A 55,723-nucleotide genomic window follows, 5' to 3' on the forward strand; every position below is an offset into this window, starting at 1 on the left:
CGTGCGCGTACGCCCCGACCCCCACGGCCCCTCACCGGGCCGACTGTCGCCACGGAGCACACCCATGAGCCGTTACGTCGCCCCACTGGGTTTCACCCTCGCCGCCGTCTGGGTGGCCGTCCTGTTCGTGCTGGCCGGCGGCGGTCACTGACCACCGCCGGCCGAGCCCGGCTCAGACCAGCCGGGACGTCCAGAGCAGACTCAGCCCGCCCGCGCACAGCGCCAGCAGCAGGGCGATTCCCGCGTACCACTGGGTGATCTCGCGCGGCTCCGTCCGGTAGCCGATCGAGCTGCCCATGTCCTGGTAGACCTGCTTCAGCTCGCTGGCCGACGCGGCCTCGTAGAAGAAGCCCTGCGTGGTCTCCGCGAGCTGGGACAGCGCGGTGCGGTCCACCGGCACCCGCTGGAGCTGCCCGCCGATGTCGACCTGCCCCGAGTCGGTGCCGAACGCGATGGTGGACACCGGCACGTTCGCCGCCTGCGCCGCCGCGGCGGCCTCCTCCACCGACCGGCCGGAGGTCCGGTAGCCGTCGGACAGCAGCACGATGCGGGCCGGCGGGATGCCCGCCGCGCCGTCGGCCGGCACCGACCGGATCGCCTCCAGGCACGTGAAGACCGCCTCGCCGGTGGCTGTCGCCTCGGCCAGCACCAGCCCGTCGATGGCGGCGTTCACCGCCGCCCGGTCCTTGGTCGGCGGCACGAGCACGTTCGCCGACTTCGCGAACGACACGAGCCCCAGGTTGTAGCTCTCCGGCAGCTCGCCGACGAACTGCTTGGCCGCCTCCTGCGCCGCCTCCAGGCGGTTCGGCGACACGTCGTCGGCCTGCATCGACAGCGACACGTCGATGGCGAGCATGACGGTGGCCCGCTCCAGCGGCTCGCGGGTGTCGATCGCCGGGCGGGCCAGGCCGGTCGCCAGCACCAGCAGGCAGAGCAGGAACGCGGTGGCCGCCACGTGCCGCCGCCAGCCCAGTCCCTTGGGCGCGACGGTACGCAGCAGGTCGACGTTCGTGAACCGCAGCGCGTACTGCTGGCGGTGCAGTTGCCGCCAGACGTACGCGGCGGCGAGGGCGAGCACCGGCAGCAGGGCCAGCAGCCACCACGGTTGCAGAAATCGGATCATCGAGTCGTCCCTCGGGTGCGGGCGTGCCGCTGCGCGGCGACGAAACGCACCATGTCCAGCAGCCAGTCTCGGTCGGTACGCAGGCGCAGGTGGGCCGCGCCCGCGGCGCGCAGCTCGGCGGCGATCGCCCCGCGCTGGGCGACCGCCGCCTCGGCGTACCGCCGGCGCAGGCCCGGGTCGGCGGTCTGCACCTCGTGCAGCTCGCCGCTCTCCGGGTCGACCACCGGCAGCACCCCCACGTCGGGCAGTTCCAACTCCCGCGGGTCGACCACCTCCACGGCCAGCACGTCGTGGCGGACCCGCAGCTTACGCAGCGGCCGGCCCCACTGCGGCGGTGGCGCGAGGAAGTCGGAGATGACCACCGCCACGCCGCGCCGCCGGGGCGGCCGGTTGAGCATGTCGACGAGTGCGCCGAGGTCGCTGCGACCCGGCCGGATCTCGGCGCCGGCCACCGCCCGCAGCAGTCCCTGGGCCTCCTTGCGGCCGGAGCGGGCGGGCAGCCGCAGCAGCGTCCCCGGGCCGCCGGCCCCGCCGGTGCCGACGACGGCGCCGATCCGGTTGCCGCCCCGCACGGTGAGGTGGGCCAACGCGGCGACGGCGGCGATCGCCACGTCCCGCTTGAGCCACCGCCCGGTGCCGAAGTCCAGGCTGGCCGACATGTCGACAGCCAGCCAGGTCTCCAGCTCGCGGTCGGCCACCGTACGCCGCACGTGCGGCATGGTGGTGCGGGCCGTGACCGGCCAGTCCATCCGGCGCACGTCGTCGCCGGGGCGGTACTCCCGGGACTCCCCCGCCTCGCTGCCCGGGCCGGGCAGCAGCCCGGCGTAGTCGCCCTGGAGCAGCCCGTCCAGCTTGCGGGTGACCATGAGCTGGAGACGGGCCAGCACGGCCCCGGAGCGGTCGCCGGTGGCGAGCCGGGTGGGCGGGGTCACGGCCGCTGCCCGGGCCATCCGTTGTGCGGCACTGCCGGTGGCGGTGTGGCCTGCTGGCGGGGCGCGACGGCGGGCAGCGGGATGGTCGACATCACCCGGTGCACGATGTGGTCGGCCGGTACGTCGTCGGCGAGCGCGTCGTAGCTGAGCACCAGCCGGTGCCGCAGGATGTCCGGCGCGATGTCCTGCACGTCCTGCGGCAGCGCGTAGTCGCGTCCGCGCAGCAGCGCCAGCGCGCGGGTGGCCCGGACCAGGCCGAGCGAGGCGCGCGGGCTGGCGCCGTACTGGATGAGCTGGGCGACGTCGGGCATGCCGTGCTCGGCGGGCGCCCGGGTGGCGAGCACCAGCCGGACCGCGTAGTCGACGAGCGCGTTGTGCACGAAGACCTGGTCGGCCTTGTGCTGCAGCGCGATCAGCTCCGGAGTGTCGAACACCCGCACCGGCTCGGGCGGGGCGACGCCCATCCGGTAGACGATCTCGCGTTCCTCGGCGTCGGTCGGGTAGCCCACGACGATCTTCATGAGGAAGCGGTCCCGCTGCGCCTCCGGCAGCGGGTAGACGCCCTCCTGCTCGATGGGGTTCTGGGTGGCCATCACCAGGAACGGGTCCGGCACCCGGTGGCTCTCGCCACCGATGGAGACCTGCCGCTCGCTCATCACCTCCAGCAGCGCCGACTGCACCTTCGCCGGCGCGCGGTTGATCTCGTCGGCGAGCAGGAAGTTGACGAAGACCGGGCCCAGCTCGACGTCGAACTTCTCGGTGGACTGCCGGTAGATCCGGGTGCCCATGATGTCGGCGGGCACCAGGTCCGGGGTGAACTGGACCCGGGCGAACGATCCGCCGACGACCCGGGCCAGGGTCTCCACGGCGAGCGTCTTGGCCACCCCGGGTACGCCCTCCAGCAGGCAGTGACCCCGGGCCAGCAGCGCGACGAACATCCGCTCGACCATCCGGTCCTGGCCGACGATCACCCGCTTGATCTCGAACAGCGCCCGCTCCAACAGCGTGGCGTCCTGGGCCGGGGTGGTGGCCGCCGGGGGCGGGCCGTCCGGCGCCGCCTCGGTCGGGTTCGGCACGTCGGGTGTGGTCGGCTGGGCCACCGGTCCTCCACAGCAGGGTCGTCGTCGCGGCGTGGTGCGTATCAAGACTGTCATGCCTCGCTGAGAGCCGAGGGTGGGAGAGGCACGATTTTCGCCGCGCCGTCCGGCCACGCCGTACCGCCGCACGGAAAACGCTGAACACGGGTGGACAACAAGGGGTCCGCAGTGTGTACGATTCACCCCGTCGCCGGGCGGCTCCCCCCGTGGCCGCCCGGCGCTAAACTCCCGGCGTGCGACGCCTAGACTCGCCCCGGTGACGACTCCCAACCCCCCGGACGACGCGCTGATCTGCTCGGCGCGGGGATGTCGCGCTCCCGCCGAGTTTCAGCTCCGCTGGCACAATCCCCGCCTGCACGCGCCCGACCGACGCAAGACCTGGCTCGCCTGCGCGGCGCACCGGAGCACCCTCGGCGACTTCCTCGACGCACGCGGCTTCCTCCGCGAGGTGGTCCCGCTGCCGGGATCGCCTACGCTCGGAGCGTGAGCGAGCAGACGAACCGAGTCCGTACCACCGTCGAACACGGCTGGTCCTCCCGGTGAGCGGTGACGGCCACACCGGGTCCCCGTCCGCCTCGCACAGCGCGCTGGAGCCCTGGCCGGACACGGTCAACTGGCAGCCGATCTCCCGCGACCTGATCTGGGTGGAGCTGATCCGGCTCGGCATCGGGCTGGCGGTGGCGCTCGTGGTGCTCGGCGTCGCCTGGGCGCTGTCCGGGCACTGGCTGCTCGGCGCCGCCGTCGGCGGCGACCAGCTGATCGGCGTCTGGCGGGCGATCACCATCGTGCGCGCGGTCCGCGCCTGGGGGTACGCCGAGCGCGACGACGACCTGCTGGTGCGGCACGGCCTGCTGGTGCGGCGGCTCTCCATCGTGCCGTACTCGCGGATGCAGTTCGTCGACGTGAGCGCCGGTCCGCTGGAGCGTGCCTTCGACCTCGCCACAGTGCAGTTGCACACGGCGGCGGCCGCCAGCGACGCCCGGGTGCCGGGGCTGCGCCCGGCCGAGGCGTCCCGGCTGCGTGACCGGCTCACCGCGCTGGGCGAGGACCGGGCGGAGGGCCTGTGAGCGACCGGAACGACCCCGGCGCGCCGCTGCCCCGGGACGACCGGACCGAGGCGGCGCCCGGATACGGGCCCCCGCCCGGGGCCGGGACGGCATCCGACGCGACGCCCGGGCCGTGGCCCGCGCCCGCTCCGCCGTACCCGGGACCCTGGGGTCCGGCGGCCGCGCCCTCGGCGGACGGCGAGGAACCGCGGCAGCGGCTGCATCCGCTGAGCCCCGCGCTGCACGGCGCGAAGTCACTCGTCGTCGTGATCGCCGGTCTCTCCTGGTCGACGCTGTCGCGGGTCGGGTTCGGCTGGTTCGCCCTGCTGGTCACGGTCTTCGTGCTCGGGGCCACCGTGCTGTCCGTGGTGAGCTGGTGGAACACCGGTTACCACCTGGTGGGCCGTGAGCTGCGCGTGTATGAGGGCCTGCTGTGGCGGCGCACGCGCGCCATCCCGCTGGAACGGTTGCAGGCGGTGGAGGTGGTGCGGCCGCTGCTGGCCCAGCTCACCGGCCTGGCCGAACTGCGGCTCGAGGTGGTCGGCGGAGGCAAGACCGAGGCGCCGCTGGCCTACCTCAGCGTGGCCGAGGCCACCGCGCTGCGGCAGCGGCTGCTCGCGGTCGCCGGCCGGCCCCCGGCGCCCGCCCTGGCCGAGCCCGGCGTGCCGGCCGCCCCGGGTGCGCCGGTCGCGCCCGCGCCGGCCGGACGCCGGCTGCACGTCGTACGCAACCAGGACCTGCTGGTCAGCCAGCTGCTCACACCACAGGCGTTCCTGCTGCCGGTCGGCGTGGTGTTCGTGGGCGCCCAGTTCCTCTCCGAGGGCTCGTGGTCGTTCGTCGCGGTGGCGAGCACGCTCACCGCGATGGCCGGCGTGGTGCTGCAACCGATCCGCCGGGTGCTCGACGACTGGAGTTTCCGGCTCGACCGGGACGACGGCACGCTGCGCGTGCACAACGGGCTGCTGGAGACGCGGGTGCAGACGGTGCCGCTGCACCGGGTGCAGACGGTGCGGGCGACCTGGCCGCTGCTCTGGCGGATGAAGGGCTGGCTGCGGCTGCGCCTGGAGGTGGCCGGTTACTCGGCCGGTGAGCCGGACGACCGTAACCGCCCGGACCGGCTGCTGCCGGTCGGCGACGCCGGCACCGGCGCGATGGTCGTGGCGGAGGTGCTGCCCGGCGTACGCCTGGACGAGCTGCCCGGCACGCCGCCCCCGTCCCGGGCCCGCTGGCTGCGCCCGCTGAGCCGCAAGGTGGTCGGCGCCGGCCTCGACGAGCGGGTCTTCGTGGCCCGGTCCGGGCTGCTGACCCGGCAGCTGACGCTGGTGCCGTACGCCCGGATCCAGAGCGTGCGCGTCACCCAGGGGCCGGCGCAGCGGCTGCTGCGGCTGGCCACCGTGCACGCGGACACCGCGGGCGGGGCCGGGGCAGCGGCGGTCGACCGGGACGTGGCCGACGCCTGGGAGTTGGCCGCGGAGCTGACCGAGCGGTCGCGGGCCGCCCGCGGAGCCGACCACCGACGCTGATCCGGCCGCTCGACGGCGCTCCCCGGCAGCGGGCAGCGGGCGGCGGGCGGCGGGGTCTAGCGTCGCTCGGCCGGCACCGCGTCCCGGTCGTCGGCGTCCCGCTCCGGGGTGTCGGGGTCGGCCACTGTGGCGCCGCCGGTGACGGGCTGCGGCACGTCGGCCGCGACGGCGGGCTCCCCGGCCCGCCGGGCCTGCCGCGCCGCCCACCAGCGCTCGGCCAGGCCGACCACCAGGAACGTCAGGCCCACGTACGCCCAGCCGACCAGCACGTCGATCAGGTAGTGCTCACCGCTGTACATCAGCGTGAACGTCATGGCCAGCGGATACGCCAGCATCAGGGGCCACCAGCGCTTGCGCACCGACCGCATGAAGAACAGCACCACGAACAGCGCGAACGCGGTATGCAGCGACGGCATCGCGGCGACCGGGTTGGAGGCGATCTGCCCGGCGTTGAGCAGGTTGCCCGCGCCGTGCATGCCGATCTCCTTCCAGCCCCGGGTGGAGATCCGCGCGACCTCGGTGAGCAGGCCGTTCTGCGCCGCCCACCACGGCGGCGCGGCCGGGTAGGCGAAGTAGGTGACCAGCCCGGCCGCGCACAGGAAGCCCCAGCGGGACATGTAGGCGATCCAGCGCTGCCGGTTGCGCATCCACAACACGGCCGCGGCGGCGAACGTCGCCACGAAGTGCGAGAAGTAGATCCAGCTCACCAGCACGTCCCACCAGCGCACCTCGGACGGGTCGTACAGGCGCTCCTGGAGCCAGATCGTCGGCACCTCACCGCCGGTGAGCCACCCGGTGAGGAACCGGTCGGCGACGATCAGCTCCATCGCGTGCGGGGTGGCGCCGTTGTCGGCGAAGCCCCGGGACAGGTTGTACGCGGCGAGCAGCAGCACCACCGGGATCCAGTCCCGGGCGAAGCGCAGGTGACTGCGCCACGGGCGGGCCGAGTTCCAGGCGACGGTGCCGGCCCAGATCCACAGGAACGCGTACGCCGGATCGGTGGGCAGGCCGATGCCGAGCCAGGCGGCGACGAACGCGACGCCCCAGATGGTCATCGCGATCACACGGCGGCGCCCGCCGTCGGGCGACTCGGTGGTCGCGTCGGGGGCGGGGGTCGGAGATTGTGTCTGCTCGGCCATCGCGGACAAGGTTAACGGCGGGCGACGAGCGGGCCTGCGGGCGGGCGGGGACGACACGGGCGCGGCGGCTCGGACGCCGGACGGCCCCGGGTCGGCTGCACTAGGCTCGGCCGCATGCAGGAGCAGCCGGAGTCGCCTTTCACACCGGGCCTGACCGCCCGGGTCGAGCTGACCGTGACCGACGCCGACACCGCTCAGGCGGTGGGCTCCGGGGACGTGCCGGTGCTCGGCACCCCCCGGGTGCTGGCGCTGGCCGAGGCGGCGACGGTGGCCGCCACCGCGACCCGGATGCCGTCCGGGTCGACCACCGTCGGCGTACGGGTCGAGCTGGAGCACCGCGCGGCCACGCCGGTCGGGCGTACCGTGGCCGCCCACGCCGAGCTGGTCAAGGTCGACGGGAAGCGACTCGTCTTCGAGGTGACGGTCACCGACGGGCCGACGGTGGCCGCGCAGGGCCGGGTCGAGCGGGCGCTGGTCGACCGGCAGCGCTTCGTCGAGCGGGCCGTCGGCCCGTCATGACCGCCGGCTTCGCCGAGGTCGCCCCCGGCGTGCACGTGCTGCGGGAGCCGCTGCTGGCGGTGAACGTCGTGCTCGTGGTCGGCGACGGCGCGGCGCTGCTGGTGGACACGCTCTCCACCGCCGGGCAGGCCCGGGAGCTGGCGGCGGCGGCGCGGGCGGTGACCCCGCATCCGTGGACGATCGTGAACACGCACCACCATTTCGACCACTGCTTCGGCAACGCCACGCTGGCCGGGCCGGACACCGCGATCTACGCGCACGCCCAGGCCGCGGCGGCGCTGCGGGACGGGCCCGACGCGCTGCGCCGCGCCGCGTACGAGGAGATGCGCGCCGAGCAGCCGGCGCTGGCCGAGGAGCTGGCGCGTACCGAGCTGCGCGCGCCGACGCACGAGGTGGTCGAGGAGACCGTGCTCGACGTCGGGGGCCGCCGGGTGGTGCTGCGCCATCCCGGGCACGGGCACACCGACGCCGATCTGGTGGTGCACGTGCCCGACGCGGACGTGCTGGTCGCGGGCGACCTGGTGGAGCAGAGCGGGCCGCCGGCGTTCGAGGAGTCGTACCCCCTGCAGTGGCCGGACGCGGTGGCCGACCTGTTGCGGCTGACGACGCCCGCGACGGTGGTCGTGCCCGGTCACGGCGAGCCGGTCGGCGCGGACTTCGTCCGGGACCAGCACGCGCAGCTCGCGCGGCAGGCGTGGCTGATCCGCGCCGCGCACACCGGGAGCGCGCCGCCGGAGCGGGTGGCGGCCGAGTCGCCGTTCGGCGCCCGGCCGGGCCTGATCGCGGCCCGGCGCGGCTACGCGGAGCTGGACGGCACGGCCTGACCGGCGGCCGGTCTCAGCCGACGTCGGCGAGGATCTCGCGGAGACGGTTGCGGCACTCGGCGACGAACGCCGGGAAGGTGTGCCAGTAGTAGGAGACACCGCTGGCCGCGACCCCGAGTGCCCAGGCGCGGGCGCGCGCCCAGGTCACGTCGCCCAGGTCGAGCGCCTGCCGGTAGGCGTGCCGGGCCTGCGGTGGCAGGTCCCAGATCGGCGCGTGTTCCGCGTCCGGGAACCCGACGGTCAGCCCGCCGAAGTCGATCACCGCGCACAGCCGGCCGTCGCGTGCCAGCACGTTCGTGGGCTTGAGGTCGGTGTGCAGCCAGACGTGCGGGCCAGTGGGTTCGGGCAGGGTGAGGGCGTCGCGCCAGAGCCGGTGCAGGGTGTCGACGTCCGTCTCGTCGCCGATCCTGCGCCGGCAGTCGTCGAGCGCCGCGCTGACCCAGGTGTCACAGGGGCGCAGGCTGCCGCCGCGGTATCCGCTCAGCGCGTCCGCGCGGGTCGCCCCGAGCAGGTCGGCCGCGTGCAGGTGACGCACGAACACCGCCAGGTCGGCGCCGAGGGCGGCCCAGTCCCGGACCGTGCCGGGCCCGACCTCGTCGCCGTGGATCCACCGCTGCACCGACCACGGCAGCGGGAAGGCGGCGGTCGGCGTCCCGGCGTGGAGCGGTTCCGGCACCGGGTACGGCAGGAGCGGCGCGAGCCGGGGCAGCCACAGCTGTTCCTTGCGCAGCGCGCCGGCTTTCTCCGCGGTCCGGGGCAGCCGGACGAGCAGGTCGTCGCCGAGCCGGTACATGGTGTTGTCGGTCCCGGCGCCGGCCGGGGTCAACGGCAACGCGGCCCACTCGGGGCGCTGGCCGGTCAGCAGTGCCCGGACGATCCCCTCGTCCACAGGTATCTCGTCCTGGTGCAGCATCACCCGGCGATCATCCGGCCCCGGGCGGCGCGGCGGCCACCGGGTTTCCGGACGCGCGGGGGTCCCGCTCGGCGGGCTCCGGCCGGGTGTGTCCCCGCAGCGTGGTGAGCAGCGTGTCGAGGTGCGGGGCGGCGGCCAGGATCGCGTCGCGCGCCGCCGGGTCGAGGTCGGCCAGCGCCTCGGTGAGCAGCGCGGTGCGGTGCCGTTGGTGGTCGGCCATCCGCCGGTGGGCGGCCTCGGTGACGCGCAGCCGGACCACGCGACGGTCGTCGGGGTCGCGGTCGCGGGCCAGCAACCCGGCGTCGGTGAGGTCGCGGACCAGCGTGCTCACCGTGTTGGGGGCCGTGCCGAGGCGCTGGGCCACCTCCTTGCCGCTGATGCCCGGCGTGTCCCGGACGAGCAGGAGCAGTTCCACCTGAGCTTCGGGCAGCGGGTCCCGCCCGGCGCGCGCCGTGGACCGGCGGCGCACGAGCCGGTGCAGCTCCCCGAGGACCGCGCCGAACCGCGCGACCTGCTCGTTCGTCGCCACGGAGTCACCCGCCTCACATCGCAATAGTTCTGACTACAGAGGTAAGGTACCCGAGCACATCGGATCAGGGGGTACCCGCTCGTGAGTCAAGCCGCGCCGCCCGCCGCACGCCCGACCGGCGCCGGCGCCACCGCGTCCACCGGGGGCGCGAGCCTGCTGGTGCTGCTCGGCACGCTCACCGCGATCGGCCCGCTCTCACTCGACATGTACCTGCCCGCGTTCCCGGCCATGACCCGCGACCTCGGCGCCGACCAGGCCGGCATCCAGCTCTCGCTGACCACCTGCCTGATCGGCCTGGCGTTCGGCCAGCTCGTCACCGGGCCACTCAGCGACCGCTGGGGGCGCCGCCGTCCGGTGCTGGTGGGCGTGGTCGCGTACACCGTGCTGGCGCTGGCGTGCGCGGTGGCGCCGAACGCCCCGCTGCTGGCCGCCGTGCGGTTCGCCCAGGGCCTGGCCGGCGGCATGGGCGTGGTGGTCGCCCGCGCCGTGGTCCGCGACCTCTACTCGGGCCGGGACGCCGCGAAGTACTTCTCCCGGCTCACCCTGGTCTTCGGTGTCGCACCGATCGCGGCGCCGGGCGTGGGCAGCCTGGTGCTCCGGTTCGGCTCCTGGCGGGCCGTCTTCCTGGTGCTGGCCGTCATCGGAGCGGTGCTGGCCGTCGCGGTCGCGCTGCGCCTGCCGGAGACGCTGCCGGCCGAGCGCCGCAGCACCGGCGGGCTGGGGGCCACCGCCCGGACCATGCGGTCGCTGCTCGCCGACCGGGTCTACCTCGGGTACGCGCTGACCCAGGGCTTCGCCTTCGCCGGGCTGTTCGCGTACATCTCGGGGTCGTCGTTCGTGTTCCAGGACGTCTTCGGCGTCTCCGCGGCGGTGTACAGCGTCATCTTCGGTGCCAACGCGCTCGCCCTGGTGGCCGTGGGGCAGCTGAACGCCCGGCTGCTCGACCGGTTCCCGCCGCGCCGGCTGCTGGTCACCGCGCTGGCGGTCGGCCTGGTCGCCGCGGCCGGCGTCCTGACCGGCGCGCTGACCGCCGGCCTCGCGCTGACCGCGGTGGCGCTGTTCGGGTACGTCGGCGCGCTGGGCATGGTGACGCCGAACAGCACGGCGCTGGCGCTGGACGCGCACGCCCGCCACGCCGGCACCGCCGCCGCACTGATGGGCGGCATCCAGTCGGTGGTCGGCGCGGTGGCCGCGCCCCTGGTCGGGCTCGGCGGCGAGGGCAGCGCGCTGCCGATGGCCACGGTCCTGGCCGGCGCCGCTGTCCTCACCCTGGTCACCGTCCTGACGATGACCCGCACGCGCGCGGGGTGAGCGCGGCGCGGGGTGAGTGCGTTAAGAAGGGGCCCCTTCTCTACCTGAGGCGTTAAGAAGGGGCCCTTCCTTTCACGCGAAGCGGGTGGTCACCTCGGCGCGGGTGGGCATGGCGGTGGCGCCGCCCGGGGACTCGCAGACCACCGCGGCCACCCGCAGCGCGAACGCCACCCGGTCCCGCCAGCCGATCGGATCGGCCGGCTCACCCGCGGCCAGCAGCTCGGCCACCAGCGCGCCCATCACCGAGTCCCCCGCGCCTGTCGCGTCCACCGCGGCGACCTTCGGGGCGGGCACGCGTACCACGTCGTCGGCGGCGGCGACCAGCGCGCCGTCCGCGCCGAGCGTGACCACCACCGTGCTCGCGCCCAGTTCCCGCAGGTACGCGGCCACGCCCTCGACCGGCTCGTGCGGGTAGAGCACCCGCGCGTCGGCGGAACTGAGCTTGACCAGGTGCGCCGCGGCGGCGAACTCGGCGACCACCGCGCGCAGCCCGTCCAGCGCGCCCGGGGCGGTGAGCAGGCTGGGACGGACGTTCGGGTCGAACACCCGCAGCCCGCCGGCGATCGACCAGGCGCGGCGGGCGGCGGCCAGCACCGGCGGGTCGAGCAGCACGATCGAGCCGCAGTAGACCACGTCCGCGCCCTCGACCAGCGCCACGTCCAGATCGTCCGGGCCGAGCAGCGCGTACGAGCGGGGCTCGCCGTAGAAGCGGAACTCCGGCTCGGGACCGGCGAAGGTGGCCACCGCGAGCGCGGTCGGAGCCGGCACCGTCACCGCCCCGGCCACGTCCACTCCGGCGCCGGTGAGGAAGGCGCGGATCCGCCCGGCCAGGGCGTCGTCGCCGAGCGACCCGACGAACCGCGCGTCCCCGCCGAGCCGGGCGATCGCCACCGCCACGTTGAGCGGCCCGCCGCCGATCGCCTGCCGGTAGACGGGCTCTCCGTCGTGCTCGGCGTCGAGCAGGTCCACGAGCGCCTCGCCGAGCACCACCGCGTACCCCATCCTGGCTCCCCTCGTCGTCCTCCCCCGATCCTGGCGTATGCCGGGCACCCGGCGCGCCGGGACCCTGGCATCGAGCAGCACCTATTGCGGGCCGCGCCCGGACGTGGTGGGATGGCGGTGCCGGGTGACGACGCGGGGGCTGCCGCGTCACCGGCCGCCGGGTCGATCCGACGCGAGGGCATCCACGGTCCGTTGGGCAACGGACCGCAGACGGTGCGCGCCCGTCGACGGCCCCGGCCGCACGCTGACCGGGCGCGGGCACCGCGATCGTCGCATCCGCTCGTCGCAGCGGGGCGGGCCGAACCGGGCCACGCTCCGCGAGTCAGGAGATCCCCGTGCACCGAACCCGAGCCCGTACGGCCGCGTTGCTCACCGCGGCCGCCACCCTGACCCTGGGCGCGTTCGCCCTGGTCACCAACTCCGGACCGGCGGCCGCGCACGGCGCGGCCATGACGCCGGGCGCCCGCACCTACCTGTGCTGGAAGGACGGCCTCACCGGAACCGGTGAGATCCGGCCGAACAACCCCGCCTGCTCGTCGGCGGTGGCCGAGAGCGGGGCGAACTCGCTGTACAACTGGTTCAGCGTGCTGCGCTCCGACGCCGGCGGGCGCACCGTCGGGTTCATCCCCGACGGCAAGCTGTGCAGCGGCGGCAACCCCGGCTTCAGCGGGTACGACGCGGCGCGCAACGACTGGCCGCTCACGCACCTGACGGCCGGGCGGTCGATCGAGTTCCGGTACAGCAACTGGGCCCACCACCCGGGCACGTTCTACTTCTACGTGACCAAGGACAGCTGGAGCCCGAACCGGCCGCTGGCCTGGAGCGACCTGGAGGAGCAGCCGTTCCTGCAGGTCACCAACCCGCCGCAGCGCGGCGCTGTGGGCACCAACGACGGCCACTACTACTTCAGCGGCAACCTGCCGTCGAACAAGAGCGGCCGGCACATCATCTACTCGCGCTGGGTCCGCTCGGACAGCCAGGAGAACTTCTTCGGCTGCTCGGACGTGACGTTCGACGGCGGTAACGGCGAGGTGACCGGGATCGGCTCGGGCGGCAGCAACCCCCCGACGACCGCGCCGCCGACCACCGCGCCGCCGACGACCGCGCCCCCGACCACCGCGCCCCCGACGACCGCGCCGCCGACCTCGCCTCCGCCGGTGACGACCAGCCCGACCATGCCGTCGGGCTCCTGCATGGCGGTGTACAAGGTGGTCACCGCCTGGGGTGGCGGCTTCCAGGGCGAAGTGACGATCATGAACCACAGCACCCGGACGTACTCCGGGTGGACCGCGAACTGGACCTGGCCCAGCGGCCAGACCATCAACCAGGTGTGGAACGGCACGTTGAGCGGCAGCGGGGCGTCGGTGAGCGTCTCCAACGCCGCCTACAACGGCAGCGTCCCGCCGGAGGGCACCACGACGTTCGGCTTCACGGCGAACTTCTCCGGCACCAACTCCCTGCCGACAGTCACCTGCACCGGTCGCTGATCACGCACTGAGAAGGGCCCCCGGGGAACATCCCGGGGGCCCTTCCTCGTCACGCTCGGGTCAGCGGACCATGCTGCCGACGACCGGCTTGGTGAGCAGCGCGGACTGGTTGCGCTGGATGCCCGGGTCGAGCGTCTTGGCCACGAAGATGGCGTGCCAGATGCAGAAGATCAGCACGGTCCACACCTTGCGGGAGTGGTCGGCCTCCTCCCGCTTGTGCTCCTCCAGCAGGCGCATCGCGTACGACAGGTCGATCAGGTCGCCCGCGCCTGAGGTGGACAGCACGTGCCGCGCCCACTCGTACATCTCGCCGCGCAGCCAGACCCGGGTCGGGGTCGGGAAGCCCAGCTTCTTGCGGTTGACGATGGCCGGCGGCACGACGCCCTGCAGGGCCTGGCGCATCGCGTACTTGGTGGCCTCGGAGCGGGGCGGCAGCTTAAGGTCGACCGGGATGCCGGCGGCGACGTTGAACACCTCCCGGTCCAGGAACGGCACCCGCACCTCCAGCGAGTGCGCCATCGAGATCCGGTCGGCCTTGACCAGGATGTCGCCGCGCAGCCAGGTGTAGAGGTCGACGTACTGCATCTTGGTGACGTCGTCCAGCTCGGTGCACTCGGCGTAGATCGGCGCGGTCACGTCCGTGTAGCGCACCGAGGGGTCGTAGCGGCGCAGCAGGTGCTGCTTCTCCTCCTCGGTGAACATCCGGGCGTTGCCGTAGTAGCGCTGCTCGATCGGGGTGGTGCCGCGCTCCAGGAAGCTCTTGCCCTTGACCCCCTGCGGGAAGGCCTTGGACACCGCGCGCAGGCCCTTCTGCACGCCGTCGGGCAGGCTGTTCACCGCGTTGAGCGACAGCGGCTCCCGGTAGATCGTGTAGCCGCCGAAGAACTCGTCCGCGCCCTCGCCGGAGAGCACCACTGTGACGTGCTCGGCGGCCTTCTTCGCCACGAAGTAGAGCGGCACCAGCGCCGGGTCGGCGACCGGGTCGTCCAGGTGCCAGACGATCTTCGGCAGCGCGTCGATCATGTCCTGCGGCCCGATCTTGGTCGGGATGGTGGTCACGTCGAGGTGCCGGGCCGAGTCCTGGGCCACGTCGATCTCGGAGTAGCCGGGCACGTCGTAGCCGACGGTGAAGGTGAGGATGTTCGGGTTGAACTCGCGGGCCAGCGCCACCACGGCGGTGGAGTCGATGCCGCTGGACAGGAACGAGCCGACCGGCACGTCCGAGCGCATGTGCATCCGGACGCTCTCCCGCAGCGTCTCCCGGATGTCGTGGTAGAGCCGCTGCTCGTCGGAGACCGGGGCCGGGCGGAACACCGGCCGGTACCAGCGGCGCACCTCGATGCGGCCGCCCGGGGTCCAGGTCAGGTACTCCCCCGAGCCGATCCGGCTGATCCCCTTGTGCAGCGTGCCCGGCTCCGGCACGTACTGCAGCGTCAGGTAGTGGCTCAGGTTCGCGGTGTCGATGCCCGCGTCGCCCTGGTACGCCGAATGCGCGAACGGCAGCAGCGCCTTCTTCTCCGAGGCGAGATAGAGGCCGTCCTGAGTCTCCAGGTAGTGCAGCGGCTTGATGCCGAAGTAGTCGCGCGCGCCGAAGGCCCGCCGCTCCTGCCGGTCCCAGATGACGAACGCGAACATGCCGCGCAGCTTGGTGAGCACCTGCTCACCCCAGTAGTGGTAGCCGGCGACGATCACCTCGCCGTCGCCGTTGGTGGCGAACTGGGCGCCGTAGTCGCGGATCAGCTCCTCACGCAGCTCGATGTAGTTGTAGATCTCGCCGTTGAAGGTGAGCAGGTAACGCCCGCCCGCGTACGGCAGGGGCTCGTGGCTCAGCGCCACGTCGATGATCGCCAGGCGCTTGTGCGCGAACACGCCGTCCGCGTACCGGCCGGAGGCGTCGCCGACCACCTCGACCCCGGTCTCGTCCGGGCCACGGTGGTGCAGGCACTCCAGTGCGCCGGCGATGTTGTCGCGGTGGGCGGCGGCGTCGCCGCGCGCGCTGAAGAAGGCCAGGAGTCCGCACATGGCCGCCATCTTTCCACGCGCCGGAAGCCACCGTCGCGGCACCGCAGGCACCTCCCGCTGTCGTGCGCGCGGTACCGTCTGGACCAGCGACGAGGCTCAGGGAGGGACGGATCATGGCCGAGGAGCGGACGCGGCAGGGCAAACCGGCGGACGGTACGGAGTCGCACGACCCGGACTTCCCGGAGGCGTTCCTGTCGTTCATGCGCCAGGGCTGGCGGGACACCGAACTGCCGGTCGCGCCGCGCCCGGAGGCGCCCAACCACGCCAAGCGGCGGGCCGCGCTGGCCGAGGCCTTCCCGGGCGAAACGCTGGTCATCCCCACGGGCAACGAGAAGGTACGCGCCAACGACACCGACCACCGGTTCCGTCCGGGCAGCGACTTCGCGTACCTGACCGGCGACCTGGAGCCGGACAGCGTCCTCGTGCTGCGCCCGGGCGGCGAGTCCACGCTGTTCATGCGGCCCCGGTCGTCCCGGGCGACCGACGAGTTCTTCCGCAGCCGCCACGGTGAGCTGTGGGTGGGCCGCCGGCCGACGCTGCGCGAGAAGTCGACCGAGCTGGGCCTGCCGACGGCCGACCTGAGCGAGCTGGACGCGGCGCTGGCCGAGCTGGCGCCGGGGCGTACCCGGGTGCTGCGCGGCTTCGACGCCCGGGTGGACGCCGCGGTGCGTCCGTACGACGGCGCGCGCGCCGACGGTCAGCCCGGCCGCGACCGGGAGCTGGCCATCGCGGTCGCCGAGCTGAAGCTGGTCAAGGACGAGTGGGAGATCGCGCAGCTCCAGGAGGCGTGCGACGCCACCGTGCGCGGCTTCGAGGACGTGGCGCGGGCGCTGCCGGCCGACCGTGGCGTCTCCGAGCGGCTGTTGGAGGGCGTCTTCGCGCTGCGTGCCCGCCACGACGGCAACGACGTCGGGTACGGCTCGATCGTCGGGGCCGGCGAGCACGCGACGATCCTGCACTGGGTGCACAACCACGGCGCCACCCGCCCGGGTGACCTGCTGCTGATGGACATGGGCGTGGAGAACCGCAACCTCTACACCGCCGACGTCACCCGGGTGCTGCCGGTCGACGGCCGGTTCACGCCGTTGCAGCGCCAGGTCTACGACGCCGTGTACGCCGCCCAGCAGGCGGGCATCGAGATGTGCCGGCCGGGCGTGGCGTTCCGGGACGTGCACCTGGCCTCGATGCGGGTGCTGGCGGAGGCGCTGAAGGATCTCGGGCTGCTGCCGGTGAGCGTGGACGAGGCGATGGACCCGGCCTCGACGGTCTACCGGCGGTGGACGCTGCACGGCACCAGCCACATGCTCGGCATCGACGTGCACGACTGCGCCAACGCGCGCAAGGAGAACTACCGGGAGGGGCCGCTCGGCGAGGGGTACGTGCTCACCGTCGAGCCGGGGCTCTACTTCCAGCCGGAGGACGAACTGGTCCCCGAGGAGCTGCGGGGCGTCGGCGTCCGGATCGAGGACGACATCCTGGTCACCGCGAACGGCCCGGTGAACCTCTCGGCCGGGCTGCCGCGCCGCTCGGACGAGGTGGAAACCTGGCTTGCCGAGCAGCGTGCGGCGGGTCCCCGCCTGCCCGGCTGATCCTCCGGGCCGCGACGTCCGGCGGGCCCCACCACCGCGCCTTCACGGCAGGTGGTGGGGCCCGCCGCCGTCTGGGCCGTTCCTGTCCCGCTCACGTGGTTGGTCACCGACCGCCGTTAGTGGGAGGAATGCGGGCTTTTTTCGGATACGTCTTCCTCGCGAGGAACCTTCTCATACGGTGTCGATCAGAGGCTACAACCGGTTTGTAGCTGGTCGCCCGGCCTGGGGCGGTGCGACCCGTTTGGGAAGAACCGAAAGGGCTCTCATGTCGAACGACGTAACGACACCCGACGGCGGGACGCCGATGGCGCCTCCCCCGCGGACGAGCAAGCGGCGGGCGCTCTGGGTCGCCACCGGCGTGGCCGGGCTGACCGGCGTCGTCGGGCTGGCGGCGCTGGGTGGTCTCGCCGCCCGCGACGACAAGTCCGGCACCGAGCCGGTGGCGGACAACCACGCCGCCGCTCCCCAGAACGCCGGCAACGACTCCGACAGCGGCTACGACAAGGACGGGCACGGCAAGGACGGCAAGGACCGTGGCGAGGAAGGCCGCGACCGTGGCGAGTGGGGCCCGGACAAGGGCGACTGGGGCAAGGACGGCAAGGACGACCACGGCAAGACCCGCGAGGTCGCCTGCGACGACGACGCCCTGATCGACGCCCTCGAACTGGCCAACCGCGACCACGGCGGCACCCTGAATCTCGCCGAGAACTGCACCTACGAACTCGGCGTCAAGGACCGCAAGTTCGGCTCCGCCCTGCCCGAGATCAAGCAGGACGTCACCATCAAGGGCAACGGCTCCACCATCAAGCGCGACGCCGAAGACACCTTCCGCATCTTCCGCGTCGTCGACGGCGGCGACCTCACCCTCAAGGACCTCACCGTCAAGGGCGGAAACGCCAACGAGTTCAAGTACCCCGGTCCGTCGGTACCGACGGCGGCCGGACCGGACGGCAAGGACGACGACAAGCGGGTCGAGGGTGACGGCGGCGCGCTGCTGGTCGAGCGCGGCGGAAGCGCGCACCTGCACAACGTCAAGCTGACCGACAACAGCGCCGAGGGCGACGGCGGCGCCGTGGCCAACTACGGCCGCACCTGGCTCAAGGACAGCAAGGTCGTCGACAACCACGCCCAGGGCGACGGCGGCGGCATCTTCAACGAGGGCATCCTCAAGGTCGAGGAAACCCACGTCGACGACAACACCGCAGCCGGCAACGGCGGCGGCATCGCCAACGGCAGCGGTGAGCACCACGACGGTCCGGTCGACCTGGCCTCGGCGATGAAGGCCGACAAGGGCGAGCACGGCAAGCACCACGCGGGCACTGTCGAGATCATCGGTGCGCACGAGGGCAAGGACGCCTCGCTGAGCACGCTGAGCCGCAACCGGGCGGGTCACAACGGTGGCGGTCTGTTCAGCAGCGGCGGCTGGGTCACCGTCTCGTTCACCGCCATCGGCGGCAACGTCGCCTGCGACAACGGTGGCGGCGTGTACGCCGAGAGCACGGACCTGCTCATGGAGAAGGTCCACGTGGCGGGCAACCACGCCGACGGCAACGGCGGCGGCGTGGTGACGACCGGCGGGCGGAACTGGGCCGGCAACGGCGCCGAGAAGGACGGCCACGAGGGCAGCGCCACGATCGCCGACAGCGCCATCGCGGACAACACCGCCGGCCGCTTCGGCGGCGGCATCTACAACGGTGAGTGGCTCATCAAGATCGAGGACGGCTTCCTCACCCGCGAGCACGACAAGGACGACAACGCCACCCTCACCATCCGCGACACCGAGATCAAGGCCAACACCGCCCTCAACGGCGGCGGCATCTTCAACAACAAGGCCAAGATCACCCTCACCAAGACCCACGTCACCAAGAACACCGCCACCGACTCCAGCAAGCTCCACCGGGTCGCCGGCGGCGTCCTCAACAACGAAGGACGCGTCAAGCTCGACGACAAGTCCCTCATCAGCAACAACGACCCCACCAACTGCGCCAACACCGTCGAGGACTGCTTCAACTGATCCGTTCCACCACATAACCGGGGAGCCCTCCTCGCGCCGCGGACGGCGCGCGGAGGGCTCCCACCCCGGAGCAACCGTGAGGCGCGCCCCGACTGGCCGCGGTGTCCCCCGCCGGGGCGTCCGGGCCGCACTGCGCCCGCCCATCCCACCCGCACCCTTATGCGGGTTTTTTTCGTGTATGACCACGAGGCGAAGAAGGTTCTCATACGGTCGTTCTCAGCAGCTACAACCGATTTGTAGCGAAGGCCGCCTCGCCAGGGCGAAGCGACCTTGTCAGGTACAAGGAGAGGGCAGAGAGCTCCGATGTCCAACTACCTTCGCAATAACAATGGCGCCACCAGCAAGACCATCTCCCCGCTCCGGCGTCGCCGGATGTGGCTCGCCACCGGCGTCGTGGGCCTGACCGGAGCGGTCAGCCTCGCCGGCGTGGCCTATGCGACCACCGGGGCCACCGGCCCGCACCGGCTCGCCGACGTCAAGTGGTCGACCACGCAGCAGCTCAGCGACGGCGACCACGGCGACAAGGGCGCCGAGGACAAGTACGGCCACGACGGCTACGACAAGGACGGGCACGGCAAGGACGGCAAGGACGGCAAGGACCGTGGCGAGGAAGGCCGCGACCGGGGCGAGTGGGGCCCGGACAAGGGCGACTGGGGCAAGGACGGCAAGGACGACCACGGCAAGACCCGCGAGGTCGCCTGCGACGACGACGCCCTGATCGACGCCCTCGAACTGGCCAACCGCGACCACGGCGGCACCCTGAATCTCGCCGAGAACTGCACCTACGAACTCGGCGTCAAGGACCGCAAGTTCGGCTCCGCCCTGCCCGAGATCAAGCAGGACGTCACCATCAAGGGCAACGGCTCCACCATCAAGCGCGACGCCGAAGACACCTTCCGCATCTTCCGCGTCCGCGACGGCGGCGACCTCACCCTCAAGGACCTCACCGTCAAGGGCGGCAACGCCAACGAGTTCAAGTACTCCGGCGGCGGTGGCCCCGCTCCGGCGCCCGGCACCGGCCAGCCGCCGGCCGCCGCCCCGGCTGTCGCGGCTCCGGCCGCGGCCACCACCGCCACCACGGCGGCGGCGGTCACGCCGGTCGCCGACGGCATGAACGACAGCAAGGACGACGACAAGCGGGTCGAGGGCGACGGCGGCGCGCTGCTGGTCGAGCGCGGCGGAAGCGCCTACCTGCACAACGTCAAGCTGACCGACAACAGCGCCGAGGGCGACGGCGGCGCCGTGGCCAACTACGGCCGCACCTGGCTCAAGGACAGCAAGGTCGTCGACAACCACGCCCAGGGCGACGGCGGCGGCATCTTCAACGAGGGCATCCTCAAGGTCGAGGAAACCCACGTCGACGACAACACCGCAGCCGGCAACGGCGGCGGCATCGCCAACGGCAGCGGCTTCTCCGGCGAGCACGGGCCGGCGGCCGCCGCGGCGCCCAAGGGCTCCGAGGCGCCGAAGGGCTACGACAAGAAGGACAAGCACCACGAGGCCGGGATCGTCGAGATCTTCGGTTCCGACCACGGCAAGGACGGCGTGAAGTCCACCCTGTCGGACAACCGTGCCGGCAAGAACGGCGGCGGTCTGTTCAGCAGCGGCGGCACCGTGACGGTCTCCTTCACCGCGATCACGGGCAACACCGCCTGCGAGAACGGTGGCGGCGTCTACGCCGAGAACACGGACCTCGACCTGGACAAGGTGCACGTGGCCAAGAACCACGCCGACGGCAACGGCGGCGGCGTGGTGGTCACCGGCGGCAAGCACTGGGGCTACCCGAACGACAAGGAGCACGCCAGCGCCACGATCGCCGACAGCAAGATCGTCGACAACACCGCCAACCGCTTCGGCGGCGGCATCTACAACGGTGAGTGGCTCATCAAGATCGAGGACGGCTTCCTCACCCGCGAGCACGACAAGGACGACAACGCCACCCTCACCATCCGCGACACCGAGATCAAGGCCAACACCGCCCTCAACGGCGGCGGCATCTTCAACAACAAGGCCAAGATCACCCTCACCAAGACCCACGTCACCAAGAACACCGCCACCGACTCCAGCAAGCTCCACCGGGTCGCCGGCGGCGTCCTCAACAACGAAGGACGCGTCAAGCTCGACGACAAGTCCCTCATCAGCAACAACGACCCCACCAACTGCGCCAACACCGTCGAGGACTGCTTCAACTGACCTGACGGTCCCGGGGTACGCGACCGGCCCCCTGCCACAAGCGTGGCAGGGGGCCGGTCGGCCGTGTCGGTCAGCTCTGGACGAACACCGCCACGCTGCGCGCGGGCACGGTGAACGTGCCGACCGCCCGGTCGAACGACGCCGTACGCAGCGCCGGGTCCGCCGAGTTCCGCAGCACCGGATGCAGCGCCACGTTCGCCCCGCGCAGCCCGGTGACGGTCTGCTTCGCCGTCGTCGGCGTGGCGTTGAAGACGACAGTCACCGACTTCCACTTCCCGTCCAGCCCTCGCGCGTCGAGGGTCATGGTGAGCACGCCCGGGGTCTCCTTCGCGCCGGACAGCGGGAACGCCACCCGCTTCTGCACCTGCTCGGCGGTGTCGAGCCCGAACACCGGCGAGGACCGGCGCACGCGCAGCAACTCCGCGTACCGGGCGTCGGCCAGCTCGACCGCCGCGCAGTCCGGCACCAGCTTCGGGTCGGCCAGCAGCGGCTTCGCGTACGACCACTTGTCACGGTTGTCCTGCTCCGGCGGCAGGCCGGCGCCGAACCCGTTGCCCTGGGCGCAGTCCCAGCGGATCTGGTTGAACCAGTCCCCCGAGTTGTACGAGTTTCGGTCCAGCGACTTCGAGCGCAGCCGCTCCGAACCGGTGGTGACGAACCCGGCGCCCTGCCCGAGCGCCGTGGTCGCCAGCGCGAGCACCTGCATCCGGGCCCGGTCCTGCGCCGAGGTCCCCTGCGGCAGCTTGTACGCCAGCGCGTCGTACAGGATCTCGTTGTCGTGCGCGTCGACGTAGGTGACCGCCTCGCCCGGCGCTGCCGTGTATCCGGCCGGTGCGCCCTTGTAGTCGACCTGCGCGCCGGTGACCCGTTTCCCGGAGGAGTCGGTGAACCGGTAGTCGCGCAGGTTCCCGGTCAGACCGACCTTGATGAGGTCGTGCTGGTGCAGCAGCCGGGCCCGCTGCTCGGCCGCCGTACCGTTCACCTCGTCGCCGTTCGGGTCGGTGTACAGGCCGGAGGCGAAGCCCTGCGCCCGCGGGTTGGCGTCGAACGGGCCGCCGCCGCGAACCGCGTCGCGGAGCCGGTCGTTGAACGTGCCGATGCCGGTGCCGGCCATGTTGGCCTGGGTGGCCTGCGTGAACCGTGCGTCGTCGGCGACCTCGCCGAAGTTCCAGCCCTCGCCGTACAGCAGGATCTTCCGGCCGTCGACGCCGTCGCGGGCGAGCGTGAGCTTGTCCAGCGCGGCCCGTACGGCCAGGATGTTCGCCTTCGGGTGGTGGCCCATCAGGTCGAACCGGAAGCCGTCGACCTTGTACGCCTTGGCCCAGGTGACGATCGACTCCACCACGAGCTTGCCCATCATGGCGTGCTCCGGGGCGGTGTTGGCGCAGCAGGTCGAGTTGGCGACGGTCCCGTCTTCCAGGAGCCGGTGGTAGTAGCCGGGCACCACCTGGTCGAGCACCGACTTCGGGTCGGCGCCGGCGGCCGAGGTGTGGTTGTAGACCACGTCCATGACCACCCGCAGGCCGGCCTTGTTCACCCCGGCGACCATCTGCCGGAACTCGGTGGTGCGCTTGGCGCCGTTGGGGTCGGTGGCGTACCCGCCCTCCGGCACCGTGTAGTGCAGCGGGTCGTACCCCCAGTTGTAGCCGTCGGTGTCGGCGACCGCCGCGACGCACTTCTGCTGCTGGTCGGAGTCCGGCGGCAGCGCGGCCAGGTCGCAGGCCGGCTCGGCCTGGTCGGCCCGCTTCTCCGGGATGGTGGCGAAGTCGAAGGCCGGCAGCAGGTGCAGGTAGTTGACCCCGGCGTCGCCGAGCGCCCGCAGGTGCTTCATGCCCGCCGTCTGCGGGTCGGTGAACGCCAGGTAGGTGCCCCGCCGCTCGGCCGGGACCGTGCTGTCGGCGACGGAGAAGTCCCGCACCGACAGCTCGGAGATCTGGGCTTTCGACGCCGGCGGGGCGGCCGGTTTGCGCAGGTTCGCCCAGCCGGCCGGCGCGAGCGCCGGGTCGGTCAGGTCGACGATCTGGCTGTGCGTGGAGTTCGGCGCGAGCGCCACCGAGTACGGGTCGGTGACCGACGCGGTGACCACCTTCTGCGTCGCCGGCTGCCACGCCTGTACCTGATAGCGGTAGTAGCGGCCGGTCCATGCCTTCGTGCCGCGTACCGACCAGACGCCGGTGCGGTCGTCGCGTCGCATCGCCACAGTGGTCGGCTTGGCAGTGGGCGAGTCGAACAGCTCCAGCGCCACCTTCCGCGCGGTGGGCGCCCACACGGCCAGCGTGGGTACCCGCCCGGCGAACGTCGGACCGAGCTTCGCGCCGGTCGCGGCCGCGTAGACGTCGTCGAGCACGCCGGGGATCTGCACGCCGGTGGCGGCGAGCAGGGTGCCCTTGGCGTCCCGCTCGGTCACCACGAGCTGCCCGCGCAGCGCCGCCGGCACCTTGGCCAGGTCGTCGCGCGCGAGCGTGAAGGCGCGACGGTCCCAGAGATGGGGGTACGCCTGCCGTTGCGCCTCGGTCAGCCCGTTGGGCTGCGCCCGCAGCGGCAACTCGGTGTACGTGCCGGTCAGCTCGCCGTCGGCGACGCCGATCCCACCGGCCGGGGCGACCGCGAGCGCGTACCGCCTGCCGTCGGTCGGACCGGTGGCCCAGGCGACTGTGGACCTGTCGATCCAGTTCGCCTTCTGCCTGGTGATGTCGATGTCGGTCGCGGCGTCGGACATGGTGGTCGGCAGCAGCCGGCCCTTGACGCCCGCGAGCAGCCACACCTCGCGCCCGGCGGTGGCGAAGTCGAGCCGCTGGTCCACGGGCTGATCCTTCTCGTCGCCGGAGTGCACGATGTAGCTCAGCCCGGTCGCGCCGGCCGTCAGCGGCACCCGGAACACCGCACCGTAGGCGTCGATCTTCTCCGGCTTGAGCGGCGTGGCCCAGTCGGTCGGGCTGGCCGCGCCGTCCCACAGGTGCAGACCCCAGCCGTCGTAGTTGCCGTCGGCCTTGCGCCAGTGGATCAGCGCCGTGTCCTGCGCCACCGGCGGGTCGGGTTCGCCGGTGGCGGCCTGCCGCGTCGGGTAGACCTCCGCATCGCCCTGCTTGACCCAGACCTCCCCGGTCCGGGTCACGTCGACGAAGCGGTCGGCCGCGACGTCCTTGTTGCCGTCGGAGTCGACCACGACGAAGCCGACCGACGTCGCGCCCGGCTTGAGCTTCACCCAGGCGAACCGGCCGTACGAGTCCTCGCCGGCGAACGGCTGCCCGGCCGGCCATTCGGTGACGTACGCCGGGTCGATGTCACCCCAGGCGTAGAGCCGCCAGTCGTCGTACCCGCCGGCCGGTCGCTTGTAGTGCACGATCGCCCAGTCCCGCGACTCGCCCCGGTCCGGGGTGCCGACGGTGCCGGTGGCGCGGGCGGTGGCGGTGCGGCCCTTGCCGTCGCGGACCACTGCCTTGTACTCGACTTTCGTGCCGCCGGGCAGGCCGGTGAGGTCGTGGTGCACGGTGTACGGGGCGCGGTGCGCGCTGCCCAGCAGCGTCCACTTCCCGCCGTCGACCCGGGCGGCGAACGTGACGGTGGCGAGCGGGTCGCCGGTGACCTGGGCGGTGACGATGGCCTTGCCGGGGGCGGGCTCGTCACCCGGCTCGGTGATCGTGATCTTCGGAGCGGCCCCGGCGTGCGGGATCGCCCGGTCGGCCTTGAGCACCACCGCCGACATCGCCGACACGGTGAGGCTCAGCTTGCCGTCGGCGGCGGCCGTCACGTCCGCGGCGCCGCCGTACACGCCGGTGAAGCGGGCGCCGGCCGACCAGGTGTCCACCGGGACAGTCTGCGGGGTGGCGGCGTTGTTCACCGCCGCCACGTACTCGATCCGGTCGGCGGGCAGGACGCGGGAGAACGCGAAGACGCCGGGGGCGTCGGCGGCGTGCCGGGTGACCTGGACGCCGTCGCGCAGCGCCGGGTGCGCGGCCCGCAGGCCGCCCAGCTCGGCGATGGTCCGGTAGAGCGGGTGGCGGGTGTCGTACTGGTCGACCGCGTGGGTCCGGGTGGTGCCGATCAGGTCGTCGTCGAGGTAGTCGGCGGTCCGCGAGGCGAACATGTCCTGCCGGGCGTCCTTGTCCCCACCCGGTCCGGTGAAGCCCTGCTCGTCGCCGGAGTACACGACCGGCTGGCCGCGGGTGAGGAACATGAGCTGGTGGGCGAGCCGGCTGCGCTTCAGCTGGGCGGCGTCGTCCCCGCCGGCGGCGGCGACGAACGAGCCGATCCGGCCCATGTCGTGGTTACCGAGGAACGTGGTGAGCCGGTTGGCGTTCGTGTCCCGCGCGGCGTACAGGTCGTCCTTGGCGTACACGTCGGCGAGCGCCTTGGCCGAGCCGTCGGCGGCGGCGTAGCCCCGGGCCGCCTCCTGGAAGGAGAAGTCGAGCGTGGCGGGGAGACCGCCGCGCCGCACGTAGGTGGACTGGATCTCCTGTTCGGCGCTGTAGACCTCGCCGAACATGAAGAAGTCCTTCTTGCCGGCCTTGGCCGCGGCGGACTCGACACCCCGGGCGAACTGCGGCCAGAATTCGAGATTCGAGTGCTTGACGGTGTCGAGGCGGAACCCGTCCACGCCGACTTTGCCGATCCACTCGGCGTAGATGTCGGTCATTCCCCGTACCACTTCGGGCCGCTCGGTCCACAGGTCGTCGAGGCGGGAGAAGTCGCCGTACTCGCTGTTCTCCCCGGCGAAGGTGGAGTCACCGCGGTTGTGGTACATGGTCGGGTCGTTCAGCCACGCCGGCACCTTTACCTTCGCGTCGGCCGGGGTGGCGAACGTCGGCGTGTACGGGAACGACTTCTCGTTCACGGCGGGGAATTTCCGGGTGCCGTCGGCGTAGTTCCGGTCCTCGAAGGGACGTCCCTGCGCGTCGCGGTAGGGCGCGGTCTTCTTGTCCACGTAGCCGTACTTGTCCTCGGCGTACCGGATGACGTCGGCGGTGTGGTTCACGATGATGTCGAGGTAGACCTTGATACCCCGGCGGTGGGCGAGGTCGACCAGCTTCTTCAGCTCCGCGTTCGTGCCGAAGTGCGGGTCGACCTGGGTGAAGTCGGTGATCCAGTAGCCGTGGTAGCCGGCCGAGACGTCCGCGCCGGTGCCCTGCACGGGCCGGTTCTTGAAGATCGGCGCGAGCCAGATGGCGGTGGTGCCGAGCCCTTGGACGTAGTCCATCCGGTCGATCAGGCCCTTGAGGTCGCCGCCGTGGTAGAAGCCCTTGTCGGTCGGGTCGTGGCCGGTGGTGAGCCGACCGCCGGCCAGGCCGCCGGTGTCGTTGCGCTTGTCGCCGTTGGCGAACCGGTCCGGCAGGACGAAGTAGAACTGCTCGGCCTTGGCGGTGTTGCGGCCGGCCGTGAGCAGCACGTCGGGGGACGGCTCGCGATTCCACTGGGGAGCGTTGCCGGCGGCCAGGACGTCGGGGGTGGCGGCGCGGTCGGAGGCGTCGTCGCCGAGCTGGTGGAGGGCCACCGGAACCCCGACGACGGCGAGTACGAGAGAGGTGACCAGGGCGAGCAGCGCCTTGGGGGATATCGGCGGCGGTTTCATCGACGGCCTTTCTCTGGTCGCTGATTCGCCCGCACGCTAGCCCTTGCCGAAACATTCTGCAATACCTTGCAAACCCTGTCGCAACAAAGCAGTTACCTTGCAAGAGGGTGCACACGTGTCGCCCCGACCCGGGGCACGGGTTCTACCGGGCGGCGCAGGGCGCGCCGTCGACAGTGCAGCTCGCCGGCCGGGTGCCGGCCCGCTCGATGTGGAACCGCACCGGCAGGGACTGCCCGGGGGCCAGGTCGAATCCGCTGCGGTAGGTGAAGACGCCGTCGTCTAAGCGGAACACGCCCTGCTCGGCGCCCTCGACCCAGGCGGTGACCAGCCGGCCACCCGGGAACACCGCGCGCACCGTCCAACCCCGGTGCGTGCGCGCCGTGTTGACGAGCAGCACCTCGCCGATGAAACCGCCGTCGAAGGCGCTCTGCACGCTGTACCTTCCGGTCACCGCGGACGGCGGCGCCACGGACTGCGGAGGCGACGGGGGCAGCACCGGCCGGGCGACGGCCCGGGGGCTGGGTGTCGACGCGGCCGGCGTCGGCGCGGCGGGCAGCACCGTGGACCGGGGCGACAGGCCCGGCATCACCGGAGCGGTGACGGAGACCGACGACGGACCGGTGGCGCCGACCGCCGTGGGTGTCACCGGCATGTGCGGCAGCGGCATCAGCGGATCGGCCGGACCGGCCGCCGGGAACGTGCTCCGGCCCCGCACCGAACCGAGCGCCACCGCCAGCAGGACCACCATCACGACCACGCCGGTGGCGACGAGGATCCACGGGGACGAGGTCATGGCGGCTCCGGGCTGCGGGCCGGAGCGACGCTTGTGGGACATGGTCCTCCTGTCGGGGGTACGGGCCAGAGTAGCCACCCGGACCGGGCTGCGGCGAGCATGCCGGTCGAGCACTGCCGCACGACGTGAACACCTGATACCTTGCACGCCGATCAATGACCACAATGGCTCGTCGAGCCGGTAGGACGGATGGCCAGTGACTGAGTGGCAGGGCAACATCCGGCGGGCGTCCACGGCGGACGCCGCCGTCGTGACCGCGATCCTCGCCGAGGCGTTCATGCGGGATCCGGTGAGCGGCTGGGTCTTCCCCGCCGACGACCACCGCGCGCGGGTCCATCCCGCCTTCTTCGGACCGTTCGTCGCGCTGGCGCTGCGCACCGGCGAGGTCCACGTCGCGGGTGACGGGCTGGGCGCGACGCTCTGGCTGCCCACCGGCGACGGCCACGAGGCCGAGGACGGCGACGAGTTCGCCGAGATGGAGGCCGCGATCGGCGCGGAGGCCATGAAACGGTTCGGCATGCTCGACGAGATGATGAGCGCCCGGCACCCGAGCGAGCCGCACTGGTACCTGCCCTTCATCGCCGTGCACCCGGACCATCACGGCAGGGGCGTCGGGTCGGCGCTGCTGCGTAACAAGCTGGCCGAGCTGGATCAGGCCGGTTCCGCCGCATACCTGGAGGCCAGCTCGCCGCGCAACGCCGCGCTCTACGAGCGGCTCGGGTTCCGCCGCCGCCCGGTCACGCTCGACCTGCCGGACGGGCCCAGCCTCTACCCGATGTGGCGCGACCCGGCCTGACCGGGATCGTCCCGCCCCGGGCCTCACCCGGGGCGGGACGTCAACGCCGTACCGTCGTGGTGCTGACGTCGAGCGCGCCCACGACGGCGGCGAGCAGTCCGTCGAGCTGCCCCGGCAGGAACCGCCGGCAGTCCCGCATCCGGACGCCGACCTGCGGGTCGAAGATGTTCGTGGCCAGTCCGACCGCCTCGGCGAGGCTTGCCAGCAGCAGCGTGCCCGGGTCCAGCTCGGCCGGGGACGAGTGCATCAGCATGGCGGTCAGCCGGACCCGCGGCGAGGCCGCCTGGTTCGGGTCGTTGGCCGGCCAGCGCACCGTCCGGCCGATCAGTTTGCCCTGCTCCCGGCGGAGCACGCCGGCGGTGACCAGCCGGGTGCCCACGCGCTCGTTGATGTTGAGCTGGGTCCGCAGGTAGCGGATCCACAGCCGGGCCGGGTGCGCGCCCTCGCGACGCAGGATCTCGGTGATCAGCAGATCGGTCAGCGGCTCCTGCCACAGTCGCGGATCGACGGCGGCGATTCCGCCGCCGTCGAGGGCGATCCGGCCCTCGAACATCAATTCGGCGAGCGCGGCGCCCGCCAGCCCGCACTCCAGCCGGTCGACGGCGACATGCGGCTTGCCGGTGAACTCGTCGTGTCCGATAAGGAACAGCGCATCCGCAAGCCGATAGGTGGCCTGCGCCCCGGGGTAGGTCATGGTCCATCCTCGAACGGTGGCCGTGAACGTCGACACGGGACGGTACGGCATGACCACGCACAGCTCAATTCCGGTCGATCAGGCGCGCCCTAATCGATATCGAAGCGGGCTTGTGACAATCAGTGATCACCAATACCCTGCTTCAGGTTGTTCCGAAGTAGACAGCTGAACCCCCTCACTCCCCTCCCCTGGAGAAGCCTTGTCCTCCGATCCGTTCTTTTCCGACGGTGGGCTGCGCCGCGGTCGTCTCGGCACCGCTCACCTCGTCTTCTTCACCGTCGCCGCGTCGGCGCCGCTGACCGTTCTCGGCGGTGGTGTCACCACCATGTACGCCGTCAGCGGCAACATCGGCGCCGCGCTCGGGTACGTGCTGCTCGCGGCAGTGCTCGCCGTCTTCGCCACCGGTTACGCCGCGATGAGCCGGTACGTCGCGAACGCGGGCGCGTTCTACGCGTACATCGCCAACGGCCTCGGTCGAGCCGGCGGGGTGGCCGGCTCGGCGGTCGCGCTGGCCGCGTACAACGCCATCCAGATCGGCCTCTACGGCCTGCTCGGCGCGATCCTCGGCGACTTCATGGACGCCAAGACCGGCATCAGCCTCGACTGGTGGGTCTGGGCGCTGCTGGCCTGGGTCTTCATCGGCGCGCTCGGCGTCCTGCGCATCGACCTGAACGCCACCGTGCTGGCGGTGCTGCTCATCCTCGAGTGCATCGCCGTACTGATCTTCGACCTGGTCGCCTTCGCCAACCCGGCCGGCGGCGCGGTCACCACCGCCGGCATCAGCCCCGGCCACCTGTTCGGCGCCGGATTCGGCGCGGTGCTCGCGTTCACCATCGCCTCCTTCACTGGCTTCGAGAGCGGCGCCATCTACAGCGAGGAGGTCAAGGACCCGCGGCGCACCGTGGCCCGGGCCACCTACATCGCGGTGGCGTTCACCGGTCTGTTCTACGCCTTCTCCGCGTGGGCGCTGACCGTGCTGACCGGCCCGGAGAACGCGCCGGCGGCCAGCGCCGAGGCGGGACCCGGCATCATCTTCGGCGCACTCGACCAGTACACCGGCGCGGTCGTCGCGGACATCGCCAACGTCCTGTTCATCACCAGCGTGCTCGCCGCCCTGCTGTCCTTCCACAACGGCGTGGCGCGTTACCTGTTCGCGCTGGGCCGCGAGCGGGTCCTGCCGCGCTTCCTCGGCGCGACCTCCAGCCGCAGCGGCGCCCCGGTCGCGGGCTCGGTGATGCAGAGCGTGGTCGCCGTCGTGGTGTTCCTGGCCTTCGCGATGACCGGCCGCGACCCGGTGATCGACCTGTTCACCTGGCTGTCCGGCGCGGCGGCGGTGGGCGTCGTGCTGCTGATGACGCTCACCTCGGCCTCCGTGGTGGGCTTCTTCCGGGGCCGTCCCGGCCCGGAGAGCGCGTGGCAGCGGGCGATCGCCCCGGGGCTCGGCACGATCCTGCTCACCGCCGTGCTGCTGGTGCTGCTGTTCAACTTCGACGCGCTGCTCGCGCCCGACACCGCGAGCTACCTGAAGTGGCTGCTGCCGGCGATTCCGGTGGTGGCGGGCGTGCTCGGCCTGCTCTGGGGCCTGGTGCTGCGCACCAGCCGGCCCGAGACGTACCGCCGGATCGGCCAGGTCACCGAGGAGGGCCTGCACGAGCCCGGCCTGCACCCGGCCCCCGAGGCCGACCGCTGGGCCGGCGCCCACCACCGCTGACGCCAGCGGGCGCGGCGGCCGGCCCGCGAGGCCGGCCGCCGCGCCACCACGATCAGGCGGTACGGATGACTGTGCAGATCACCGGGCCGTCCTCGGTGGTGCGCAGCAGGTAGCGGTAGCGCTCGCCGGGCACCGCTCCGCCCTGGCTGTCCAGGAACTCCCAGCGCACCGCCACCTCGGTGAGCAGCGCCGAGACCTGTTGCACGTCCTCGATCTGCGCGTTCGCCGCCACCAGTTCCCGCTCCTGGTAGTCGGGGGCGGCGCCGACGAAGCTGAGCGCCACCGCCGCGGGTGAGGTGAACGAGAAACTGTAGGTGTCGGCGACCACCAGCCCGGGCAGGGCGTAGCAGCCGGCGATGGCCGGCACGTCGGCGGTGGTCAGCGCCACGCCGTACCGGTCGAAGAAGTCGGTGAGCGTGTCGAGGTCGGTGGAAGCCGTCACGACGCTCCTCATTACCGGCCCGGCGCGGCGGCAAACCTTCCTCAGCGCGGCGGGATCCGCACCTCGATCTCGGCGCCGAGCTGCGCGCCACCGCTGAGGGCCAGGTCGTCGCCGCTCCAGAACCGCCCCGGGTCGTACCAGTTGGGCCGCCGCCCGGCGGGCAGCAGCCCCATCGCCTCGTAGGTCACCGCGACCACCTCGGCGCAGTACGCCGTCTCCAGCGCCCGCTCCCGGGCCCCGCCGCTGTCGCCGCCGACCGCGCCCGGGCCGTTGGTCTCTCCTCTGTCGCCGGTCATGCCCGGGCTGCCGGTCTCGCTCCGGTCACCGATCCTGCCCAGGATGCCGCCCGGGCTCAGGCGGCGCGGGCGCGGCAGCCGGCCCCGGGCCCACCGCCAGGCGAGTTGCGCGGTGGACGGGAACGGCGTGCCGTCGAGACGCGCCACCGTACGCAGCACCGCCTCCTCCATCGCCGAATCCGCGGGCGGATCGAGCTGACGCAGCCAGCCCCGCTGGCCGTACCGGTTGGCCCAGACGCAGACCGCGTCGCGCAGGTCGTGCAACTGCACGCCACGCTGGTGGGTGCCGGTCCACATGTCCGGCAGCGAACGGCCCAGCTCGGCGTGCCACATCAGCGGCGGCATGTCGTCGAGCACCACGGCCATGCCCACGTGGTTGACCGGGCTGTTCGTGGTGATCTGGATGGCCCGGTCGGGCACGCTGCGCCCACGGAACACCCACAGGTCGCCGGTACGGGTCAGCTCGACGGCCTCGTCCAGGCTGATGCTCATGGAGGACTACCCTATGCGGATGCGGCAACGGATGCGGTGGTGGAAGGTACTCGGACTCGCGGGTCTCGCCGGCGTCGCGGCGACCGGCGTGGTCGTGGCGCGCGCGGAACGGCGGCGCCGGGCGTACACCCCGGAGGAGATCCGGGACCGGCTGCGCGAGCGGCACGCGAAGGCGTCGTCGTCCTCCTGACTGACGGTCACGGGGCGGTGAGGTCGGGCGGGTTCTCCTAGCATCGGCGTGATGGGAACCAGCTTCTGGGAAAGTCCGTTCGTCCTCGATCCCCGGCCCGCCACTGTGGAACGGCACGGCGACGTCGACCTGCACGTACCCACCGGTGACGGCCCGCACCCCGCCGTCGTCATCGTGCACGGCGTACCGGGCCCGCCCGAGGCGCCGGATGCGCGCGACTGGCCGCTCTACCGGGGCTACGGCGCGCTGCTCGCCGAGCGGGACGTGCTGGCCGCGATCCCCCGGCTCACCGTGACGAGCCCGGACGACCTGTACGCCGTCGCCGCGCGGGTGGCCGCCGCCGCCGAACTGCTCCGCACCGATCCTCGCGTCGACGCCGAGCGGCTTGGCCTCTGGTTCTTCTCCGGCGCCGGCCTGCTGCTCGGCGACTGGCTCCGCGACCCGCCCCACTGGCTGCGCGGCCTGGCCGCGACCTATCCGCTGCTGGCCCCGCTGCCCGGGTGGCCCCCGGTCGACCCACGCTTCCGCCCGCTCGACGCCCTGGACCTGCCCGCCGCTACAGGTGACGCCGCTCCGTCGGGCTCGGCCTCCCCCGACGACGCCGGCGTCAACGCCTCGCGCCCGGACGCGGCATCTCCCGACGGCACGGGTGTCGAGGCCACGCACGCGGAGGGCGTGGCACGGCCGACGCTCGTGCTGACCCGGGCGGGGCGGGAACGGCCCGAGGTCGCACCCACCATCGAGGCGTTCACGGTAGTAGCCCGGCGACGCGGCATCCCGCTGCACGTCGTGGACGTGCCGAACGGTCAGCACGGATTCGACGCGCTCGACCACACCGAGGAGTCCCGAGCCGCCGTACGTACCGCCCGCGACACCCTGCTCGACCTGCTGACCGCCCCCTGACCACCGGCCATCAGCGCCCGCAGCTCTTCCCCGCTCCCGCCGCCCGCCCCGTCCCACTCCCCAGGACCAGCGTCCCGCAAAACGGACCACCTCAAGATCTTGGTACGAAACGGCCCCTCTGGGGGCCGTTTCGTACCAAGATCTCCCCCACACCCTCACCCCGCCCCGTTGATCATGAGGTTGACCGGGACAAAACAGGCACAAAGTGCCGCTAACTTCATGATCAACGGGACGGGCGGCCCACCGGAAACCCGCACCCGCGCTTACGCAACCCGTCCCGCTCGTTAGGACCGTTCCCGCTCGTCCGGCCCGTTCCCGCTTCCTCGGCCTACCGCCCACCGCCCACCGCCCACCAACCACCGCCGACCGCCGGACGCCGGACGATCAAGGAGTTTGGGTCACCTGGCGAGCCGAATCCGCACACAAACTCCTTGATCACCTGGGCCCCGGCTGGCCGCGGCAGGAGCGAGGCGAGGCGGGGACGGCGCAGGAACCGGGCCCGGAGCATGACCATGGCGGGGACTACGACCAGGGCCGGGGCAGAAGCGGGGCGTAGAGCACGACCGGGGCCGTGGCCGGGCACAACCAGGGCCGGCACAACCAGGGCCGGCACGACCAGGGCCGGCACGACCAGGGCCGGCACGACCAAGGCCCAGAGCAGGATCGGGGGCCAGAGCAGAACCGGCCCAGAGCAGGACCGGGGGCCAGGGCAGGACCGGGGACGGCGGGGCCTGAACGAGGGCGGGGCCATGGCCCAAGGCGGGCCCGGAGCGCGGGCGCGGGTGGGTCAGCGGTCGGCTGCGGGGACCGGCTCGGGAGTGTCGGACGCGTCCAGCGGATCCAGGCGCTTGGCCCGGCGGCGCAGCCACACGGTGCTGACCACGCCGGCCAGCACGGCGAGCACCAGCCCGGCCCAGGAGATGTCCTTGAGCCAGTGCTCGGCGGCCCGACCGAGGTAGAAGAGCAGGTACGTCGTGCCGAACGCCCAGACCAGCCCGCCTGCGGCGTTGGCGATCAGGAACCGGCGGTACGGCACGCGCAGCGCCCCGGCCAGCGGGCCGGCGAGGATGCGCAGCAGCGCGACGAACCGCCCGAAGAACACCGCCCAGACGCCGTGCCGGGCGAAGCTCAGCTCGGCACGGGCCAGGTGTGCGGGGCCGAGGTGCTTCGGGAAACGGCGGCCGAGCCGCTCCAGCAGGGGACGGCCACCGCGGCGGCCGACGGCGTACCCGACGGAGTCACCGAGAATCGCGCCGGTGGCCGCGGCGGTGGCCACCCACTCGGGCCCGACGGCGCCGGTGGCGGCGAGCAGGGCGGCACTGACCAGCACGATCTCGCCGGGCAGCGGGATGCCCATGCTCTCCACACCGATGACGGCGCCCACGAGCAGGCAGATCAGGCCCGGTGGGAGGGCGGCGAGCCAGTGCTGTACGTCGACCACCCCGCCGACCCTACCCGCGCCCGGTCACCCGGCGGGGGCCAAGAACTCCAGGCGGTTGCCGTGCGGGTCGTGCGTGTGGAACCGCCGCATGCCGGGAATCTCCTCGTCGCCCCAGGTCACGGGGTGGCCGGCGGCATCCAGGCGGGCGGCCAGCTCGTCCAGGTCGGGGCGTACCAGGGCCGGGTGGGCCTTGCGGGCCGGGCGGAAGTCGTCCTCGACGCCCAGGTGCAGTTCGGCGTCGTACCCGGTGAACCAGCAACCGCCGCGGGCGGCGAGGGCCGGGGGTTTGGGCTTCTCGGTGAGGCCGAGCAGGCCGGTGTAGAAGGAGCGGGAGAGATCCTCGGAGCCGCGGGGGCAGGCGAGCAGGACGTGATGGATCATGGTGGCACCTCCTCGTCCCGCAGCGTGGCACGAGGTTGCGTGAATAGCAAGACGGACGTACGGTTTTGTAGAGACCGACGCAGGTAAGTGTTGCCTAAGCACGGCGGCGCCCCGGTCGGTGCGACAAACTGCTCAGGACTACTCACGGTCGCTGGTGTGAAGGAGTACGACGTGGCGAGCCTCGACACCTTCGGTGCGAAGACCCAGCTACGCGTCGGAGACGCGAGCTACGAGATTTTCAGGATCGACAAGGTGGAGGGCCACGAGCGACTGCCCTACAGCTTGAAGATCCTGCTGGAGAACCTGCTGCGGACCGAGGACGGCGCGAACATCACCGCCGACCACATCCAGCAGCTCGGCGCGTGGGACGCCACCGCCGACCCGAGCGTGGAGATCCAGTTCACCCCGGCCCGGGTGCTGATGCAGGACTTCACCGGCGTGCCCTGCGTGGTCGACCTGGCCACCATGCGCGAGGCGGTACGTGACCTCGGCGGCGACGCCACCAAGGTCAACCCGCTCGCCCCGGCCGAGCTGGTCATCGACCACTCGGTCATCGCCGACCTGTTCGGCCGCGAGGACGCCTTCGAGCGCAACGTCGAGCTGGAGTACGAGCGCAACAAGGAGCGCTACCAGTTCCTGCGCTGGGGCCAGACCGCGTTCAACGAGTTCAAGGTCGTCCCGCCGGGCACCGGCATCGTGCACCAGGTCAACATCGAGTACCTGGCCCGTACGATCATGGAGCGCAACGGCCAGGCGTACCCGGACACGGTCGTCGGCACCGACTCGCACACCACCATGGTCAACGGCCTGGGCGTGCTGGGCTGGGGCGTCGGCGGCATCGAGGCCGAGGCCGCGATGCTCGGCCAGCCGGTCAGCATGCTGATCCCCCGCGTCGTCGGCTTCAAGCTCTCCGGCGAGATGCCGGCCGGCACCACCGCCACCGACCTGGTGCTGACCATCACCGAGATGCTGCGCAAGCACGGCGTGGTCGGCAAGTTCGTCGAGTTCTACGGCCCGGGCGTGAGCGCCGTGCCGCTGGCCAACCGCGCCACCATCGGCAACATGTCGCCGGAGTACGGCTCGACCGTGGCGATCTTCCCGATCGACGCCGAGACCGTCCGGTACCTGGAGCTGACCGGCCGCGACGCGTCTCAGGTGGCGCTGGTCGAGGCGTACGCCAAGGAGCAGGGCCTCTGGCACGACCCGGAGCGCGAGCCGGAGTACTCCGAGCGCCTGGAGCTGGACCTCGGCACCATCGAGCCGTCGCTGGCCGGCCCGAAGCGCCCGCAGGACCGGGTGCCGCTGGGCAGCGCCAAGACGCTGTTCCGCGCCGCGCTCAGCGACTACGTGGCCGCCGACGAGACCGGCGGCGACCCGGGCCGCAAGCCGGGCGTGCCGCAGCAGGAGAAGCCGTTCGGCACCGATGGCCCGGCCGACGAGGCGTCCGCCGAGTCCTTCCCGGCCAGCGACTCCCCCGCCAACGGCGTGAACGACCCGGCGGACGCGCCGCGCGACCTGGAGACCGCCGCGGTGGGCGCGGGCGGACGGGCCAGCAATCCGGTACGCGTGACCGGCGCCGACGGCGTCGAGTACGAGCTGGACCACGGCGCCGTGGTGATCGCCGCGATCACCTCCTGCACCAACACCTCGAACCCGCAGGTGATGATCGGCGCCGCGCTGCTGGCCCGCAACGCGGTGGAGAAGGGCCTGGCCCGCAAGCCGTGGGTGAAGACCACCCTGGCGCCGGGCTCGAAGGTCGTCATGGACTACTACGAGCGCGCCGGCCTCACCCCGTACCTGGACAAGCTCGGCTTCAACCTGGTCGGCTACGGCTGCACCACCTGCATCGGCAACTCCGGCCCGCTGCCGGAGGAGGTCTCCGCCGCCGTCAACGACGGTGACCTGGCCGTCGTGTCGGTGCTGTCCGGCAACCGGAACTTCGAGGGCCGGATCAACCCGGACGTCAAGATGAACTACCTGGCGTCCCCGCCGCTGGTGGTCGCGTACGCGCTCGCCGGCACCATGGACATCGACCTGGCCAACGAGCCGATCGGCGAGGACGCCCAGGGCAACCCGGTGTACCTGCGGGAGATCTGGCCGAACAGCGCCGAGATCCAGGACGTCATCGCCTCGGCGATCGGCGCGACCGGCTTCAGCGCCGCGTACGCCGACGTGTTCGCCGGTGACGAGCGCTGGCAGTCGCTGCCCACCCCGACCGGTGACACGTTCTCCTGGGACGGCGAGTCGACGTACGTGCGCAAGCCCCCGTACTTCGAGGGCATGCAGCAGGAGCCGACCCCGGTGCAGGACATCGCCGACGCGCGGGTGCTGGCGAAGCTGGGCGACTCGGTGACCACCGACCACATCTCCCCGGCCGGCTCGATCAAGGCGGACTCCCCCGCCGGCAAGTACCTGGCCGAGCACGGCGTGGCCCGGCACGAGTTCAACTCGTACGGCTCCCGCCGGGGCAACCACGAGGTGATGATCCGGGGCACGTTCGCCAACATCCGGCTGCGCAACCAGCTCGTCCCGGGTGTCGAGGGCGGCTTCACCGTCAACCACCTGACCGGTGAGCAGTCCTCGATCTACGACGCCTCGATGGCGTACCAGGAGGCGGGCGTCCCGCTGGTCATCCTGGCCGGCAAGGAGTACGGCTCCGGGTCGTCGCGTGACTGGGCCGCCAAGGGCACCATGCTGCTGGGCGTGAAGGCGGTCATCGCCGAGTCGTACGAGCGGATCCACCGCTCGAACCTGATCGGCATGGGCGTGCTGCCGCTGCAGTTCCCGGGCGGCGAGACCGCCGAGTCGCTGGGCCTGACCGGCACGGAGACGTTCTCGATCAGTGGCGTCACCGCGCTGAACGACGGCGAGACCCCGCGCACGGTGAAGGTCACCACCGACACCGGCGTGGAGTTCGACGCCGTGGTCCGTATCGACACCCCGGGTGAGGCGGACTACTACCGGCACGGCGGCATCCTGCAGTACGTGCTGCGACGGATGATCGCCAGCTGAGTTCGCATGTAAGGAAGGGCCCCTTCTTAACAGACGTCTGTTAAGAAGGGGCCCTTCCTTACATCTCAGCGCAGGCGGAGCGCGACGGCGCGTGCCTCGGCGTCGGTGAGCGGCAGGAACCACAGGAAGCGCCGCACGATCGCGATCGGGTCCGGGCCGTCGGGTCGCCCGCGCAGGTCGCGGATTGCCTGCCGGGTGAGCCGGGAGAACTCGGGGATCATCGTGGCGCGGCGGGCCGCGTCGGTGGGCGCGGCCCGCAGGGTCGGGCACGGCCAGGGCTCGCCGCAGCGGTCGCAGCGCCAGGCCGGACCGCACGCGCGGTGGCCGGTCAGCGGCAGCACCACCCGGGGGTACGCCGTTGTGGGTGTCGGTTCGGTCATGCCTCCACCGTGCCGAGGGTGCCCGAACAATCACACAGCGTTGTGTAATCTCCTTCGGACGGTCTTTTTGCTCCGGGGAGGAATGGGCATGAACCATGCCTTCGTCACCGCGCTGGCCGGTGCCGGCCACACCGCCGAGAGTCTGGCGGAACGGCTCGGCCTGCATCCGAAGACGGTGGCCCGGTGGGCGAACCCCGGGCACATCCCGCAGAGCCGGCACCGCGCGACTGTGGCGAACCTGCTGGGCCAGCCGATCGAGGCGCTCTGGCCGGACGCGGTCCGCCGCCGCGTGCCGGTCTGGTTCCGCCCGTGGGTGGACATCGAACGCGAGGCGGTCGCGCTACGCACCTTCGAGCTGGCGTGGGTGCCGGGCCTGTTGCAGACCGAGGCGTACGCCCGGGCCACGTTCATCGGCCAGCCGCTGACCTGCGACGAGGTCACCGACCTGGTCACCGCCCGGCTGGACCGGCAGGGCATCCTGAGCAGGCCGCGCGGGCCGCTGTACGTCGTGGTGCTCGACGAGCAGGTGCTGCGCCGCGCCGCCGCCGGCGACCGGGCGCTGATGGCCGCGCAGGTGACTCACCTGCTCGCCTGCGCCGAGCTGCCGAACGTGCAGCTCCACGTGGTGCCGGCGGACACGCCGACCTATCCCGGGCTGGACGGGCCGTTCGTCATCGCGGAGCTGCGCGACGGCAACCGGGTGGCGCACGTGGACAGTCAGGCCCGCGCGCAGATCATCGAGCAGCCCTCGGAGATTGCTACCCTGGAGCGTCGGTGGGAACGCATCCGGGGCGAGGCGCTGCCCCGCGCGCGGACCCTGGAACTGCTGAGGGAAGTGGCGACGGCATGGACCTGAGCGGTGCCCGGTGGCGCAAGAGCACCCGCAGCGGCGGCAACGGCGGCAACTGCGTCGAGGTCGCCGGCAACCTGCCCGGTGTGGTCGGCGTCCGCGACTCGAAGGACCCGGCCGGGCCGGTGCTCACCTTCACCCCGGCCGCGTGGACCCGGTTCCTGACGTCGACCCGCCGCTGAGCCCGGTCGCGCGCTCGAAGCTCGACCCGATCCGCTCCGCCACCTGCCGCGAAGGCGTGTCGCCGGGCTGAAAGGGTAGCCCTTTCCCCTCCCACTCATTGGGAAATTGCTATTCGATGAATTCCATCGCCCTCCGATCGCACATCCGACACTGCAAACAATCGACGCCCATGATTCGTTGACACGCTCAGAATCCCGTCGATACGTTGCCGACATCGCGATGAACAACGGGGCGCTCCAGTTTCGATCCAAGAATCGAACACTGGGAAGGATTTCATGAAAACGACGATCAGACTCCTGGCCCTGCCGGCCCTGATCCTGCCGGCCATCCTCGCCGGCACTCCGGCGCTGGCCACCACCGGCACCACAACGGGCACTGCCGCTCCGGCCGCTGTCACGTCGATCGAGCGCAAGGCGGGGTCGTCCTCGCAGGCCAGGGCCTACTGGACGGCCGAGCGGATGGCAGCCGCCACCCCGGCGGACGAGGTGGAGAAGTCCGCCGGCCCGGTCACCCAGAGCCCCACACCGGAGCGGGTGCGGCGCTTCGCGGAGTCGGTGGCGCCGAAGGACGGCAGCGGCTTCGGCGCCCAGCTCAACGAGTCGATCACGGTGGGGAAGATCTTCTACACCAGCTCGACCGACGGCCTGGGTCACTACTGCTCGGCGAGCGTGGTGAACAGCCCGGCGCGCAACATGGTCTTCACGGCCGCGCACTGCGTGCACGACGGGCCGGGCCGGGACTGGCACACCGCGAACTGGATGTTCGTGCCGTCCTACCGCAACGGCGCGCAGCCGTACGGCACCTGGGACTGGTCCACGCTCGCGGTACCCAGCGGCTGGATCAGCACCCGTGAGCGGCAGTACGACGTGGCGGTGGCGCTCGTCTACGGCAGCCGGTCGGTCGTGGACGCGGTCGGCGCGAACGGGCTGCTCACCGGCGGTGGCCGGGCGTACCACTACGACGTCTTCGGCTACCCGAGCAACAAGGACAGCGGCGAGATCCAGTGGGTCTGCTCGGGCACGTCGAGGGATGCGGGCAGCAACCGGATCGAGATGAACTGCGGCTTCGGGGGCGGTTCGAGCGGCGGCCCGTGGTACTACAGCTACGACAACACCACCAGGCGCGGTGACGTGCACGGGGTGATGAGCTACTCGAGCGGCTCGAACACGAACGGCTCGCCGTACTTCTCCGCCGCGGTGGTGGGGACGCTCTACAACACGTACGCGAACGACACCTGGTGACCGGCGGTCCGCCTGGTGTGCCGCCCGGCGCACCAGGCGGACCGGCACCGGCCGACCGGCCCGGAGGAGGCGACATGTCACATCGTGTACTGCTCGGCGCGGCCGCCGTCGCGGCGCTCGCCGTGGCCGTGGCCGTCGTGGTCGTCGCGGCGCGCGACGGCGGCGCGGCGCGACCGGCACCGCCCGGCCCGGTGGTCGCGACGCACAATCCGAGCCCGGGCGCCACCGACCCGTCCGAATACTGGACGAGGGAACGAATGCGGGACGCGATCGGCGACTGAATCGCGAATTGCGCTCGCCGGATTGCGTCGGGCCGAATTCGAAGGTCGGCGCGCAGGTACACCGAATTCCGTCCCGCTCACGATCACCGGCCGGGCCCGGGGCGCAATTCCCATTTCAACGGGGGTGAGTGGCGGCGAACGCTCACGGGACGGTGTCGGAGTAGACCTCGACGTCGTAGAGCAGTTGCACGTTGCGGCGGCCGTTGGTGATGCCGACGAAGACCGGGTCACCGGCCGGGGTGCGGCCTTGGCGCCACACCTGCTCCCGGGCCGCTTCCCGCGACTCGTGATGCACGCCGCCATCGCGATGCGTCTGCAGGACGCGGCGGGCGGTGGTGGGGTCGCTGTCGAGGTGAATCCGCAGCAGTGGCATCGTGCGCCCTCCTTGCTCACTGTAGAGGCCGGACCGCCGACTGACCACGCGCGCCTCTCAGCCGGCGGCGCTCTCCAGCACGGCCTTGAGCCGGGCCAGGTCGGCCTCTACGAGCGCGGTGTCCCGGTCGAACTCCGTGTCGCTCATGCCGGGCATCCGCCGCAGGCTGAACACCACCTCGGTGGCGTCGCCGTCGGCGATGGCGCGCAACGGCACGTACACCGTTTCGCCGGCTGGCGTCAGCACCTCGTGGTCGAGCACGCCGTACTCGTTCGCCGGCGCGAACGTCAGTCGCGCCCGCCCCTCGGGTGTGTCCACGAACCACTGGCCGTCGACCCGGGCCACCGAGCCGCCGAGGCCCGGCGCCCAGCGGGACAGGTTCGCCGGGTCGGCGGCGAAGGCGTACACCTGCGCGAGCGGCCGGTCGATGTGGACGGCGAGGTGCCGCGTGTCAGTGGCCATGGGCCGATGGTGCCATGTCTGTCGCACGCGCACGCTACGCTGCCGCCGATTCCGCCAGGCACCCCGAGAGGCAACCCCATGGGCATGATCTTCAACGCACGCCGGCTGTCCGCCGAGGAGCTGGCGGCGGTGCTTGCCGACCCGGAGAAGGTCGGCACCCTGTTCCAGGGTGGCCCGGACGAGCTCGACCTCGACAAGGCGTGGCACGGGCTGCACTACCTGCTGAACGGCACCACGTACGAGGTCCGGGGCGACGCCGGCCCGGCGATCATCGGGGGCGACCCGATCGGCCCGGATCTCGGGATGGGCCCGGCCCGGCTGCTCATGCCCGACGCCGTACGCGCCGTGGCCGCCGGGCTCGACACGGTGGACGAGGCGACGCTGCGGGCCCGCTTCGACCCGGCGGCCATGTCGGAGGCCGAGATCTACCCCCACATCTGGGAGGACGGCGACGACGAGTTCGACGGCTACCTGCTGCCGAACTTCACCGCGCTGCGCGACTTCTACCGCGCCGCGGCCGAGCACGGGGACGGCGTGCTGCTCGCCATCACCTGACCCGCCGGCAACGAGCCGCCGGAAACGAGCCGCCGGAAACGGGTGCGCGAGGACGGCCGGGCGCCGGTAGCGTGCCGGCGTGGGACTCGACGCGTTCGTGTACTGCCGGTGCTGGCAGGACGGCCTCACCACGCCCTGCCCGGTCGAACCGGTCGGCATCGACGAGGAGGGCTGTCTCGCGCTGTTGCTGCAGTGGGAGGGCAACGAGGCCGCGCACCGCGCGTTCGACGCCTGGCAGGCGGAGGCGTGCCCGCACAAGGCCATGGAGCAGGCGAGCGAGCACGTGTCCAACTGGGCCGGTGTGCGGCTGTTCCAGCAGGCGCTACGCGCCGCCGGCCCGGTGCGCTTCCCGACGCTCGCCACCGCGCTCCCGAACCTCAACGGCGGCTCGCTGGAGGCCGACCGGGCGGCGGTGGCGCTCGCCGAGCTGGACGCGTTCGCGCGTACCGACCGGATCACCGACGAGGTCGAACTGATCGACGAGGCGACCGGCCGGGTGCTGATGCAGTACGTCGAGAGCTACCACGGGGTGTTCATGTTCGGCCCGGACTTCCAGGCCGGGGTCGACCCGGACGGCTTCTTCGTCCTCGACCGCGCCGATCCGCCCACCACGCTGTTCCGGGCCGTCCGGTTCGGCCAGCGGCCGCTGGCCGGCGACCGGGTGGAGCTCACCGCCGGCGGGACGCGGACGGTGCTGGCGATGCGGCCGGTGGGCACGCACGGCGAGCCGCCGCCCGAGCGGCTCGCGGTGCGGTCCCGGAGCCGGTCGGGCGACGACTTCGCCTACATCGTGGAGCCGCTGCGCCGGCTGTGTGCGGCGTCCGTGGCGACCGGCAACCCGGTGATGTGGTGCTGACGCGCCGCACTCACCACGGGATGACGCCCGCGTCCTCGAAGTAGCCGCCGGTCGGACCGTCGTCGGGCAGCGTCGCCAGCCGGATCGCGATCGCCGCTCCCTGTTGCGGGGTCCGCACCCCGCGGAAGCTGTTCAGGTCGGTCGCGGTGAAACCCGGACAGCCGGCGTTGATCAGGAGGCCCGTGCCGGCCAGCGCCCGCGCGTACTGGATGGTCACCGCGTTGAGCATGCTCTTCGACGGCGAGTACGCCACCGACAACGGCCCGGTCTGATGCTCGCCCTCCGAGTCGCTCTGCCGGGCCAGTGAGCCGACGCCGCTGGACATGTTGACGATCCGGGGCGACGCCGAGCGGCGCAGCAGCGGCAGCATCGCCTCGGTCACCCGGACCACCCCGATCACGTTGACCTCGACGGCGGTCCGGATGGTCGCGAGGTCGACGTCACCCGGGTGCTGCGGCACGCCGCCGGTCACGCCCGCGTTGTTGACGAGCACGTCCAGACCGCCGGCCTCCGTCTCCAGCAGCCGGGCGGCGGCGGTCACGCTCGCGTCGTCGGTGACGTCCAGCGGTACGCCGAACGCGTCCACGCCGCCCGCGCGCAGCTTCGCGACCGCCTCGGCGAGCCGCCGCTCGTCCCGGGCGCCGACGCCCACCCGCCAGCCGAGCGCGCCCAGGCCGGCCGCGATCTCGTACCCGATTCCCTTGTTCGCGCCGGTCACCAGCGCGACAGTCCGTTCGCTCATGCCCTCGATCCTGGCCGCGGGCCGCACGGGCCTCCAACACCGCTTCGGTGGCGTGCGATACCTGGCGGGTATCGATCCGGGGGTACGGTGGCGGGATGGAGACGCGGGAGCTTCGCTACTTCGTGGCGGTGGCCGAGGAGCTGCACTTCGGCCGGGCCGCGCGCCGCCTCGGCATCGCCCAGCCGCCGCTGTCGCGGGCGATCCAGCAGCTCGAACGCCGCCTCGGCGTGACCCTGCTGGAGCGGGACAACCGCAGCGTCGCGCTCACCGCGGCCGGGTCGGTGCTGCTGCGGGAGGGCCGGGCCGCCCTCGACGCCGTGGACGCCGCCGACCGCCGCACCCGCCGCGCCGGGCAGGCCGCTACCGGTGGTCCCGGGCTGGTGCTGGCGACCAAGGCGGGGGCGTCGAGCGAGCTGCTGCCGAAACTGCTCGACGCGTACGCCGCCGAGCCGGACGCGGTCCCCGTCGAGGTCCTGCTGTGCGGCATCGGCGAACAGGAACGGCTGCTGCGCGACGGGCGCGCCGACGTGGCGCTGCTGCACCTGCCGTTCGACTCGACCACCGGGCTGGACACCGAGGAGCTGATCACCGAACCGCAGGTGGCGATCCTGCCGGCCGGGCATCCGCTGGCCCGGCGGCCGCACCTGCTGATGGCCGAGGTGGAGGCGCTGCCGGACCTGCCGATGCCGCGCTGGCCCCGAGCCGACGGGTCGTATCCGGACGGGCCGGGCCCCGAGGTCCGGGACCACGCCCAGTTGTTCCAGCTCATCGCGCTCGGCCGGACCGTGGTGGTGCTGCCGGAGTCGGCCCGGTCACTGTTGCTCGCCGACCTGGCCGCGGTGCCGGTGCCGGACGCGCCCGCGGTGACCACAGTCATCGCGTGGCCGCCGCACAGCCGGTCCCGGGCGCTGGCCGGCCTGATCCGGACCGCCACCCGCCTCTGACGGCGGCTGCTAGGCGGGCAGCTCCTTGCGCATCTGCTGGGTGACCACCCGGTATCCCGACGTCTCGTACAGCTTGCGCGCCGTCTCGTTGGCGCCGAAGACGTTCAGCTCCAGCGCCTGGGCCCCGTGCTCTCGGGCCGCCCGCTCCCCGGCCGTGAGCAGCGCCCGCCCGAGCCCTCGGCCCCGGTGCCCGGCCGCCACCTCGATGTCGTAGAGGTAGGCGCAGCCGGCGAGGCCGCGCGGATGGGTGAGGCTGATCCACAGGCGCCCGACCGGCGAGCCGTCGGCCAGCACGCCGAGCAGGAACAGCATGCCGGGCGTGGCCATGCCCTGCGGCAGCAGCACGGCGTTCGCCTCCCGCGCGCGGTCGGGCGCCTCCTCCGGAGTCCAGTTGCCGGCGGTGACGTGCTCCCGCGCGTATTCCGCGGTCAACTCGTCCTGCCAGCTGTCGAACTCCTCCGGGGTCATCGCCCGGACGCTCAGCTCGGTCATGCGGCTCAGGCTCTCACGATTCGCCCGCCCGGGCTGCCCCGGCAATCCGTGGCGGCGAGGCGCTCAGTCGGTGGCGGCGCGACGGCGAGCCTCGCGCAGCTTCATGGCGTGCTCCAGCAGCGTGATCAGCACCTCCTTGGCCGACTCACGCTTGCGCGCGTCACACAGCACCACCGGTACGCCCGGGTCCAGGTCGAGCGCGGCCTGCACCTCGTCGAGCCGGAACTTCTTGGCGCCCTCGAAGCAGTTCACCGCCACCACGAACGGCGTGCCGCGCCCCTCGAAGTAGTCGATCGACGGGAAGCAGTCCGCCAGCCGGCGTGTGTCGGCGAGCACCACCGCCCCGAGCGCGCCGAGCGCCAGCTCGTCCCAGACGAACCAGAACCGGTCCTGCCCGGGCGTGCCGAACAGGTAGAGCACCAGGTCGTCGCTGATGGTGATCCGGCCGAAGTCCATCGCCACAGTGGTGGTCGACTTCTCCTCCACGCCGGACAGGTCGTCGATGCCGATCCCGGTCTCGGTCAGCACCTCCTCGGTGCGCAGCGGTTTGGTCTCGCTGACCGCGCCCACCATGGTGGTCTTGCCGACGCCGAACCCGCCCGCGATCAGGATCTTGATCGCGGTAGGCAGCGGCGCGGCGCCCGCCGGCCGCTCAGAGCGCCCGTAGTCCATTGATTACCGCCTCGAAAACGTGCTCGTCGGGAAGGCCGGCGGCGGTCGCGCGCGGCTCGCGTACCTGCACCAGGCTGCGGGCGGCCAGGTCTCCGAGGAGGACCCGGACCGTGCCCACCGGCAGGTCGAGATGAGCGGCGATCTCGGCCACGGAGAGAATCCGCTGGCAGAGGCCGACTATCGCCACATGCTCCGGGCCCAGCCCGGAATCCGATCCGACATCCGCGCGGGTCGCGGTGACCAGCGAGATCAGGTCGAACGTGCCGGTCACCGGGCGGGCCCGGCCGCCGGTCACCGCGTACGGGCGCACCACCGGGCCGGCGTGGTCGTCGACCCACTCCTGCTCCGCGGAGTCCCCCCGGCCGGTCATAGTGCCGCGTTCTCGCCGAGGGGCTGTTCCCGGGTCGGTGACGCGACGAACCGGCCGACCCGGGTGACGAGCATGGCCATCTCGTAAGCGATCAGGCCGACGTCCGCGTCCTCCGAGGCCAGCACCGCCAGGCAGGCGTTGCGCCCGGCCGCTGTGACGAACAGGAAGGAGGACTGCATCTCGATGATGGTCTGCTGCACGTGCCCGCCGCCGAATCGCTTGCCCGCGCCACGGGCCAGGCTCTGGATGCCCGCCGCCATGGCGGCCAGGTGCTCGCCGTCGTCCCGGCTCAATCCGCGGGACGAGGCCATCAGCAGTCCGTCGGTGGAGAGCGCCACGGCGTGCTCCGCCTGCTTGACCCGGCCGACCAGGTCATCCAGCAGCCACGTCAGATCCGCGCTCGAAGCCGTCTTCTGCGCCACTCGTCGTCCTCTTCTTCCCGGCTGTGTGCCGTTCTCTTCCGGTTTGCGTCGCGTCGACGTTCCGGTCAGGTGACCTGCTCGTCCGCGTCGGCCGGCGCACCGCCGGCCCCCTGCGCCCCGCCGAGCAGGCGCGCGGCATCGGTACGGCCGCGTCGGGTGCCGCTCTGGTAGGAGCTCATCATCCGGCGCACCTGCTCCGGTGCACGCGCCGTGTCGTCGTCGTCGGCGGCGTCGTCGTCCGCCTCGGTCTGGTCGTGTCGCAGTTCCGGCGCGAGGCTGGCCTGGCGTACCCGGACCGGCAGCCCGGCGTCGGTCACCGGCGACGACTCCGGCTCAGCCGCCGCAGAGGGAGCCGGCGCGGCGGCCGGGCGGCGTTCCACCACCGCCAGCTCCGTGGTCGGGCCCGCCACCGCCGGCTGCCGCTTGCGGGTACGGGCGGGCAGCCCGGACGGGGTCAGCCGGGGCGCCTGCGTCGCCGGCTCCGGCACGGGCGGGGCCGGCTCGGCCGGGTCGTCCTGTTCGGCGCCACCGTCGGCGCCGGACGCGGTGGCCGGTTCGGCGCCGGCGTCGGCCGGTGTGCTCTGGATGGCGGGCACGGCCGGCTCAGCGGCGGGAGGGCCGTCGAAACCACCGGCGCCGTCGGCGGTGGTGATCAGTTCGCGCGGGATCAGCACCACGGCTGTGGTCCCGCCGTACGCGGATTCCTTGAGCTGCACCTTGACGCCGTGCCGCTCGGTGAGCCGGCTGACCACGAACAGACCGAGCCGGGCGGCGTCGGCCAGGTTCAGCTCGGACCGGTCGACGATGCGCGCGTTGGCGGCGGCCATCTCGTCGTGGCTCATGCCGAGGCCCCGGTCCTCGATCTCGATGGCGAAGCCGTTCGCGACGAGCTGGCCGCGGACCTCCACGGTGGTCTGCGGCGGGGAGAAGGAGAGCCCGTTCTCGATCAGCTCGGCCAGCAGGTGGATGACGTCGCCGACGGCGCGGCCGGTCAGCGACACCTCGCCGAGCGGACGCACTGTCACCCGGGTGTAGTCCTCGACCTCGGCGACCGCGCCGCGGACCACGTCGACCATCGGCACGTTGCGCCGCCAGGCCCGGCCGGGCGTCGAGCCGGAGAGCACGATCAGGTTCTCGGCGTTGCGCCGCATCCGGGTGGCCAGGTGGTCGACCCGGAACAGGTCCTCCAGCTCCTCGGCGTCGTGTTCCCGGCGTTCCATCGCGTCCAGCAGCGTGAGTTGCCGGTGCACGAGCGCCTGGGTGCGCCGGGCCAGGCTGAGGAAGACGTCGCGTACGCTGCGGCGCAGCTCGGCCTGCTCGACGGCGGTGCGTACGGCGGTCTCCTGCACGACGTTGAACGCCTTGCCCACCTGGCCGATCTCGTCGTCGCCGAACTGCAACGGTGGCGCCTCGCGGGCGACGTCCACCTCCTCGCCGCGGCCCAGCCGCTCCACCACGCTCGGCAGCCGCTCGTGCGCCAGGTTGAAGGCCGCCTCCCGCAGCCGTTCGAGCTGCCGCACCAGCGCCCGCGCCGTGGTGATCGAGACGACCACGGAGGCGATGACAGCGAGCAGGCCGAGACCGGCGGCGAGCACCAGCCGCACGATGACGCCGATAGCGACCGGCATGGCGCGGGCCACGATGTCCTCACCGCCGGCCAGGATCACCCCGCGCAGGTCGGCCATCGCCTGCTCGGCGGCGGCCTGCCACGCCGCGGCGGTCACCGGCGGGCGCACGTCGGCGCCCTTGGCCGCGAGGACCCGGTCCTGCAGTGTCCGCAGCTGCTGGAACGCGTCGCCCTCGACCATCCGGTCGAAGCGTGCGCGGTCGGTCGGGGCGAGGTCGCGGGCGGTGCGGTCGGCGAGGAACCACTGCGCGCCGACCAGGCGGGCGAACGCGGTCTGCTCGGCCACGGTGATCCGGTTGGCCGCGATCGCGCCGGTGATCAGCGCGTCCTGTTGGGACAGCAGTTCCCGGGACCGGTTGAGGTCGATGAGCGCGGCGGTGTCCTTGGCGATCTCGTCGTCGTCGAGACCACCGAGCGCGTCGAAGACGGCGAAGATCGCGTCGACCGCCTCGTCGTACGCGGTGAGCGTGGCGGTCCGGTCGATGGTCTTGCGGCTCACGTCGGCGCGTACCTGGCCGATCTGGTCCAGCTCGGTCTTCAGCTCACCGAGCCGCTGCATCAGCTCCTCGCTGGCCGGGACCTCGGTGCGCCAGTCCTGCACCGAGCGCCACAGCGCGGTGGCGGTCTCGTCGGTACGCGCGCGCTGGGCGTCCAGCTCCCGCAGCCGGCCCGGGTCGGACTCGCCCAGGTAGCGCAGCGACAGCCGCCGCTCGGCCTGCAGTTCCTGCAGCAGCGGGTCGCTCGGCTCGAAGACGCGCGCGTTGAGCGCCTGCACGCCGAGCAGGTTGAACCCGTCCCGCACGGTCACCCACGCGGCGAACGCCCACAGCGCGATCAGCGACGCCAGCAGCGCGATGATCTTCGTACGGAGATTCGTACTGCGGGAACCCATCACACCGTCCTGGCCCGGTCTACGGTCGGTCCGAAATCCGATCGACTCCGGCGCACGCTAGCAGCCGTCGTGAACTCCATTCAAGCGATCCTGATCATGGTGGTCCGGCCTCGACGGCGCGACCGGAGGCCGCCAGCACCGCCGCGCGCACGATCTGCGTCGGGCGGTAGAGATCCTTGTCGTGCCATAGTGCCGGTTCGTCGTCGCATCCGTCCAGCTCGGACAGTCGACGTCGGCCGCGGGCGAGCGCCGCGGCGATCCGCGCGTCCCCGGAACGGCCCGCGCCGGCCAGGGCGAGCACCCCGTACGCGGTCTCCTCGGCGGTGCCGTGCCATCGTCCCCAGGAGCCGTCCGGGCGCTGCGTGTCCAGCAGCCAGGCGACGCCCCGCTCGACGGCGGCACGCGCCGTGCCGTCGGGCGCGTGGTCGGCCAGCGCCAGCAGCACCGCGTAGGTGGCGTAGTAGGCCGAGGCGTGCCAGCGGTCCTCCCACCGCCCGTCCGGCTCCTGCCGTTCGAGCAGCCACGCGGTGACCCTGCGGCGCGCGCCGGTGACTCCGGGTCCGCTCGGCTGCTCGCCGAGCGCGTCGAGCACGTGCGCGTTGGTGGTCAGCGACGCGCCGTCCTCCCCCGGCCAGGTGCAGAAGTGCCGCCCGGTGTCGAACCCGGCCAGCGGCCCGACGCCCGGCGCGCGGCCCAGCCGGGCCAGCGCGTAGAGCGCGACCGCCGTGGTGTCCGCGTCGGCGGGCAGGCCGGGCGCGGTGGCCGCGCCGGACGGGCCGACGGCGGCGCGCAGCTCGGTGAGCACCGGCTCGGGCGCGCCGACCGGCACACCGGCCCGGACCAGGATGCCGAGCACCCAGGCGCGCTCGAAGACGGTGATCGGGCTGGCGCAGGGCACCGGGCCGGGCCGGGCCACCGCGCGCAGGTAGTCCAGCGCCGCTCCGGGCTCCGGCCGGCCCAGCCAGGCGGCCGTGGCGGCCGGGGAGGCGCCCACCGCGCCGCTGGCCGCGGGACGCACTCCGGACGCCCGGTACGCGAGCTCACCGGCGACCTCCAGCGCGTGCGCCAGCTTCTCCGGCACAGCCCGCCCGGCGGCCAGCAGCCCGCGTACCCGGGTCAGCCGGTCCGGGTCGAGACCGGCCGGCAGCGGCAGGCGGGGCCGGCCGGCCCACTCGGCCAGCCCGGGTGGCGGCCCGGCCGGTCCGGCGAGGTGCCGGTCCACGGCGGTGAGCAGCGCCGGCACGATCAGGTCGGTGGCCGGGAGGTCGGGCGGGGCGCCGCCGCGCAGCGCGCCGGCCAGGAACGCCAGGCCCCGGTGCGCCGCGGCGGCCGGCGCGGCGGCGGGGCCGTCGCGGCGCAGCACTGTCAGCAGCGCCTCGACCGCGCTCAGCGTCGGCACCAGCGCGTAGCCACCGGCGCCGCCCCAGCCGCCGTCCGGCCGCTGCCGGCCCAGCAGCCAGGCCAGGCGCCGGTCGTGGCCGTCCAGCCAGGGCGCGAGCGCGACCAGCCGGGCGCTCTCGTAGATCGACGGCGACGTCTGCCCGGACGGCTCACCGGTGAGCGCGGCGACCAGGTCACGCGCGGGCGCGGGCCGGGTGGCCGGGCCGGCGGTGAGCGTCACCGCACGCCCCAGAAGTCGGTGCTCCGGTAGAAGCCGGTGGTGAAGCCGAGCTGCCGGGACAGGAAGTCGGCTTCCCGGGGCGCCTCCCCGGCCAGCTTCGCCAGCAGGACGCGGCAGTGGTCGACCTGCTCGGCGAACCGCCGCTCGACCTCCGCCGGGTCGTCCACCAGCAGCAGCGCGTTGAGGTCGCCGGACTCGGCGTCCCGGCGGTGGGTGCCGAGGTCGTTCACCAGGCGCAGGGCCCGCTGCACCTCGTCGCTTACCGGAACGACCCGATCCATCGCCTCGGCGGTGGACACCGATCCGGTGTGGATCCAGTGCGCCACGTTCACCACCGTCGCGGCGAGGTTGTCGGCGTTCGCGAGGTAGTCGGCGAGCGTGGGACGGCCGGTGCGCCGCCAGTCCCACTCGCGGGCCATCGCGTCGAGCGTGCGCTCCATCGCGGCACGCCAGTGGCCGCGCAGCGCCGGGTAGCCGGGCGCGGCCGCCACGTCGTCGCGCAACTCGGCCAGGAACCGGCCCAGCGGGTCGTCGGCGCCGGCGCCGTCGAGCACGTCCAGACAGGTACGGGTGACCCGGTCGACAGCCGCCCGGCTGGTCGCCTGGTGGTCGACCAGCCAGTCCACGGCGAAGCCCCAGAGCACCGCGCGGTTGGTCACGGCCAGCTCGGCGGCGCTGTGCCAGGGGGCGCTGAACGCCATCGCCTGCGCGATGCTGCTGAACAGCGTCGCGTCGAACGGGTCCGCGGGGAACAGCTCGGGGTGCGCGGCGGCGGCCTTGCGCAGGCCGCGCTGGCCCTGTGCGGCGAGCGCGCAGACCCGGCCCTGCTCCGCCGCGGCGGCCAGCGGATCCGGTGTCGGCCCGCCGGTCATGCCCGCTCCGCCCGCCCGGCCGCGACGAGCGTCAGCTCCACCCGCTCGCGCGGCCGCAGCGCCGCGGCCAGCCGCAACCCGGGTACGCCGGGGCGGTGCAGCCGGAACCGGTAACGGCTGAGCATGGTGGCCAGGATGAGCTGCGCCTCCAGGTAGAACAGGTACATGCCGAGGCACTGGTGCGGCCCGCCGCCGAACGGGAAGTGGGCGTACCGGTGGCGGGCCCGGACCCGCTCGGGCCGGAACCGTTCGGGGTCGAACTCGTCCGGGCGGTCCCAGAACTGCCGCATCCGCTGGGTGATCAGCGGGCTGACCGCCATCGTGGCGCCGGGCTCGATCGGCACGCCGTCGATGACGTCCTCGGCGACCGCGCGGCGCGGGATGATCCATCCGATCGGGTAGAGCCGCAGCAGCTCGTCCAGCACCATCCGGGTGTACGTGAGCCGGCTCAGGTGCTCGCGGCGTACCGGCTCGTCGCCGACCACCTCGTCGATCTCGGCGTAGAGCCGCTCGGCCACCTCGGGGTGCTGGTCCAGGTGCGGCCAGGCCCAGGTCAGGACGTTGATGGTGGTCTCGGTGGTGGCGGCGAACATCGCCACTGTGTCGTTGCGGACCTGCCGCTCGTCGAGCTGCCGCCCGTCGTCGGTGCGGGCCTGCCAGAGCGTCGAGATGACGTCGTCACCCTGGTCGGCGGACTCGCGGGTCTCGCGGACGATCGGCACCAGCACGTCGTCCACGACGCGTACGGCGCGGGCGAACGTCCGGTCCCCCGGCATCGGCAGGGACAGCGGCGCGAACGGCACGATGATGCGCGGGATGACGGCGGTGGCGATCCGGTCCTGCGCCTCGATCACGCGCATCGCGTCCGGCACCGAGATCCGGTCGGCGAAGAGCACCTTCATGATCGCCCGGCTGACGATGCGCGCCTGCTCCACGCCGATGTCGACCGGGCGCCCGGCGCGGGCCGGCTCGTCCAGCTCGTCGACCGCGTCGCGGATCGCGTCGGCCATGCCGTCGACGAGCGCCTCCACCCGCTTGGCGGTGAACATCGGCTGGAGCATGCGGCGGCTGGCCGACCAGATCTGCCCCTCGCCGAGGATGCCCTCGCCGAACAGTCGCTTCACCGGGCGCCAGAACAGCCCGTCACCGGCCCGTTCGTAGTTGTCCGCCCGGTCGCGCAGCACGTGCTGCACGTGCCTGGGGTGGGTGACCAGGTACGGCCGGAACGAACCGAGGTTGAGCCGGACCAGCTCGCCGTCGGTACGGTTACCGATGTCGATGAGGGCCCGGGCGGGATCGCGGAGCGCCGCCGGCAGGATCTTCCGCAGCGGCACGGTTCGGGGTCGGCCGGTGGGCCCCGGTGTGTCCGTCGGTTCGGGCACCTGAACGCTCCCTCGGTTGACTCAGGGTCGCGACTCCGTATCGAGCCGTAATGTTGCCCGCGAGCATGCCATCCTGAGCCGCAGATCAAAAGGCAGGTCGGAGGATATTTCACGTAACAACAATCTCTTTGTCGAGAATGGAGCCGGTGGGATGTGCGTCACTCCCGTACACAGTGGTGGTTGCGGAGCGCGAGCGACGCTCACCTAACGCGGACGCCGGCAGAACGCGGGCGCGGACCCGTCCGCTGTGCCAAGCTTCGGGCATGGACGACAAGACCATCCTGAGCCGGATCTCGGAACTCGTCGACGAGGAGCACCGGCTGCGGGCCGACGCGCAGCAGCACGAGTCCGGCACCGACGACGAGGCCCGGGAGCGGCTGCGGGCCCTGGAGGAGTCCCTGGACCAGTGCTGGGACCTGCTGCGCCGTCGCCGTGCCGCGCGCCAGGCGCACGGCGACCCGGACGCCCAGGGCGAACGCCCGGTGCCGGAGGTCGAGCGCTACCTGCAATGACCCGCACGGGTGGGTGTCCCGGGCGGCTCGGCCGCCCGGGACACCCACCCGTCAGCGGATCCCCGCCTCCCGCAGCAGCGCCTCGGTGAGCGCCTCCGGGTCGGTGACGGTGGCGGGCATCCCGCGGGCCGCGAACCAGGCGGCCACCACCCGCACGTCCCGGGCCAGGAACTCGCCGCCCTGCGGGTTGGCCACCACGTCCACCACCTGCGGCAGGTCGATCAGCACCAGCCGGCCCGCGTGCACCAGCAGGTTGTACGGGGACAGGTCGCCGTGGGCGTACCCGGCCCGGGCCAGCACGGTCAGCGCCTCGACCAGCTGATCCCACAGATCGCGCAGCTCGGCGGCGTCGGGGCGGACCTGCGCCAGCCGCGGCGCGGCCTCCCCCGCCGCGGCGTCGCCGACGAACTCCAGCATCAGCTCGGTGCCGAGCAGCTGCACCGGATAGGGCACGGCGATCCGCCCGGAGGCGGCGCCGATCTCCCAGAGCTGGGACAGCGCGGCGAACTCGGCCGCCGCCCACTGCCCGGCGATCATCTGCCGGCCGAACGCGGTACGGCCGGTCATCGCCCGCATCTCCCGCGACCGGCGCACCCGGCGGCCCTCCAGGTAACCGGCGTCGCGGTGGAAGAGCCGGTGCTGGGCGTCGCGGTACCGCTTGACCGCCAGCAGGCAGGAGCGGTCGGTGTCCGGCACGGCGCGGCGGACCAGGTGGACGTCCGCCTCCTTGCCGGTCTTGAGCACCCCGAGCTCGGTGTCCCGGGCGGCCAGTTCGGTGACCAGCCAGTCCGGGTAGGGCTCCGGGCCGTGGACAGCCTGGTCCCAGGAGGACCAGCTGTCCTCCGCGTCGGGCTCGGCGTCCGGGTCGGTGAGGGTCGGCGTGGGCCGCCCCCGCTTCAGGAAGTCGGATTCGTCGTCGAAGCGGCTCTTGCCGCGGCCACGGCGCTGCGGCGCCGGGAAGTCGTTATCGCGCACGGGTGGATCTGTCCTTCGATCGAGGCTGGTGGAGGCAGGTGGAACGACCCTGCGAAGACGGCCATGACCGACCTCCTCTCCTCGACCGGGCATCACCCGGCTGCGCACTCGCGCGGCACCATGCTCGTCCGCGGCCCGGTGCGGGTCAACGGATTTTCCGCCGGTGTGCGGCCTGCCCGTCCGGCCGCCGTGCGGCCCGTCGATCCGCCCTCCGTGCCGCCGGGCGGCCCGTCGACCGGCCGCCGGGTCAGCCGGCCAGCACGGCCGCGACGGCCGCGATCAACCCGTCCTCGATCCGGGTCGGCGCGAACCGGGGGTCCGACCAGCGGCGTCCCCGATGCAGCCAGACGCTGGGCAGGCCCACTGCTGTCGCGCCGCCGATGTCCGCCTCCGGGCTGTCGCCGACCACCCACGCGCCGCGCAACGGCATCCGGGCCCGCTGGGCGGCGAGCGCGAAGATCCTCGGGTTCGGCTTGCTGACGCCGGCCTCCTCCGAGATCACCCAGTCGGCGACGTAGCGGTCCAGGCCGGTCTTGCGGATCTTGGCATCCTGTTGACGGGTCGCGCCGTTGGTGACCACCACCGGCATCCAGCCGGCGTCGGCGGCGATCCGCAGCGCGCAGGCCACCAGCGGATCGAGCCGCATATGCGCCACCACGCCGTCGTGCAACTCGTCGACCAGGTCGATCGAGGGGATGCGCAGCGCGTACCGGTCGCGGATCGCGTCCGCCACGTCCCACCGGTTGGTCAGCCCGTCGGCGTCCACGGACACCAGCCAGTCGAGGTCGACGGGCGGCGCGCCGATGCCCGCCAGGAAGCGTTCTCCCCAGACACGGAACGGCCCGTCGCGGTCCAGCAGGGTGTTGTCCAGATCGAGCAGGAGCAACGGCACTTGGGCACCCTACGGGAACGCTCGGAGCACCGACAGGGCCCCGGGGGCCGCCGCGGTCAGGCGACGAGCGCGGCGCGGGCGGCCCCGGCGTCCACCGGCCGGTCGAGCAGCATGGTGTGCGCCGCGCGGGTGGCCGCCAGCGCC

General features: G+C 72.7%; 53 protein-coding genes (1 of these 53 running past the window's edge). 23 read left to right on the forward strand and 30 right to left on the reverse strand.

Annotation, left to right across the window (positions count from 1 at the left end):
- Positions 1 to 172: 172 nt before the first annotated feature.
- From MicB006_RS16090 to MicB006_RS16100, 3 genes are read right to left on the reverse strand one after another with little or no spacing between them, the layout of a single operon-like run.
- The gene (locus MicB006_RS16090; protein ID WP_116507153.1) at positions 173 to 1,123 is read right to left on the reverse strand and encodes a VWA domain-containing protein; all 951 of its coding nucleotides are present in this window, start codon (positions 1,121 to 1,123) and stop codon (positions 173 to 175) included.
- Complete coding sequence (locus tag MicB006_RS16095) at positions 1,120 to 2,073, reverse strand: DUF58 domain-containing protein (protein ID WP_116507155.1); 954 nt, start codon at positions 2,071 to 2,073, stop codon at positions 1,120 to 1,122. Before MicB006_RS16095 ends, MicB006_RS16090 begins: the two co-directional genes overlap by 4 nt.
- Complete coding sequence (locus MicB006_RS16100) at positions 2,052 to 3,155, reverse strand: MoxR family ATPase (RefSeq protein ID WP_116507157.1); 1,104 nt, start codon at positions 3,153 to 3,155, stop codon at positions 2,052 to 2,054. Before MicB006_RS16100 ends, MicB006_RS16095 begins: the two co-directional genes overlap by 22 nt.
- Positions 3,156 to 3,408: 253 nt before the next feature.
- Here MicB006_RS16100 and MicB006_RS16105 point away from each other — a divergent pair, with 253 nt between their 5' ends.
- Genes MicB006_RS16105 through MicB006_RS16115 form a run of 3 tightly spaced genes read left to right on the forward strand, consistent with a single transcriptional unit; the run spans position 3,409 to position 5,721 of the window.
- Positions 3,409 to 3,639 carry a hypothetical protein gene (locus tag MicB006_RS16105; RefSeq protein ID WP_073831349.1) on the forward strand — a complete coding sequence of 77 codons (231 nt, stop codon included), beginning with the start codon at positions 3,409 to 3,411 and terminating at the stop codon, positions 3,637 to 3,639.
- Positions 3,640 to 3,691: 52 nt separating this feature from the next.
- On the forward strand, positions 3,692 to 4,219 hold the full coding sequence (locus MicB006_RS16110) for a PH domain-containing protein (RefSeq protein ID WP_116507159.1): 528 nt from the start codon (positions 3,692 to 3,694) through the stop codon (positions 4,217 to 4,219).
- Positions 4,216 to 5,721 (forward strand): PH domain-containing protein, encoded by a 1,506-nt coding sequence (locus MicB006_RS16115; RefSeq protein WP_370013337.1) that lies wholly within the window; start codon positions 4,216 to 4,218, stop codon positions 5,719 to 5,721. The genes MicB006_RS16110 and MicB006_RS16115 overlap by 4 nt, the downstream gene beginning before the upstream one ends.
- 56 nt (positions 5,722 to 5,777) lie before the next feature.
- Here MicB006_RS16115 and MicB006_RS16120 read toward each other — a convergent pair whose 3' ends face one another.
- Positions 5,778 to 6,860, reverse strand: coding sequence for a phosphatase PAP2 family protein (locus MicB006_RS16120; protein WP_116507161.1), 1,083 nt, complete (start codon positions 6,858 to 6,860; stop codon positions 5,778 to 5,780).
- 114 nt (positions 6,861 to 6,974) lie between these two features.
- Here MicB006_RS16120 and MicB006_RS16125 point away from each other — a divergent pair, with 114 nt between their 5' ends.
- Complete coding sequence (locus MicB006_RS16125; RefSeq protein WP_073831352.1) at positions 6,975 to 7,379, forward strand: thioesterase family protein; 405 nt, start codon at positions 6,975 to 6,977, stop codon at positions 7,377 to 7,379.
- On the forward strand, positions 7,376 to 8,203 hold the full coding sequence (locus tag MicB006_RS16130) for an MBL fold metallo-hydrolase (RefSeq protein WP_116507163.1): 828 nt from the start codon (positions 7,376 to 7,378) through the stop codon (positions 8,201 to 8,203). The genes MicB006_RS16125 and MicB006_RS16130 overlap by 4 nt, the downstream gene beginning before the upstream one ends.
- Positions 8,204 to 8,216: 13 nt before the next feature.
- Here MicB006_RS16130 and MicB006_RS16135 read toward each other — a convergent pair whose 3' ends face one another.
- Positions 8,217 to 9,116: an aminoglycoside phosphotransferase family protein gene (locus MicB006_RS16135; protein ID WP_192900298.1), complete on the reverse strand. Its 900-nt coding sequence runs from the start codon at positions 9,114 to 9,116 to the stop codon at positions 8,217 to 8,219.
- A 10-nt stretch (positions 9,117 to 9,126) separates the two neighbouring features.
- Positions 9,127 to 9,645: a MarR family winged helix-turn-helix transcriptional regulator gene (locus MicB006_RS16140; protein WP_116507166.1), complete on the reverse strand. Its 519-nt coding sequence runs from the start codon at positions 9,643 to 9,645 to the stop codon at positions 9,127 to 9,129.
- An 81-nt stretch (positions 9,646 to 9,726) separates the two neighbouring features.
- Here MicB006_RS16140 and MicB006_RS16145 point away from each other — a divergent pair, with 81 nt between their 5' ends.
- Positions 9,727 to 10,956, forward strand: a complete 1,230-nt coding sequence (locus MicB006_RS16145; protein ID WP_073831356.1) for a multidrug effflux MFS transporter — start codon at positions 9,727 to 9,729, stop codon at positions 10,954 to 10,956.
- 72 nt (positions 10,957 to 11,028) lie between these two features.
- Here MicB006_RS16145 and MicB006_RS16150 read toward each other — a convergent pair whose 3' ends face one another.
- Positions 11,029 to 11,958: a carbohydrate kinase gene (locus tag MicB006_RS16150; protein ID WP_116507168.1), complete on the reverse strand. Its 930-nt coding sequence runs from the start codon at positions 11,956 to 11,958 to the stop codon at positions 11,029 to 11,031.
- Between the two features lie 335 nt (positions 11,959 to 12,293).
- Between MicB006_RS16150 and MicB006_RS16155 the strand changes: the two genes are divergently transcribed.
- Complete coding sequence (locus MicB006_RS16155; protein ID WP_116507170.1) at positions 12,294 to 13,445, forward strand: lytic polysaccharide monooxygenase; 1,152 nt, start codon at positions 12,294 to 12,296, stop codon at positions 13,443 to 13,445.
- Between the two features lie 60 nt (positions 13,446 to 13,505).
- Here MicB006_RS16155 and asnB read toward each other — a convergent pair whose 3' ends face one another.
- Positions 13,506 to 15,467: an asparagine synthase (glutamine-hydrolyzing) gene (asnB, locus tag MicB006_RS16160; RefSeq protein WP_116511472.1), complete on the reverse strand. Its 1,962-nt coding sequence runs from the start codon at positions 15,465 to 15,467 to the stop codon at positions 13,506 to 13,508.
- Between the two features lie 113 nt (positions 15,468 to 15,580).
- Here asnB and MicB006_RS16165 point away from each other — a divergent pair, with 113 nt between their 5' ends.
- The 3 genes from MicB006_RS16165 to MicB006_RS16175 all read left to right on the forward strand — a co-directional run bounded on the left by MicB006_RS16165 (position 15,581) and on the right by MicB006_RS16175 (position 21,263).
- Positions 15,581 to 17,056: an aminopeptidase P family protein gene (locus MicB006_RS16165; RefSeq protein WP_116507172.1), complete on the forward strand. Its 1,476-nt coding sequence runs from the start codon at positions 15,581 to 15,583 to the stop codon at positions 17,054 to 17,056.
- Positions 17,057 to 17,321: 265 nt separating this feature from the next.
- The gene (locus tag MicB006_RS16170; RefSeq protein WP_116507174.1) at positions 17,322 to 19,070 is read left to right on the forward strand and encodes a hypothetical protein; all 1,749 of its coding nucleotides are present in this window, start codon (positions 17,322 to 17,324) and stop codon (positions 19,068 to 19,070) included.
- Positions 19,071 to 19,373: 303 nt separating this feature from the next.
- Entirely contained in the window at positions 19,374 to 21,263 is a 1,890-nt protein-coding gene (locus MicB006_RS16175; protein WP_116507176.1) for a hypothetical protein, read from the forward strand.
- A gap of 70 nt (positions 21,264 to 21,333) precedes the next feature.
- On the opposite strand, the gene pulA is transcribed toward MicB006_RS16175, so the two are convergent.
- Together pulA and MicB006_RS16185 are read right to left on the reverse strand one after the other, a co-directional pair.
- On the reverse strand, positions 21,334 to 26,832 hold the full coding sequence (pulA, locus tag MicB006_RS16180; protein WP_116507177.1) for a pullulanase-type alpha-1,6-glucosidase: 5,499 nt from the start codon (positions 26,830 to 26,832) through the stop codon (positions 21,334 to 21,336).
- Positions 26,833 to 26,974: 142 nt separating this feature from the next.
- Positions 26,975 to 27,667 carry a cellulose binding domain-containing protein gene (locus tag MicB006_RS16185; protein WP_116507179.1) on the reverse strand — a complete coding sequence of 231 codons (693 nt, stop codon included), beginning with the start codon at positions 27,665 to 27,667 and terminating at the stop codon, positions 26,975 to 26,977.
- 154 nt (positions 27,668 to 27,821) lie between these two features.
- Between MicB006_RS16185 and MicB006_RS16190 the strand changes: the two genes are divergently transcribed.
- Positions 27,822 to 28,421 carry a GNAT family N-acetyltransferase gene (locus tag MicB006_RS16190; RefSeq protein WP_073831364.1) on the forward strand — a complete coding sequence of 200 codons (600 nt, stop codon included), beginning with the start codon at positions 27,822 to 27,824 and terminating at the stop codon, positions 28,419 to 28,421.
- A gap of 40 nt (positions 28,422 to 28,461) precedes the next feature.
- Here MicB006_RS16190 and MicB006_RS16195 read toward each other — a convergent pair whose 3' ends face one another.
- Entirely contained in the window at positions 28,462 to 29,115 is a 654-nt protein-coding gene (locus tag MicB006_RS16195; RefSeq protein ID WP_073831365.1) for a GPP34 family phosphoprotein, read from the reverse strand.
- A 199-nt stretch (positions 29,116 to 29,314) separates the two neighbouring features.
- Between MicB006_RS16195 and MicB006_RS16200 the strand changes: the two genes are divergently transcribed.
- Positions 29,315 to 30,826, forward strand: coding sequence for an APC family permease (locus tag MicB006_RS16200; protein ID WP_116507181.1), 1,512 nt, complete (start codon positions 29,315 to 29,317; stop codon positions 30,824 to 30,826).
- A gap of 52 nt (positions 30,827 to 30,878) precedes the next feature.
- Here the strand turns inward: MicB006_RS16200 and MicB006_RS16205 are convergent, their stop codons facing one another.
- Together MicB006_RS16205 and MicB006_RS16210 are read right to left on the reverse strand one after the other, a co-directional pair.
- Positions 30,879 to 31,268: a hypothetical protein gene (locus MicB006_RS16205; protein ID WP_064445336.1), complete on the reverse strand. Its 390-nt coding sequence runs from the start codon at positions 31,266 to 31,268 to the stop codon at positions 30,879 to 30,881.
- 41 nt (positions 31,269 to 31,309) lie between these two features.
- Positions 31,310 to 32,056 (reverse strand): hypothetical protein, encoded by a 747-nt coding sequence (locus MicB006_RS16210; RefSeq protein WP_116507183.1) that lies wholly within the window; start codon positions 32,054 to 32,056, stop codon positions 31,310 to 31,312.
- Between MicB006_RS16210 and MicB006_RS31660 the strand changes: the two genes are divergently transcribed.
- On the forward strand, positions 32,055 to 32,246 hold the full coding sequence (locus MicB006_RS31660) for a hypothetical protein (RefSeq protein WP_139135452.1): 192 nt from the start codon (positions 32,055 to 32,057) through the stop codon (positions 32,244 to 32,246). The genes MicB006_RS16210 and MicB006_RS31660 overlap by 2 nt on opposite strands.
- Before the next feature lie 51 nt (positions 32,247 to 32,297).
- A complete protein-coding gene (locus MicB006_RS16215; RefSeq protein WP_225980387.1) occupies positions 32,298 to 33,149 on the forward strand; it encodes a S9 family peptidase in 852 nt (283 codons plus the stop codon).
- A 787-nt stretch (positions 33,150 to 33,936) separates the two neighbouring features.
- Here MicB006_RS16215 and MicB006_RS16220 read toward each other — a convergent pair.
- Positions 33,937 to 34,590, reverse strand: coding sequence for a DedA family protein (locus MicB006_RS16220; protein ID WP_116507187.1), 654 nt, complete (start codon positions 34,588 to 34,590; stop codon positions 33,937 to 33,939).
- A 24-nt stretch (positions 34,591 to 34,614) separates the two neighbouring features.
- Positions 34,615 to 34,971 carry a VOC family protein gene (locus MicB006_RS16225; RefSeq protein ID WP_116507189.1) on the reverse strand — a complete coding sequence of 119 codons (357 nt, stop codon included), beginning with the start codon at positions 34,969 to 34,971 and terminating at the stop codon, positions 34,615 to 34,617.
- Between the two features lie 156 nt (positions 34,972 to 35,127).
- On the opposite strand from MicB006_RS16225, the gene MicB006_RS16230 reads away from it, so the two are divergent.
- Entirely contained in the window at positions 35,128 to 37,983 is a 2,856-nt protein-coding gene (locus tag MicB006_RS16230; protein WP_116507190.1) for an aconitate hydratase, read from the forward strand.
- 65 nt (positions 37,984 to 38,048) lie between these two features.
- Here the strand turns inward: MicB006_RS16230 and MicB006_RS16235 are convergent, their stop codons facing one another.
- Positions 38,049 to 38,363 carry a hypothetical protein gene (locus MicB006_RS16235; RefSeq protein WP_116507192.1) on the reverse strand — a complete coding sequence of 105 codons (315 nt, stop codon included), beginning with the start codon at positions 38,361 to 38,363 and terminating at the stop codon, positions 38,049 to 38,051.
- An 88-nt stretch (positions 38,364 to 38,451) separates the two neighbouring features.
- Here MicB006_RS16235 and MicB006_RS16240 point away from each other — a divergent pair, with 88 nt between their 5' ends.
- The 4 genes from MicB006_RS16240 (at position 38,452) to MicB006_RS16255 (ending at position 40,918) form a co-directional block, all read left to right on the forward strand.
- Entirely contained in the window at positions 38,452 to 39,219 is a 768-nt protein-coding gene (locus MicB006_RS16240; RefSeq protein WP_116507194.1) for a DUF5753 domain-containing protein, read from the forward strand.
- A complete protein-coding gene (locus tag MicB006_RS16245; RefSeq protein ID WP_043329686.1) occupies positions 39,210 to 39,395 on the forward strand; it encodes a DUF397 domain-containing protein in 186 nt (61 codons plus the stop codon). Before MicB006_RS16240 ends, MicB006_RS16245 begins: the two co-directional genes overlap by 10 nt.
- A gap of 276 nt (positions 39,396 to 39,671) precedes the next feature.
- The gene (locus MicB006_RS16250; RefSeq protein WP_116507196.1) at positions 39,672 to 40,637 is read left to right on the forward strand and encodes a serine protease; all 966 of its coding nucleotides are present in this window, start codon (positions 39,672 to 39,674) and stop codon (positions 40,635 to 40,637) included.
- Between the two features lie 74 nt (positions 40,638 to 40,711).
- Positions 40,712 to 40,918 carry a hypothetical protein gene (locus tag MicB006_RS16255; protein WP_043329680.1) on the forward strand — a complete coding sequence of 69 codons (207 nt, stop codon included), beginning with the start codon at positions 40,712 to 40,714 and terminating at the stop codon, positions 40,916 to 40,918.
- 142 nt (positions 40,919 to 41,060) lie between these two features.
- Here the strand turns inward: MicB006_RS16255 and MicB006_RS16260 are convergent, their stop codons facing one another.
- Positions 41,061 to 41,291, reverse strand: a complete 231-nt coding sequence (locus MicB006_RS16260; RefSeq protein WP_116507197.1) for a hypothetical protein — start codon at positions 41,289 to 41,291, stop codon at positions 41,061 to 41,063.
- 57 nt (positions 41,292 to 41,348) lie between these two features.
- Complete coding sequence (locus tag MicB006_RS16265; RefSeq protein WP_116507199.1) at positions 41,349 to 41,753, reverse strand: SRPBCC family protein; 405 nt, start codon at positions 41,751 to 41,753, stop codon at positions 41,349 to 41,351.
- A gap of 84 nt (positions 41,754 to 41,837) precedes the next feature.
- Between MicB006_RS16265 and MicB006_RS16270 the strand changes: the two genes are divergently transcribed.
- Positions 41,838 to 42,308, forward strand: coding sequence for a YfbM family protein (locus MicB006_RS16270; protein WP_225980388.1), 471 nt, complete (start codon positions 41,838 to 41,840; stop codon positions 42,306 to 42,308).
- Between the two features lie 79 nt (positions 42,309 to 42,387).
- Complete coding sequence (locus tag MicB006_RS16275; protein WP_116507203.1) at positions 42,388 to 43,164, forward strand: hypothetical protein; 777 nt, start codon at positions 42,388 to 42,390, stop codon at positions 43,162 to 43,164.
- A gap of 10 nt (positions 43,165 to 43,174) precedes the next feature.
- Here MicB006_RS16275 and MicB006_RS16280 read toward each other — a convergent pair whose 3' ends face one another.
- Positions 43,175 to 43,906 carry an SDR family oxidoreductase gene (locus MicB006_RS16280; RefSeq protein ID WP_116507205.1) on the reverse strand — a complete coding sequence of 244 codons (732 nt, stop codon included), beginning with the start codon at positions 43,904 to 43,906 and terminating at the stop codon, positions 43,175 to 43,177.
- Between the two features lie 95 nt (positions 43,907 to 44,001).
- Between MicB006_RS16280 and MicB006_RS16285 the strand changes: the two genes are divergently transcribed.
- Positions 44,002 to 44,850: a LysR family transcriptional regulator gene (locus MicB006_RS16285; protein ID WP_116507207.1), complete on the forward strand. Its 849-nt coding sequence runs from the start codon at positions 44,002 to 44,004 to the stop codon at positions 44,848 to 44,850.
- A 9-nt stretch (positions 44,851 to 44,859) separates the two neighbouring features.
- Here MicB006_RS16285 and MicB006_RS16290 read toward each other — a convergent pair whose 3' ends face one another.
- The 8 genes from MicB006_RS16290 to MicB006_RS16325 form a co-directional block, all read right to left on the reverse strand.
- Positions 44,860 to 45,342: a GNAT family N-acetyltransferase gene (locus tag MicB006_RS16290; RefSeq protein ID WP_116507209.1), complete on the reverse strand. Its 483-nt coding sequence runs from the start codon at positions 45,340 to 45,342 to the stop codon at positions 44,860 to 44,862.
- 63 nt (positions 45,343 to 45,405) lie between these two features.
- The gene (locus MicB006_RS16295; RefSeq protein ID WP_073831381.1) at positions 45,406 to 46,014 is read right to left on the reverse strand and encodes an ATP/GTP-binding protein; all 609 of its coding nucleotides are present in this window, start codon (positions 46,012 to 46,014) and stop codon (positions 45,406 to 45,408) included.
- Entirely contained in the window at positions 45,995 to 46,384 is a 390-nt protein-coding gene (locus MicB006_RS16300) for a DUF742 domain-containing protein (protein WP_073831382.1), read from the reverse strand. Before MicB006_RS16300 ends, MicB006_RS16295 begins: the two co-directional genes overlap by 20 nt.
- On the reverse strand, positions 46,381 to 46,806 hold the full coding sequence (locus MicB006_RS16305) for a roadblock/LC7 domain-containing protein (RefSeq protein WP_073831383.1): 426 nt from the start codon (positions 46,804 to 46,806) through the stop codon (positions 46,381 to 46,383). The genes MicB006_RS16300 and MicB006_RS16305 overlap by 4 nt, the downstream gene beginning before the upstream one ends.
- Positions 46,807 to 46,871: 65 nt before the next feature.
- Positions 46,872 to 49,325: a nitrate- and nitrite sensing domain-containing protein gene (locus MicB006_RS16310; protein ID WP_116507210.1), complete on the reverse strand. Its 2,454-nt coding sequence runs from the start codon at positions 49,323 to 49,325 to the stop codon at positions 46,872 to 46,874.
- A gap of 94 nt (positions 49,326 to 49,419) precedes the next feature.
- Entirely contained in the window at positions 49,420 to 50,946 is a 1,527-nt protein-coding gene (locus MicB006_RS16315) for a prenyltransferase/squalene oxidase repeat-containing protein (RefSeq protein WP_225980389.1), read from the reverse strand.
- Positions 50,943 to 51,818 (reverse strand): terpene synthase family protein, encoded by an 876-nt coding sequence (locus MicB006_RS16320; protein ID WP_116507212.1) that lies wholly within the window; start codon positions 51,816 to 51,818, stop codon positions 50,943 to 50,945. Before MicB006_RS16320 ends, MicB006_RS16315 begins: the two co-directional genes overlap by 4 nt.
- Entirely contained in the window at positions 51,815 to 53,152 is a 1,338-nt protein-coding gene (locus MicB006_RS16325) for a cytochrome P450 (RefSeq protein WP_192900299.1), read from the reverse strand. The genes MicB006_RS16320 and MicB006_RS16325 overlap by 4 nt, the downstream gene beginning before the upstream one ends.
- Positions 53,153 to 53,463: 311 nt before the next feature.
- On the opposite strand from MicB006_RS16325, the gene MicB006_RS16330 reads away from it, so the two are divergent.
- Positions 53,464 to 53,712, forward strand: a complete 249-nt coding sequence (locus tag MicB006_RS16330) for a DUF2630 family protein (protein ID WP_030503278.1) — start codon at positions 53,464 to 53,466, stop codon at positions 53,710 to 53,712.
- A gap of 51 nt (positions 53,713 to 53,763) precedes the next feature.
- Here MicB006_RS16330 and MicB006_RS16335 read toward each other — a convergent pair whose 3' ends face one another.
- The 3 genes from MicB006_RS16335 to MicB006_RS16345 all read right to left on the reverse strand — a co-directional run.
- Entirely contained in the window at positions 53,764 to 54,687 is a 924-nt protein-coding gene (locus MicB006_RS16335; protein WP_116507217.1) for a serine protein kinase RIO, read from the reverse strand.
- Between the two features lie 247 nt (positions 54,688 to 54,934).
- Positions 54,935 to 55,579 carry an HAD family hydrolase gene (locus MicB006_RS16340; RefSeq protein ID WP_116507219.1) on the reverse strand — a complete coding sequence of 215 codons (645 nt, stop codon included), beginning with the start codon at positions 55,577 to 55,579 and terminating at the stop codon, positions 54,935 to 54,937.
- 56 nt (positions 55,580 to 55,635) lie between these two features.
- On the reverse strand, positions 55,636 to 55,723 hold the 3' portion of the coding sequence (locus MicB006_RS16345) for a carbon-nitrogen hydrolase family protein (protein WP_116507221.1). 758 nt of this gene lie beyond the right edge of the window; 88 of the gene's 846 nt are visible here — the last part of the coding sequence; the start codon falls outside the window, past its right edge; it ends in the stop codon at positions 55,636 to 55,638.

This window comes from Micromonospora sp. B006, assembly GCF_003408515.1.
Taxonomy (GTDB): domain Bacteria; phylum Actinomycetota; class Actinomycetes; order Mycobacteriales; family Micromonosporaceae; genus Micromonospora; species Micromonospora echinospora_A.

What these genes read in the sequence shown, in the direction of transcription:
- MicB006_RS16090 (WP_116507153.1), bottom strand. Translation starts at nt 1,123, where the DNA reads ATGATCCGATTTCTGCAACCGTGGTGGCTGCTGGCCCTGCTGCCGGTG.
- MicB006_RS16095 (WP_116507155.1), bottom strand. Translation starts at nt 2,073, where the DNA reads ATGGCCCGGGCAGCGGCCGTGACCCCGCCCACCCGGCTCGCCACCGGC.
- MicB006_RS16120 (WP_116507161.1), bottom strand. Translation starts at nt 6,860, where the DNA reads ATGGCCGAGCAGACACAATCTCCGACCCCCGCCCCCGACGCGACCACC.
- MicB006_RS16125 (WP_073831352.1), top strand. Translation starts at nt 6,975, where the DNA reads ATGCAGGAGCAGCCGGAGTCGCCTTTCACACCGGGCCTGACCGCCCGG.
- MicB006_RS16130 (WP_116507163.1), top strand. Translation starts at nt 7,376, where the DNA reads ATGACCGCCGGCTTCGCCGAGGTCGCCCCCGGCGTGCACGTGCTGCGG.
- MicB006_RS16135 (WP_192900298.1), bottom strand. Translation starts at nt 9,116, where the DNA reads ATGCTGCACCAGGACGAGATACCTGTGGACGAGGGGATCGTCCGGGCA.
- MicB006_RS16150 (WP_116507168.1), bottom strand. Translation starts at nt 11,958, where the DNA reads ATGGGGTACGCGGTGGTGCTCGGCGAGGCGCTCGTGGACCTGCTCGAC.
- asnB (WP_116511472.1), bottom strand. Translation starts at nt 15,467, where the DNA reads ATGTGCGGACTCCTGGCCTTCTTCAGCGCGCGCGGCGACGCCGCCGCC.
- MicB006_RS16165 (WP_116507172.1), top strand. Translation starts at nt 15,581, where the DNA reads ATGGCCGAGGAGCGGACGCGGCAGGGCAAACCGGCGGACGGTACGGAG.
- MicB006_RS16170 (WP_116507174.1), top strand. Translation starts at nt 17,322, where the DNA reads ATGTCGAACGACGTAACGACACCCGACGGCGGGACGCCGATGGCGCCT.
- MicB006_RS16175 (WP_116507176.1), top strand. Translation starts at nt 19,374, where the DNA reads ATGTCCAACTACCTTCGCAATAACAATGGCGCCACCAGCAAGACCATC.
- pulA (WP_116507177.1), bottom strand. Translation starts at nt 26,832, where the DNA reads ATGAAACCGCCGCCGATATCCCCCAAGGCGCTGCTCGCCCTGGTCACC.
- MicB006_RS16185 (WP_116507179.1), bottom strand. Translation starts at nt 27,667, where the DNA reads ATGTCCCACAAGCGTCGCTCCGGCCCGCAGCCCGGAGCCGCCATGACC.
- MicB006_RS16195 (WP_073831365.1), bottom strand. Translation starts at nt 29,115, where the DNA reads ATGACCTACCCCGGGGCGCAGGCCACCTATCGGCTTGCGGATGCGCTG.
- MicB006_RS31660 (WP_139135452.1), top strand. Translation starts at nt 32,055, where the DNA reads ATGGAGGACTACCCTATGCGGATGCGGCAACGGATGCGGTGGTGGAAG.
- MicB006_RS16210 (WP_116507183.1), bottom strand. Translation starts at nt 32,056, where the DNA reads ATGAGCATCAGCCTGGACGAGGCCGTCGAGCTGACCCGTACCGGCGAC.
- MicB006_RS16215 (WP_225980387.1), top strand. Translation starts at nt 32,298, where the DNA reads ATGGGAACCAGCTTCTGGGAAAGTCCGTTCGTCCTCGATCCCCGGCCC.
- MicB006_RS16225 (WP_116507189.1), bottom strand. Translation starts at nt 34,971, where the DNA reads ATGATCCATCACGTCCTGCTCGCCTGCCCCCGCGGCTCCGAGGATCTC.
- MicB006_RS16235 (WP_116507192.1), bottom strand. Translation starts at nt 38,363, where the DNA reads ATGACCGAACCGACACCCACAACGGCGTACCCCCGGGTGGTGCTGCCG.
- MicB006_RS16240 (WP_116507194.1), top strand. Translation starts at nt 38,452, where the DNA reads ATGAACCATGCCTTCGTCACCGCGCTGGCCGGTGCCGGCCACACCGCC.
- MicB006_RS16245 (WP_043329686.1), top strand. Translation starts at nt 39,210, where the DNA reads ATGGACCTGAGCGGTGCCCGGTGGCGCAAGAGCACCCGCAGCGGCGGC.
- MicB006_RS16250 (WP_116507196.1), top strand. Translation starts at nt 39,672, where the DNA reads ATGAAAACGACGATCAGACTCCTGGCCCTGCCGGCCCTGATCCTGCCG.
- MicB006_RS16255 (WP_043329680.1), top strand. Translation starts at nt 40,712, where the DNA reads ATGTCACATCGTGTACTGCTCGGCGCGGCCGCCGTCGCGGCGCTCGCC.
- MicB006_RS16260 (WP_116507197.1), bottom strand. Translation starts at nt 41,291, where the DNA reads ATGCCACTGCTGCGGATTCACCTCGACAGCGACCCCACCACCGCCCGC.
- MicB006_RS16265 (WP_116507199.1), bottom strand. Translation starts at nt 41,753, where the DNA reads ATGGCCACTGACACGCGGCACCTCGCCGTCCACATCGACCGGCCGCTC.
- MicB006_RS16270 (WP_225980388.1), top strand. Translation starts at nt 41,838, where the DNA reads ATGATCTTCAACGCACGCCGGCTGTCCGCCGAGGAGCTGGCGGCGGTG.
- MicB006_RS16280 (WP_116507205.1), bottom strand. Translation starts at nt 43,906, where the DNA reads ATGAGCGAACGGACTGTCGCGCTGGTGACCGGCGCGAACAAGGGAATC.
- MicB006_RS16285 (WP_116507207.1), top strand. Translation starts at nt 44,002, where the DNA reads ATGGAGACGCGGGAGCTTCGCTACTTCGTGGCGGTGGCCGAGGAGCTG.
- MicB006_RS16290 (WP_116507209.1), bottom strand. Translation starts at nt 45,342, where the DNA reads ATGACCGAGCTGAGCGTCCGGGCGATGACCCCGGAGGAGTTCGACAGC.
- MicB006_RS16295 (WP_073831381.1), bottom strand. Translation starts at nt 46,014, where the DNA reads ATGGACTACGGGCGCTCTGAGCGGCCGGCGGGCGCCGCGCCGCTGCCT.
- MicB006_RS16300 (WP_073831382.1), bottom strand. Translation starts at nt 46,384, where the DNA reads ATGACCGGCCGGGGGGACTCCGCGGAGCAGGAGTGGGTCGACGACCAC.
- MicB006_RS16310 (WP_116507210.1), bottom strand. Translation starts at nt 49,325, where the DNA reads ATGGGTTCCCGCAGTACGAATCTCCGTACGAAGATCATCGCGCTGCTG.
- MicB006_RS16320 (WP_116507212.1), bottom strand. Translation starts at nt 51,818, where the DNA reads ATGACCGGCGGGCCGACACCGGATCCGCTGGCCGCCGCGGCGGAGCAG.
- MicB006_RS16330 (WP_030503278.1), top strand. Translation starts at nt 53,464, where the DNA reads ATGGACGACAAGACCATCCTGAGCCGGATCTCGGAACTCGTCGACGAG.